We start from the raw sequence: 55,485 nt of genomic DNA on the forward strand, positions 1-55,485 counted from the left end.
CGCCGAATATGAACGTCGACACGTAATCAAGAGCATTCAGGAAGACGGCTATGCTGCCGCGTAGCCGAAAGCCTTGACGTGTCTACCGAGCCGGGGCAACTCCACATCCGACTACTCCGGCCCCTCGTCGGGTTCAGGTGCTGGCAGCCGGGTGCCCGCGTTGGCGACAATGTCGTCGAGTTTCGCCCCTGCAAGACGGGTGTCACTGAGGTCGACGTCACGCAGATCAGCCTTGCTCAGGTCAGCCCCGCGCAAGTCCGCTCCGCGTAGGACAGCTTCACGCATCCGAGCCCCCTGTAGGTGTGCCCCCGCAAGCCGAGCCTCAGCCAAATTCGCTCTTTCGAGATTCGCTTGCCGGAGATCGGCGTCTGTCAGATCGGCGCCGCGAAGTGAGATTCGCCTGAGCCATGCACGATTCAAAGTCGCATGACGCAAACTGGTATGGTCCAGGTTTCCGCTCAGTTGGATGCGTCGCAGATCGACTCGGGACAGGTATCTGTCGCCGCCGTCAGCATGGTCAGGCAGACGGGCGAGAATGTGCATGGCAATCTGCACGTCTGGAGCACGGCTCGACAGCCATGGAAGGGCATCATCGATTTCGTCTGGATGGAGCGGCCCGTTCGGCGCGCCCACGGGCCAGGCAGCGTGTCCTCGGACATAGGCCCCCAGGATCGTAGCCACTGTGGGGCGGTCGGCATAGGAGTTCTTGGCGATGCGCTCCAGCGCATGCAACCCGCCCAAACGGATGTCCACGGTGTCACTGCCGAGGTGTTCGATCGCGCGACTGAAACGATCGGTGAGATGCCCTTCCCTCGCCACGCGCACCTGCTGCCACGCGGCGATGACACCGGCCATCACGAACAGGGCGCCGAAAGCCTGCAGCAGTTGCCCACGCAGAGTGCTCTGGAGCCCAGCCTGCGCTTGTTGCAACTGGATCCGTGCTTCGACACTTGGAACCGCGTGCAGTTCGCCGGGCGGCAACGGCGGATAGATCAGATGAGGCAAATACAGTACGACGGCGAGCAGAAGCAATGCTACGCCCGCAAGGATGCTGGCAAGGGCCCACAGCGGAATGCGTCTCGACAAGCTGACTCCCCTGGCTCAGCCAGTGCAATAGGGGACGAACTTCAGCGTGTCAGGGAGCAACCGCAATGGCCATACCAAGCGTGGCAGCGGTACAGTAGTGTGCGCCTGCCGATAATTATATCCATCCAGGTCGTGGCCCTGCGAGGGCTTTGTGTGAAGTACGCGAGCTCCGGTCTCTCAGGAGACGGAAGCGCGTACGGCAGGATGATCGGCTGTGCTCCTTCGCCTGGCCTACCTGACCGTCACGAACGCTTTCGCCGCGCTGCGGTTGCTGCCCATGGGCGATCGAGACAAGGATGTGGAGATCCTCGCCCTACGTCACCAGATCACCGTCCTTGAACGCCACCTCAGCGCCGACACCCAGGTGAGATTCGCACCCGAGGACCGAGCCTTCCTGGCCGCGCTCCTGACCTCGCTGCCCCGGGAGGTCCAGAGTCGGCTGCGGCTGCTCATCCAACCGGATACTGTGCTGCGCTGGCACCGCGATCTGACGAGACGGCGTCATACCCGTACCTGCCGGCCGAAGAGACGTGGGCGCCCGCCCACGGTCCACTCCATCCGCGTTCTTATCCTGCGTCTGGTTCGGGAGAACCCGAGCTGGGGCTATCTGCGGGTGCATGGTGAACTCACCACGCTCGGCATCAAGGTCGCGCCGTCCACGGTGTGGGAGATCCTCAAGCAGGAAGCTCTCGATCCGGCGCCCGGGCGGGCCTCCACCACATGGGCCGACTTCCTGCCTCGCAAGCCGACGCCCTGCCGGCCGCCGATCTCATCGAAACCATCACCCTCAACGGGCAGCGCCAGTACATCCGGGCGGTGATCGAGTACGCCGCCAGGCGGGTCCGTGTGCTCGGCACCACCGCGCGCCCGAGCGCGAGCTGGGCCATCCAGGCAATCAGGAATCTCGTGATGGACCTGCACGATGCGGACTGCCGGGCGCGCCTTCTGCTCCGCGATCGGGATGGGAAGTTCCCAGCCCTCATGGACGAGATTCTCGCCGAGGCCGGCATCAAGACGGTGCTCACCGAGATCCGGATGCTGCGGATGAACTTCATCATGGAGCGGTGGGTGCAGTCGTGTCGCAACGAGCTTTTCGACCGCTGCCTCGTTTGGAACGAACACCACCTGCGGCACGCCCTGGGCGAGTACGAACACTTCTAGAACCAGCACCAGCACATCAAGCGCTGAACCAAGCAGCCCCGCTGCGCACCGTTCCCGATCCGATCACGGCCCCAGAGCGAATCATCGACCTGAACGTACGCGGACGAGACCGGCTCGGCGGCGTCCTCCACGAGTACTCATAAGCGGCTTGAACTGCATGGATGGAATTTCGGCAGGCGCAGAGTCCTGCATCGCGTTTCTTGAGCCACGTGCACGATAGCCCAAAGGGATCACTTGGTCGGGACAGACCGATAAAGCTGCTGATCGCCCTGGAGCTCCAGGACGTTACAGCAATTTATATCCTATTTATGGTGATCTATCTCATATTGCTAATTGATCTTGACTGAAGGTAAAGCTTGTTTGCCATTCCACACTCAACGGATTGCGAGTGTTAGTGAACAAGTTAGTCAGCTCGGCGAGGCTGAGCGGGAAACCGCCCAAGCGCCTCGCCGTTGCCACGATGCTGACGATGGCAGCATCGCTACTGGTGGCAGGAACTACGGTAGCGTCGGCTGATCCTGAACCTGCTCCGACCGCGACCCCCGCTCCTCCGTCGATGACGACCTTCCCCAAGCCGGAGGATCCCGACGCGCCGCTGCGGGCGGCGGTGGCCCAGGCGCGCACGTCCGGGCAGCCGGTGCCGGTGGAGGCGGCCTTCACCGAGTCCGCCCGCGTGTGGGCCTATCCCGACGGGCACCTGACCACCCATGCCTACGACGGGCCGGTGCAGCTCAAACAGGCCGATGGCGGCTGGGGCCGGATCGACACGAGCCTGGTGGAGCGGGACGGCGTGCTGAAGCCGAAGCTGGCCAAGGCTGACGTGAGCTTCTCCCTGGGGGGCGACGGCCCGTTCGCCTCACTGGCGCGTGACGGGAAACAGCGGGTCGCCCTGTCCTGGGGCGCGCCGCTGCCACGCCCGCAGATCACCGGCGACAAGGCCCGGTACGCCGACGCCGCCGGGCCCGGCGCCGATCTCGTGGCCACGGCCCTGCCCACCGGGTTCCGGCACGACGTCGTCCTGCGCGAGCGGCCCGCGAAGCCTGTGGAGTTCCGGCTGCCGGTGGAGACCGACGGCTTGACGCTCTCGATGTCGAAGGGGGGCGGGCTGGCGCTGAAGAACAGCAAGGGCAAGACCGCCCTGTCGGCTCCGGCTCCCCGGATGTGGGACGCCGCCGCGGCCGACACCGCCGACGACCAGCCGGGCCGCGAGGCCAAGGTCAGGACGAGCGTGGAGACCAAGGACGGCCGGACCGTCCTGGTGCTGAAGCCGGACCCGGCCTGGCTGGCCGACCCGGCCACCCGGTACCCGGTGACCGTTGATCCCACCACCACTCTGGGCGTCACCCAAGAGGTGGGGATCATGTCCCCGAACTCGCAGATCGCGCCGGGCAGGGTCGGCCGCCAGAACTACCGGTACTGCACCGGGACGTGGCCCAACCAGACCTGCGCCGACAGGTCGGAGACGCTGCGGGCGTTGATGGCCTTCGACACCACGTCGATCGCCAACCGGAACGTGCTCAAGGCCACCATGCAGCTGACCCTGCGGGCCAACGCCAGCTCCTGCCTGGTCAACTACCAGTCGATCTTCGCGCACCGGATCACCGAAGCCTGGGTGGCCGACGACACGTTCTGGAGCAGGCAGCCCGCCACCACCCCCGACGGACGCTCCTCGATCAATCCGTGCATCCAGCCGCAGACCGCCGGGGCGGTGTGGAGCTGGGACATGACCGCGATGGCTCAGGCCTGGGCCGGCGGCACCCCCAACCACGGGCTGATGCTGCAACTGGGCACCGAGACCACCCCCGCCTCCAACGTCAGCGAGAACTTCGACTTCTGGCCTCAGGCCTACAACCAGAACGTGCCCAGGCTGAGCGTGGACTGGGTGCTGCCGCCGGAGATCCCGACTGTGGCCGCCGAGTCCATCGACTCTTTGAGCGGCAATGACGCCATCGCCCGCTCCACGGCGGTGAAGGTCACCTACAAGTCCAGCGTGCCCGAGGCCACCCCGCTCGACTACACCGTCAGCGTCAACGACTCCACCATGGCCCCGCCCCCCGCGCAGCTTCCCACCGGCGAGGCCGCCTACTGGAAGCTGGACGAGGCTTCCGGAGCCGCCGCGGCCGACGCCTCCGGCCACAACCTGAACGCCACCCTGACCGGCAACTACAGCCGCGTCCCCGGGCAGGTGGGCCAGGCTCTCAAGCTGTCCGGCGGAACCGGCGCCACCGCCGGGCCGGTGCTCAACACCGATCAGAGCTACACGGTGACGGCCTGGGTCAAGCTGGAGGACAGCGCCGCCGACCAGGTGGTCTTCTCCCAGCAGGGCGTCAACCAGCCCGCCTTCACCCTGGCCTACGCCCGCTCGACGGTTCCCGAGGTCGATCAGCGGTGGGTCCTCACCATGGTCACCCAGGACATCCCCGATCGGATCTACGAACAGTGGGCGGTCTCCAAGAACATCGCCCGGGTCGGCCGATGGAGCCATGTGGCCGTCCAGTACGACCAGACCGCTCACAAGATCCGCCTGTTCGTCGACGGCGAGCTGGCCGACGAACGCGATCACACCGCGAACTGGAACGCCCGCGGCGCCTTCCAGTTCGGCAAGGGGCAGATCGCCGGTGACCACACCCCCTTCACCGGCGCGATCGACGACGTCCACGCCTACCAGAGGGTCCTGTCGCCGGCCGACCTGCGCACGATGGTCACCGCTCCGGGCACGACGACGAACAACGGCGTGCCCGCCGGTCAGACCCCCGAGAGGATCTTCTCGCTGGACAATCCGGCCAGCTTCAAGTTCGTGGTCAAGGCGTGCCGGACCGGGGTGACGCCGCCGTCGTGCAACGAGAGCCCGGCCTACCGCATCACCTCCGACGCGGCGACGCTGCCCACCGACACCGAGACCGGCATGGCCGACCCCACCCAGCCGATCCTCTCCGGCATGGTCAACCGCCCCTCCGGCGGCCCAGTAACCGCCAAGTACTACCTGTACGACAACGCCGGAACCCCGGTCGGCTCGGCTCCGCTTGGAATTCGGAACGCCAACGGCGGCGAACGCGCCTCGTTCCAGATTCCCGCCAATACGGTCCAGCCCGGCACCATTTACAAATGGCAGATGGTGGCCTGCGCCGTCGGTCAGGGTGGCATGACCACGCCCACACCGACACCGACACCCACACCGACGCCAACGCCCACGCCGCTTCCACAAGGGCTCGTGGCGGCCTACGGCATGAACGAAGGCACCGGGACGAGCGTCGGCGACATCTCGGGCAGGAATAACGCCGGCACCGTCCAGAACGCCACCTGGACCGCCGGCAAGTTCGGCCAGGCGCTGTCCTTCAACGGCACGTCCAGCAAGGTCTCCATCCCGAACAGCGCCAACCTTGTGCTGCCGCAGGGCATGACCATGTCCGCGTGGATCAACCCGACCAGCCTGAGCGGTTGGCGCAGCGTCGCCTTCAAGGACTACACCTCCGGCGTCGGCTACGGCCTGTACGCCTCCAACGGCCTGACCCCCAGCAGTTGGCTGCGTTCCGGCGGCGTCCACCAGCAGGTCGACGGCACGGCGGCGCTGCCGACCGGCACCTGGTCCCACCTGGCGGTCACCCACGACGGCACCACCGCCCGCCTGTACGTCAACGGGCAACAGGTCGCGCAGAAGCCGGTCGGAACCCTCGAAGATTCCGGCGGCGCCCTGCAGATCGGCGCCAACACCAACTGGGGCGAGTACTTCAGCGGCGCGATCGACGAACTGCGCGTCTACAACCGCGCCCAAACCGCCGCCGAAATCACCACCGATATGAACACGCCCCTCAGCGGCGCTACTGCCCTAGCTGCCGCGCCTGGTTCAACGGCAACCTCTGCCACGGCCGTAACCACGTCAGAGGGATCAGGTATCGAGGAAGTCTGCACGTCCAAGACCACCCCCGTCTCCTTCACCACGCCCGGCACAGCCCCGGAGCCTCCGGCGGAGGACGTCCGGCATCTGATGCTGGGCAAGGACAACTTCGTCATCAAGACCGCAAAAACCGACCCCACCGCGTGCGACGGGGCACCCTGTCTGCTGACCGACGCCACCACCTTGCAGGTCGGTGGCACAGGCGCCGACAAGGTAGCCAGCGTGATCGGTCTCCGACTGGATGAGGTCCCCGACGGGGCGGTCTTCACTGAAGCGCTACTCAATCTCGGAACACCCGCTTGCTCAGGCGGGACATGCGTTCCCGAGACAGTTGTGAAGATTGCCGCGCTGAAGAACCCGGTGACTGGAACGACCAAGGGATCGGACTTGGCCGCCGACGTCGATCCAGAACAGGTCTACGATTTCCCTATCGAAGCACCGAAGGGAGACATATCCGGCAGTGCCACAATGTGGTACCTGATCACCTCCACCCGCGAGGAGATGATCGATCTCGGCAGTGCGGCTGCGGCTGAGCAGATATCGCTGGCCCTCACGTATCTAATGCCTGGCCCACCAAGCAAAGTGCTCAATCTGAACGCGCAGGGTGGGGACGCAGGCGCCATCGCCAGCTGGGGTATCCCAGAAGCCACCGGCGGTTTGGTACTGCTCGACGGGTACGACGTGGAGGTGCTCGACGGTGGAGGAAGCTCGATCAAGACACTCGAGGTAAAGGACCCCTGGGTAGCCATCACAGGCTTGGCCAATGGGATCACGTACACGGTGCGGGTTCGTGCTAAGACCGCTATCGGCGCTGGCAACTGGGAAGCCACGAGCTTCTCCACAAAGGCACTCCCCCCGCCCAACACCACTGGTGCGAGTGGGTCCTGTATTCCACCACTCGATGGCCGAGCAGCAGCTCCGCGAGGCGCCACACGGGCCACGGTCGGCGAGTCCGCCACGCAGGAGTACCTTGACAGAGTCAAGCACTTCATCCAGGCCCAAGATGCGGTCCTGGAAGGGCGTGCTGCCACGATCTGGGACGCGCCCGGTGTGGAGCCGACTTCGCCCAGCACTGCCAGCCTCTCTCTGCTGAACGCGGCGCTCCTCTCGCAACGAGAGGTGATGGCCCAGAACGGAGAGAGTCGCAGCGGTTCTACCGTCACCTTGGACAACGCGGTGGTCTATCCGGGCCGCGATGGGTCGGTGTACGTCACCGCCAAGGTGGATCGCACATGGACCGTCAGCACCACATCTTCAAGTACGGCAATGCCAACAGCCCGAGTCGGCCGCACAAAAGCGACAGCCGCAGGCGGCACGGTCGAGGGTATCCCTCCCACCATCACGATCTTCGTGCTCGGTCCCTACTGCGGTGTCAAAACCATTGATGTCCCACTGGACTCCTACCAGGACCAGAGCGATCAGATCGACCCAGTGGGCAACGACGGCGGCTGCGCGAGCGCAGCGAATAGTGCCGCGGACGCAGCGACGACGAGGGCCCAGCTTCTTGACGACAGCCCGTGCGACGCAGGACAAGTCGGCTCAAATAGCCGTGGATGTGTGATAACTCATCCAGGCGGAAAGTCCGACCTCACCTTCGCGTCGCCGGGAGACACGTACCGCATCTGGGAAAACGACGTGGTCCCTGAGAACGGGGACGGCGTCGTAGTAAAGACCAAATTGCAGTGTGAAGTCAAAAACCTTCTACCGGGTGCCAAAGGCTGGTACTGGACGACCAGAACAACCGCGATCTGGAGGCCCACCGAGAAAAGGGGGAGCCTCGGCCCTAAAATGCAGTGGAAACTGGACTCTCTACATAACCAGGTCTTCCTCACCTCCGCCAACAAGACATACGGAGTCGCCTACAACACGAACGGGACAATCAACTGGGCAAAATCCTCCAAGTTCGCCAAAGTCCTTCTTTTGGACAAGACGCCGGGCGGCAAGAACAACGGTCCCGGTGCCGTCGTCAAGGCATCGAGCAAGTCATGCTTCAGGTGGGAGAAGGAAAGCTCTACCTATGAGGCGCATTTAACGGTCGGCGGCACCTTCGGAGCGCCCGACGGCAAGCTCACCGGGGAGTTCAACGTCGGGGGAGAATGGGCCAAGATTCTCACCGGAACAGCGGATAAAGACTGCGGCGATTTCAACCCGACGCGGCGACTGGAACGAAAGGCGATCTTCGACGACTACAGCGAGGATGCAGCGCTGGGTGGACAGTGCTGGGCGGCCGAGGGCTATGAGAAGTGTCGAATTCTGACCTACAGCCAGGTCCTCGGCAGCTCTATGGACATCGACTACAACTTCACCCAGACGGTGAACAAGGTTACGAAGAATGTTCATTACCAGTATCCAACCATGCGACAATCCATGGGAATTCGGCTTCGCCGAACGTTCCGGATGCATGTAATCGACTGCGACCCCGCGGGAAGCAAATGCTACTATAGCTATCCTGAGTGGGTGACGGTCGAAGATGTATGTACTACCTCGACCGTAAGGCCGGCATATAAGATCTAGATCTCCGGAAACCTAGAACAAGCAATGGTCCAGCGGAATGACTGCAACGGAGTTCTGCTGGGCCATTGCGGCCTGCCTTACCTGGTTTGACCTGAAATAAAAGGGAGGTCGACTTGAACCGCTGCCTGCTGATATCGATTTCGGTGTTGGTTGTTGGAACTTGCGCAGCATGGTTGGGTTGGCGTTCTTTGGCGCAACGACAGGAGTGGGACAACAGTATCGGGAACGAGCGAATCCGATACGTTCTACTGAACGCGCTCAGCGCAGCAAACCCCGACATCCGTGTCACATTCGACCAGCTAGCACAGGATGGCCGCACCATATCTGAAGACGTCGGAGAAGATGGCATCATCGAAGTCGTGCTCGACTCGCGACACCTGCGGCGCAATGAGAGTTACCCGCAACATGATGCCATCCGCTTGCGGCAAGGCGGGCTCTTGGGAACACCTTCGATAGCCGGCGGACGGCTCAGCGGAGCACTGCAATGGTTTGCCGGTGGCAGGGATGAGACTCTCCCAAGTCGAGCTGATCTCAAGCACACACTGTCCAGGCTGAGCCGTACTGGCGTGCTACTGCAGGCAGTGGTAAAGCTGAAGCATCCACTCCTCGAAAAGAGTCTTCCAACCACCCCGCCCATACCGCAGCCCCTCGATGTTGAAGCCGTTCTCCTCTCTCCGGGCGCACCTGGACAGAAGCCGATTGCTTGGGATGTCAACAACTGCGAATACAGGCTCCCATCCGGACCTTGTACGCAGGGGTTAGCCGCCCAGTTTCAAGCATGGGTGCAATCTCTCAGACGCGAGGATGCGCAACCGCTGGAGCGAATCGGCCTCAATTATGACGAACTCCAATTGCGCGCCCGGGAGTCGAAGGCATACGGGTTCATCGCAGAATCGACGCCGGAGGTGCTGGCGTGGCTCATACAGCAGCCAGAGGTGGCGCGACTCGAACTCACCGACATTGGCTTCCTCCGCTCTTCTTGATTGACCTCATTTCATCCTCCGGCGGCTTGGGCAAGGCGGTGGTTCTCAAGAACGACGATGGCCTTGCAGAGGTGGCTGGCCTTGCTGGGACTGCAGCGTAGCTCGCGGAGGATCTTCCAGCTCTTCAGCTGGGCATTCGCATGTTCCCCCCGGTCCGCGGAGCCCGGCGTGGGAGCGGTTGGCCTGCTTCTGCGACTCGGGCTTGTTCCGGCCCTTGTGCGGGGTGATCGCCGGGCCCTCGGCTCCTTGGTAGGCCTTGTCGGCCAGGGTGATGATCCCGGCCTGCTGCAAGGCGCGCTGGATGCCCCAGATGCGGGCTGCGCTCAGGTCGTGGGCTTTGCCGAGCTACGTGGTGTTTGCCGGAGAAGTAGGGCCGGTCGACCTTGATTCAGTCGGTGTGGATCAGTGTGCCGTCCAGCACCAGGTAGTGCAGGCCATCCCGCGTGGCCTCGCGAAGGGCCTGCCCGAGTTTGGGTAGGCGCGCCGACAGCAGCCTCACCGTCGCCTCTACGTACCTGAAGGGTGTCAATACTCCAGTCACAGTCGTGAGCTGCTGGTTTGTCTCGGCTTCCTGGTCGGAGCAGTGGCCTGGGTCAGGCATGCTCGAGGCTCGTGACGCTCCGTCTCTTCTACACGATCTTCTGCCGCATCGTGGGTTGGCTGACGCTGCTGGCCCGTAGCGACGCGTCCAAGAACATGGAGGTCCTCTCCTGCGGCACGAGGTCACCGTGCTGCGCCGCCAGGTCCACCGTCCAAGGCTGTCATGGGCGGCGCGATCGGCGAGGTCTCCGGTGTCCGGGTCGGCGACATCGACACCAGAACCTGGACGTGGACGGCGCGCCGGCAGACCACACCGAGTCCGGGCGGGCTGGCCGACAAGGGGACCAAGGGCAAACGAGCCCGCAAGGTGCCGATCATCGCCGAGATCCGGGGCCTGGTCTCCAACCGGCTCGCAGCCGTCGACACTGATGATCCTGAGGCTCGGCTGTTCACCGGGCCACGGGGCGGTCGCATCAGCACCGCGGTCCTCCGCGACGCCACGCATTGGGACGAGGTCGTCACCCAGCTCGGCTACGAACATCTTCGCCGTCACGATCTTCGCCACACCGGACTGACGTGGATGGCCGACGCCGGGGTCCCCGTCCATGTCCTTCGCAAGATCGCCGGCCACGGCTCTCTGACGACTACACAGCGCTACCTTCATCCAGACCTCAGCGCCATCGCCGAGGCCGGGAATGCGCTCAGCGCGCACATGGCGGCGACGTGGTCCCCAAGTGGTCCCCAGCTGCGAGTTGCCTAGAAAATCGCTCTCAAGATCGCGACACGAGAAAAGGCCGATTGACCTGGGCTTATGCCCAAGTCGATCGGCCTTTCGCAACCGTCGGGACGACAGGATTTGAACCTGCGACCCCTTGACCCCCAGTCAAGTGCGCTACCAAGCTGCGCTACGTCCCGGTTGTGTCGGCCGCCCCCTGCGGGGCGGGACGTCATAACCTTAGCGCACATCGGAGGTAGGCGCGTACACGGAAAGCGGGAGCGGAGGGCGTGGTGGGGCGGAGGCCGAGCGTTGATCGGGCGGAGCTGGCGCGGCTGGTGGCCGACGGGATGAGTGTGCAGGAGCTGGCCGGTCATTTCGGGGTTTCGGAGTCGGGAGTGCTTCAGGCCAAGCGGGCCGCGGGGCTGGCCAAGCCGATGCTGGACCACAGCGTGGCCGTACCGTGGAAGCTGGCGCGTGAGCACGCGCAGTCGGGGCCGGCGACCAACCTGCGCAACCTGTCGGCGGCGGCGCAGGGGAAGCCGCCGGCGGCCGAACGGTTGAACACGGCTCTGCGGTGGGCTCAGCGGCTCGTGGACGCGGGGCTCGACGTACGGTACGACGCGGCCGAGGGGTTCAGTGAGGTCCCGGCGCCACCTGCGGGCTCACACGTCGCGACGGTGCTGGAGGCCGCCAGGAAAGGGCTTGCAGCTCACTGAGTACGCGAGTTTCGACAACCCTGATCGTGGGCAGTCGCAGGTCTCGTTACAGAGACCGGAGGCGAACATCAATGACCACCTTCATCTGGGTGGCCGTCGTCGTGGTCGCGGTGGTGGCGCTCGCCGCAGTGGGCTTTGTCGTGCTACAGCAGCAACGCCGCAGCCGTCTCCGCGAACGTTTCGGCCCTGAGTACGAACGTGCGGTGGCCGAGAGTGACAACCGGCGCGAGGCCGAGCGGGATCTCATCGCCCGCGAGCAGCGCCATTCCGAGCTCGACATCCGGCCGTTGCCGGAGGAGACGCGCGACACCTACGCCAACCGGTGGACCGAGGTCCAGGAGCGTTTCGTCGACGCGCCCGGGTTCGCGGTGACCGAGGCGGACCAGCTCGTCACCTCCGTCATGGCGGAACGGGGTTACCCCACGGACGACTTCGAGCAGCGACTGTCCGATCTGTCGGTCGGGCACGCGGCCACTCTCGACCACTACAGGAAGGCCCACGAGATCAGCGGGCGGGCGGCCAGGAAGGAAGCCTCGACCGAGGAGCTCCGGCAGGCCATGGTGCACTACCGCGCGTTGTTCGAGGAACTGCTGCACGAGACCACGCGAGGGCGGTGAACGTAGATGCGCAACAGCAGAAGCGAGGACGAGCTCAAGGTCCCATCGCAGCGGTCGGACGAGACGCGCGGGGACGAGGACAAGGATCTCGTCGACGAGACCGGTGGCGGGTACGAGGACCGGGATCCGAGGGCGCGCGACCCGAGAGTGCGTGAGGAGGCGGGTTCCGGACAGGTCCGGCACGATGACGGCCGGTTCGGCCCGGAAGACCGCACGGGCAGCACGGCTGGCGCAGGTGACACGGCCGGCACAGCTGGCACGGGCGATTACGAGGGCACGCGCCATGACGAAGGCGCGACCCAAAGCGAGGCCGCGCCCCAAAGCGAGGGCTCGGTCCATGGCGAGGGCCTGGCCCACGGCGAAGGCGGGGGCCGTAGTGAGGGCCTGGGCGAGGGTGCGGGCCGTGGTGCGTTCGGGCGGCGTGACGAGATCGCCCACGCCCCGGCGACCCACGGGTACGCTTCCACGGCGCCCGGTGAGGACGACGACGAGCCGCCCTACAAGGACCCCTACGCGAGCACCGGCCCCGCCGGCGACCTGCCGGCCGACCCGGAACGCGACAACCCCTTGGGACGCGGTGCCGACCGGGACCGCGACCCCGATCCGGCCCACACCGGCATCCCCGCCGACGAGGCGCCCGGATACGAGACCTCCCGGGACACGCTGCCCGGAACCACACCCCACCCCGGCGAACACCCCGAAGACAAACTGGTGCACAGCGGACGGTCCACCGACGACCAGTCTCACGGCGGATGGGCAACCGGCGAACAGCCCTACGGCGGACGGACCGCCGACGAAGACCCCCACGATGGACTGGCCGATGGCGGACCGGCCGACGACGGGCTGGCTCACAACGAGCCGACGGAAGGCGTGCCAACGGAAGGTGGGCCAACGGATCACCGGCCGACGGATGGCAGGCTGACGGATGGCAGGCTGACGGATGGCGGGCTGACGGATGGCGGGCTGACGGATGGTGGGCGGTCTGGTGAAAAGGGTCCCGCCGACGACGTCCCCTCTCATGCGGCCCCTCTGGAGGTCGGCCTGTTCGACCAGGATCCGGCCCAGGTGCAGGCCCGCTGGCGCGACCTGCAGGCGTCCTTCGTCGACGACCCCGCCGAGGCGATCCAGCACGCCGACGGCCTGGTGGGCGAGGTGGTGGAGTCGCTCACCAACTCCCTGACCTCCCGTACCGACGCCCTGCGCGAACGCTGGAAGGACGTGGACTCCCCCGACACCGAGGACCTGCGGCAGGCGTTCCGCGACTACCGGAACGTCCTGGAGCGGCTGCTCGCGCTGTCCACGCACGGTTCGTCCCAGGAAACGAGGAGGTGATCTAGATGCTCGCAATCGTCGCTGCGATCATCTTCGGGCTGGGTTTCCTGCTCGACCTGGTGAACGTGAAGATCCCCGGCGGGTTCTCCGGCATGACGTTCGTGCTGCTCGGGCTGACCCTGCTGGCCCTGCACCAGGCGGGGGTCGGTACGGCGGGCATCCGCTCCGGCTACAGCAACTGGCGCGGACGGTCCCGCCGCTAGGAGAGGCAAGCCCAGAGGCGGCAGCCCCACAGGTGGAGCGGGAACGACGGGTAGAACGAGAACGACGATCGGGCGGGAGGCCGCCAGGCCTCCCGCCCGATCCGCCAATCCACCGATCCGCCGATCCGCCGCAGCAGGCCGCGATAAGCCCCAGATACGCCTCGGAAACGCCCCGATACGCGCACCACCGTCCCCCGGTAAGCACGCAACACCTGGAGCCGGCCATCCCAAGCACCAGAACGGACCAAACATCCACCAAAAGCCCAGAGCGAACAGCTCAGCTCTTGCCGGGGAACCGCATGATCACTGTGCTCCCCCCGCTCCCCACCCGCAACGTGAAATCGGAGGAGAGCAGCCGCGCCACCCACAACCCCATGCCCCCCACCGCCCCCGGCAGGGGACCCGGCTTCCAGGCGCCCTCGTCGTGCACCTCGACCACCAGGTCCCCGTCCACCGTCCAGGTCCGCAGGGCCCCCCGGCCGGCCCCGTGCGTGACCGCGTTGGTCGCCACCTCGTTGACCGCGATGACGAAGTCGCCGACGGCCTCCTCCGGCATGCCGGTGGCGCGGGCCTCGTCCTCGGCGAACTGCCGCACCTCCGGCAGATCCGGCAGGCGGAAGCGCAGCTCCTTCACGGGCACGCCGGGTGGCGGGCTCGTGTAGCCCGACTGAGGCTCTACGTCCTCGTTCACCCGGCGACTCGCCTTTCTCTCACTGACCGATTTTTCTCACTGACCGACCAGCAGCTCACTGCGGAGCTGGTCGAGTACCTTACGAAGAATCCGTGACACGTGCATCTGCGAGATGCCGAACTCGGCGGCGATCTCGGCCTGCGTCATGTTGCCGAAGAAGCGCAGCAGCAGGATGTGCTTCTCGCGGCTGGGAAGCGCGTCGATGAGCGGTTTGACGGCCTCGCGGTCGACCATGGTGCTCAGTGTGTCGTCGTCCTCGGGGATGACGTCGCCGAGCGAGGCCGCGTCGTCGTCGGTGCCGAGCGGCGCGTCGAGCGACAGCGTGCTGTACGCGGCCGAGGCGTCGAGGGTGAGCAGGACGTCTTCCTCCGAGATGTTCATCTTCGCCGCGAGCTCGGCCACGGTCGGCGACCGGCCGAGGTCCTGGCTGAGGTCCGCGACGAGCCTGTTGAGCTCGGACCGGCGCTCCTGGTAGAGGCGCGGCACCCGGATGGCCCAGGTGCGGTCGCGGAAGTGCCGCTTGACCTCACCGGTCATCGTGACGACCGCGTAGCCCCTGAAGGCGTGGCCGAGAGTCGGGTCGAAGCCGTTGACGGCCTTCATCAGGCCGACGTACGCGGCCTGGAGGAGGTCCTCCAGGGGTTCGCCCCGGTAGCGGTAGCGCCTCGCGATCTCCATGGCCAGCGGCCGGTGCATCTCCACGATGCGCTCGCGCAGCCGTTCCCTGTGGTTGTCGGGTGTGCCTTCCCTGGCCATCTCGGCCAGGAGATCTTCCGCTGACATCTCCTCGAGGACGTATTCCTGCACAGCCATCGCTGCTCCTCATATGGGTCGCAGGGCGGCCTCCGCCAGCAGGAAAAGCCCAGGCAGAGGCACGCCTCGCTCTACTCTCGAGACGAAAGCCCTCTGCTGGACTTCGGATCCAGTGTCCCCCCTGCCACGGGAAGTATTCCTCGGTCGCGTGGTGACAGTAGGGTTGCTCCGTGACAATGCCCGAAAACGGCGAAGGGCCCGTGGCCGCCCTGAGCCTGACGTCGTCGACCGTCGGCGAGATCACGGTCGTCAAGGTCGACGGCGTGCTCGACGCCACGACGCGTGAGCAGTTCGCCGACTACCTGTCGCTGGCCGGAGCCGATCTGATACTCGATCTGGCCGGGGTCACGTTCATGGATTCGCGCGCGCTCGGGCTGATCGTCCATCACTGGCAGACGAGCCTGGCCTCGAGCGCGAAGTTCGCGCTGGTCGGCGTGGAGTACTCGAAGTCGAAGGTGATGTGGATCACCGGGCTGGCCCAGCGCCTGCCGCTGTATGACACGCTCGACGACGCGCTGGCCGCCATCGGCTGAGGAATGCGGCCCGGGGGCGGGGCTCACACAAGGGCCCACGCCCGGCGTCAGGGGCGACGCGTCGACTTGCGCTGGTGTTCCTCGACGAGGAGTCTGGCCAGATCGGCCACCTTGACCTGATGGTGCTGCGAGATCCTGCGCAGCTCCTCGAAGGCGGCCTCGGCGGTGCACCCGCTGGTCTGCATGATGATGCCCTTGGCCTGGTCGATGACCGAGCGCCCGGCCAGGGCCTCCTGGAGCTGGGCGGCGTCGGTGCGTACCTCCTCGAACTCCCACATGTTCGCCACGGCCACCCCGACCTGCTCGGTCAGCATCTCGGTCAGCGAATGGGCGGCCTGCGGGGAGAAGGCACCCGGCCGTACCGAGTAAAGTCCGACGATGAGTCGCGCGGGCGCCACCTCGATGGGCACGACCAGCACCGAGCGCACCCCCCAGCGGGTCGCCAGTGCGTCGTAGCGGGGCCAGCGGTTGTCGCTCAGCACGTCGCTCACGCTGGCGCGGGCGCCGGTGTTCCGAGCTTCGACGGAGGGGCCCTCTCCGAGCTCGCGCTCGCCCTCGACGAGCATGATCAGCTCGCTGTGCGAGCCGGAGACCAGCACCCGCTGGTCGCGCCAGTGTTCGGCCGAGCCGCCCGAGCAACCGGGCACCCCGGCCGCCAGCGCGGTGGTCAGGCCGCGCAACACGCTCTCCGTGGAGGTGTCCTCGCCCAGCCGCCCCAGCGCCGCCAGGTCTCGGGCGAGCCCGGGAGTGATCATCGCCGTCGATTCCATAGCAAGAAGCCCCTACCCCTTATGGCTACCGTTATCCCCGGTGGCGTAGCGTCAAAGGATGACCATGCCGGACCTCGAACACGCTCTGGACGCGCTGGCTGGACGCGTGTCGTCCTTGCGTGAGGCGAGGACGGCCTACCCTACCGACCTCGCGCCCACGCTCGACGCCGCCCTGGCCGAACTGGACACCGCCGCCGAGTTGCTCGCCGAGGCGCGCGAGGCGTTGAGCAAGGCGCCCAAGCGCGCCTCCGGCAAGAAGGACGGCACGCAGCGGGAGCTGAAGCTGCTGCGCCAGGTGTTCCGGGCCTTCCCGGTGCCGGTCATCGTGCTCGACGGCGGCGGGGTGGTCCGGCGGATCAACCCGGAGACCTCCCGGGTGCTCGGCAGCCCCGACGGCTACCTGGTCGGGCGGTCGTTCCCGCTGCTGGTGGACGTCTCCAGGCGGGCGGCGTTCCGTTCGCACCTGAACTCGGTGTTGCAGACCGGGCAGCCGTCGGCGTTCGAGACGCGGCTGGCGCACCAGGGCCGGACGCACACCGTGCAGCTCGCGCTGACGCGGGTGACGATGCCGGGCGAGCCGCAGCAGATGGTGGCGGCCGTGGCGCTGCCCACCGAGGTGCAGCTGCCCGAGCCGGGGGCGCGGCGGCCCGAGCAGTCCGACGGGGCGCTGCTGCTGGCGGCGTCCAGGCGGCAGGACCTGCTGGCCAAGATCGGGGCGCTGCTGCTGGACGAGGAGGCGCTGCTGCGGCCGGTGGCGTTGCCGCGGACCACGCGGCTGCTGGCGGCCGAGTGGGCCGACTGGGTGATCGCCGACATGGTGCGTGACGGGCTGCCGCGGCGTTCGGTGGTGGTGGCGCCCAAGAACCATCCGCTGGGCGAGCTGGTGCGCCAGGTGGAGTCGGCCGACCCGGCCGGCAGCCAGGTGGTGGTGCAGGTGCTGGAGCGCGGCTCGGGCGTGGTGCACGAGATGGTCGACGACGAGTCGCTGCTCGGCTACTGCGCCGACGGGCCGCTGCTGACCGTGATGGGCGCGGGCTCGCTGCTGTCGGTGCCGATCGGCCACTCCGACGGGGTGCTCACGCTGGTCCGTACGCACGACCGGCCGCCGTTCTCGCTGGCCGACCTCGGTGTGCTCCAGGACGTGGGGATGCAGCTCGGCCTGGCCGTACGCGCCCAGTCGAGCTTCCAGAGCCGCTCGCGGGCCGCCGACGCGCTGTCGGCCAGCGTGGCCCCGCGCAACCTGCCCGACGTGCCCGGCTACGAGGCGTCGGCCGTCTACCATCCGGGCTCATCGGTGGGCGCGGAGTTCTACGACGTGTTCCCGGTCGCGGGCGGCTGGGGGTTCGCGCTGGGCGGCGCGGCGGGCAAGGGCGAGGAGGCGGCCTCGGTCAGCGCCATGGTGCGCGGCGGGCTGCGGGTGCTCAGCACCTGGGAGTCCCATCCCGACCTGGTGATGCGCAAGGTCAACCAGGCCCTGGTCGCACAGGGCACGGGCATGTTCGTGATGGCCGTGGCGGGGTTCGTCAAGGGCCGTACGATCCTGTTGTCCTCGGCCGGCCACCATCCGGCGGCGTTGTTGCAGCCCGACGGCAACGTGCGCTTCGCGGCGGGCGGCGGCGTGCCGCTCGGCATCTCCCCCGAGGCCGAGACGGATGTGCAGGAGCTGACGGTCTCCGTCGGGGAGACGCTGGTGCTCTACTCCGAGGGCCTGATCTCCTCCAGGAACGACTCCGGCGAGCCGTACGGCGAGGAGCGGCTGGCCGACGTGCTGGGACGCTGCGCGGGGCAGTCCCCGGCCACCGTGGTCAAGGCGGTGGAGGCCGACCGGCACGCCTTCTCCGGCGGCCAGGTGTGGGACGAGATCGTGGTTCTCGCCCTCCGAGGTGTCTGATCTGCGGGGGTTTGCGAACCAGTCAATCATGGGTATTGTCGTTCCGTAGAACAACGTGCCTAAGACGCAGGCACACCTTGAAGGCTTTTCCACGCTGAGGTGTGCCATGAATATTGCGATCGTCGCGTCCGTCAAGGGAAACCAGCATCACCGTATCCTCGCCGTAGCGCGCGAGCTGGGACGCGAGCACCACGTCACCATCTACTCCCGCCGTGACGACGCCGAGGGCAAGCCCAAGACGCGGGTGGCCCCGGGTGTCACTCTGGAGCAGATCGACGTGGGCCCGGCCAAGAGCCTGACGCCCGACGACGTCGTGCCGTACCTCAACGACGTCGGCGAGCACCTCATGAAGCGGTGGAACCAGGAGCGGCCGGACGTGATCCACGCTCACTCGTGGACCGGCGGGCTCGTCGCGGTGGCGGGCGCCAAGGGGTTGGACGTGCCGGTCATGCAGACCTTCCACACCGTGGACGCCACGCACCAGAAGCTGGAGCGGGCGCTCGGGCGCAGGGCCAAGGCGGTCATCGCCGGCTCGGGCGACGAGGAGTCGGCGCTGATCAGGCTGGGCGTGCCGCGCGGCAACATCGCCATCGTGCCGTACGGGGTGGACACCGAGCGGTTCCAGCGGCGTGGCGCGATCGCCACCAAGGGCACCCGCAAGCGGCTGCTGCACGTGGGCCCGCTGTCGCCCGAGCGCGGGGCGTACACGGCGGTGCGGGCGTTGCAGGGGTTGACCGACGTGGAACTGGTCATCGCGGGCGGCCCCGAGCCCGAGGACCTGGACCAGGACCGGGACGCGCGCCGGCTGCGGGCGCTGGCCGAGCAACTCGGCGTCGCCGACCGGGTGACGCTGCTCGGGCAGGTCAAGCGGGCCTCGGTGCCGAAGCTGATGCGCAGCGCCGACGCCGTGGTCTCGGTGCCGCGCGAGGCCGTGACGGGGATCGTCGCGCTGGAGGCCATGGCCTGCGGCGTACCGGTGATCGCCTCGTCCGTGGGCGCCCACCTCGACTCCGTGATCGACGGCGTGACCGGCCTGCTGGTCCCGCCGGACCGGCCGGCCCGCACCGCGCGGCTGGCCCGTGAGGTTCTGTGCGACCCGACGCTGCGCACCGCGCTCGGGTACGCCGGCGCCGACCGAGCGCGTTCGCGCTACTCCTGGGAGCGCGTCAGCCAGGAGCTGGTCCGCGTGTACGAGTCGGCCTGCGCCTGACACAGGCGGCGAGGGGCGGGCGGCGTGGGGCCGCCCGCCTTTCGGCGTTCCAAGGGTTCCAAGGGCCCATGCCATCGATCCAGGGGGCTCTTGTCGCCGTTTCGGGGGCCCTTGTTACCGGAGTGACGTCTTTGCTTCGATGGTCGGCATGTCTACACGCGGTTCGATCCTGGCGGCGGCGGCGCTCCTCACGGCCCTCGCCCTCCCCCAGAGCGCACAGGCGGAGACGTGGGGCACGCCCGTCCTCGTCGAGAACTTCGACGGTTCCTCCGTCGACACGAGCAGATGGATGGTCTACCACTCGCCGGACGCGGAGCGGAACCCCCGTACGGGGAAGGCCGCGACGGTCGCCGGCGGGATGCTGCGCCTCAAGGGCGGCCGGTACGGCGGCAAGGACCTGTCCGGCGGCGTGGCCACCAGGCTCGCCCAGCGGTACGGCCGGTGGGAGGTCAGGTTCAGGGCCGAGGCGGGCAACGGGTACACGCCGGTGGCGTTGTTGTGGCCGACCGCGCAGGGCGAGGGCGATGGCTACGCCGAGGTCGACTTCGCCGAGATCGTCGACCCGCGGCGGCAGGGCGGCGGCATCTTCGTGCACGGCGGGCGCGGGCGCGCGCAGCGGCAGCTCCGGGCCGACTTCACCCGCTGGCACACGGTCGCGGTGGACCGGCTGCCCGGCAGGCTGACGTTCTGGCTGGACGGCCGGAAGGTGTGGGACTACCGGGGCGCGTACGTGCCGGACGGCGGCAAGATGGGCCTCGCGCTGCAGAACGACGTGGTCTGCGAGCCGCGCTGCCGCGACTCCTCCACCCCGGCGACGGTGTCGATGTACGTGGACTGGGTGAAGGTCTACCGGCTGTCCTGAGGCAGCAGCCTGGCCGCCTTCAGCCCGAGGTGCACGGTCAGCCGGTCGTCGCCGTCGGACAGGTCGCGGTGCAGGAGGCGTTCGGCCTTGCCCAGGCGGTAGTACAGGGTCTGGCGGTGGATGCCCAGCTCGGCGGCCGTCTTCTGGGCGTGGCCGCCGAGGTCGAGGTAGGCCTCAAGGGTCTGGGCCAGCTCGGGGTCCAGCGCGCCGGTCTCGGCGGCCAGCTCGTGCAGGTCGGAGCGGCCGAGCCGGGCCAGCAGGCGGTGGACGCCGAGGTCCGGCCAGCGGGCGATGGGGGCGTGCCGGGGAAAGTGCTCGGCGATGCGCAGCGCCTGGCGGGCCTCGCGCCAGCTCTGCCAGGCGTCGGCCGGGTCGTTCCTGGGTGCGCCGATGCCGGCGGCGGTGCCGTACGCGCTCTGGAGGGTCTGGGCGACCTCCCCGGCCAGGTGGGCGGGGGCGAGCAGGGCGACGGGCGAGCCGGTACGGGCCAGCACGCCGCGCGGCAGCGTCCAGAGGGCGGCCACCCGCTCGCTCGACTCGCGTACGGCGACGGCGGTGACCGGGCCGGGCACCTCGATGGAGGCCGCGGCGCGTTCCTCGGGGTCGGCGGAGAACAGGGCGAGCAGGCCGCGTCCGAGGTCCTGGCGGCTCCTGGCCTCCTGGGCGAGCGCGGCGGCGGCCCTGGCGACCAGCGGCGCGACGCCGCGCAGGGCGTCGTCGGCGAGGCTGCCGGAGTCGAGCAGCCACAGGTAGCCGTAGGTGACCTCGCCGTGCCGCAGCGGCCAGCAGACCCGGGCCAGCACCTTGAGCTCGGCGTCGGCCGGGATCCGGACCGGGCCGCCGGCCCTGGCGATGCCGTAGCGTTCGAAGTAGTCGCGCACCTCGCCGGTGGCGCGCCGGCGCAGGATGGACTCCTGGCGGACCGTGTCGATGTCGCCGTGCTGGGCGCCGTAGGCGAGCAGGCGGAACGAGCGGTCCTCCAGCGTCGCGGACGCCCCCAGCGTGGCGGCGATCTCGTCGACGATCTCCTGAAGGTCTGAGGTGTTGTGCATTTGTATGACAGCCTGCCACATCGCTCGTTACGCGCGTTCATGGCCCCTTCTGACCTGGGGTTTCTAGAATTGAGGCATGTTGGGTCAACTGCTCCTTGCCGCCTCCGGCAGCGGCGTCGTACGCCGCTCCGTGTCAGGCTTCCCGCTCACCCGTAAGGTGGTGGACCGGTTCGTCGCGGGCGAGAGCGTCCAGGAGGCCCGCAACGCCATCGAACGGCTGCGGGACGCGAACCTGGCCGTGACCGTCGACCACCTCGGCGAGGAGACGCGCGACGCGCAGGCCGCCGAGACCGTGGCGCAGGCGTACGTGACGCTGCTGGAGGCGCTCAAGCCGCTGCAGCTCGGCCGCCGGGGCGAGGTGTCGGTGAAGCTGTCGGCCGTCGGCCAGCGGCTCGACGACGGGATGGCCCTGGAGCACGCCCGCGAGATCTGCGCCGCCGCCGCGGCCAACGGCTCGACCGTGACGCTCGACATGGAGGACCACACCACCGTCGACTCGACGCTGGGCATCCTGCGCAAGCTGCGCGAGGACTACCCCACGACCGGCGTGGCCATCCAGGCGTACCTGTTCCGCAGCGAGGACGACTGCCGCGACCTGGCCCACGAGGGGTCACGGGTACGACTGGTCAAGGGCGCCTACCGCGAGCCCGCCTCGGTCGCGCACCAGGGCAAGCAGGCCGTGGACAAGGCGTACGTGCGATGCCTGCGCATCCTCATGGCGGGGAAGGGTTACCCCATGGTGGCGACGCACGACGACCGGCTGATCTCGATCACCGAACTGCTCGCCGACCGCTTCGGGCGGACGCTCGGCGACCACGAGTTCCAGATGCTCTACGGGATCCGGACCGACCGGCAGGAGGCCCTCGCCGGGGCCGGCCACACGGTCCGCGTCTACGTCCCCTACGGCGACGACTGGTACGGCTACTTCATGCGCCGGCTGGCCGAGCGCCCCGCCAACGTCGCCTTCTTCCTTCGTGCCCTTGGGGGTAAGTAAATGGATGCCATCAGCAACGTCCCGGTCCCCGCGAACGAGCCCGTACTCGGCTACGCGCCGGGCAGCGCCGAGCGTTCGGCACTGGAGGACCGCCTCAAGGAGCTGTCCGGCTCCGCCATCGACCTGACCATGACCATCGACGGCGAGCAGCGGCTCGGCGGCGGCGCGCCCATCGACGTGGTGCAGCCGCACAACCATGCCTCCGTCCTGGGCCGTACCAACGACGCTACGGCTCAGGACGTGCAGGACGCGATCGACAGTGCCCTGCGGGCGGCGCCCGCCTGGCGGGCGCTGTCCTTCGACGAGCGGGCCGCGGTCTTCCTCAAGGCCGCCGACCTGCTGGCCGGGCCGTGGCGGCAGACGCTGAACGCCGCCACCGTGCTGGGCCAGTCGAAGTCGGCGCAGCAGGCGGAGATCGACGCGGCCTGCGAGCTGATCGACTTCCTGCGCTTCAACGTGACGTACGCCCGCCAGCTCTACGCCGACCAGCCGATCTCGTCGCCGGGCGTGTGGAACAGGATGGAGTACCGGCCCCTTGAGGGGTTCGTGCTGGCGATCACGCCGTTCAACTTCACCGCCATCGCCGGAAATTTGCCGACTTCTGCCGCTTTGATGGGGAATGTCGTCGTCTGGAAGCCGTCCCCGACCCAGCAGTTCGCCGCGCACTTCACGATGCGGCTGCTGGAGGCGGCCGGGCTGCCTCCCGGCGTGATCAACCTGGTCACCGGCAACGGGCAGGCCATCTCCGAGGTGGCGCTGACGCACCCGGCCCTCGCCGGCATCCACTTCACCGGCTCCACCCCGACCTTCCAGCACCTGTGGGGCACGGTCGGCGCCAACATCGCCTCCTACCACGGCTACCCGCGCCTGGTGGGCGAGACCGGCGGCAAGGACTTCGTGCTGGCCCACCCGTCGGCCGACCCGGCGGTGCTGACGACCGCGCTGGTCAGGGGCGCCTTCGAGTACCAGGGCCAGAAGTGCTCGGCGGCCTCGCGGGCGTACGTGCCGCGTTCGGTCTGGAACCGGATGCGTGACGACTTCGTGGGCGTGGCCGAGTCGCTGACCGTGGGCGACGTGGCTGCCGACCTGTCGACGTTCATGGGCGCGGTCATCGACGAGCGGGCCTTCGGCAAGCACAAGGAGGCCATCGACCGGGCGCGGGCGGCCTCGAACATCGACGTGCTCACCGGCTCGTACGACTCCAGCGTCGGCTACTTCGTCAAGCCGACCGTCCTGGAGTGCGCCGACCCGACCGACGAGATCTTCGTCAAGGAGTACTTCGGGCCGATCCTCGGCGTGCACGTCTACGAGGACCGCGACTTCGACACGGTGCTCGCCCAGATGGAGGGCATCGCGCCGTACGCGCTGACCGGGTCGATCATCGCCCAGGACCGGTACGCCATCGCCTCGGCCGCGGAGCGGCTGCGCTTCGCGGCGGGCAACTTCTACGTCAACGACAAGCCGACGGGCGCGGTCGTGGGCCAGCAGCCGTTCGGCGGCGCGCGGGCCTCGGGCACCAACGACAAGGCCGGCTCGATCTTCAACCTGATCCGCTGGGTGAACGCCCGCACGATCAAGGAGACGTTCGTCCCGCCGACCGACCACCGCTACCCGCACATGGGCTGACGCCCTCCAGAGCAACGGCCGGCACCCTGGTACGGGGTGCCGGCCGTTTCCAATTCCCGGACCGGCCATGGCGTAATGTGCAAGGTTTGTGTCATTGACGCCGTCGCGGGGCCGCGACCAGCATGAAGACATGCGTCGGCGGATCGTGATCGTCGTCTTCCCGGGCTTCCAGTTGCTGGACATGGCCGGGCCGGCCGACGTGTTCTCGACCGCCGACCTGATCGCGCGGGGGCGCGGCTACCGGGTCGAGGTGGCCGCCGTGCAGGCGGGGGCGGTGAGCGCGCACAACGGGCTCGCCGTCGTGGCGGGGGCGCTGGGCGAGGTGACCGGGTCGATCGACACGCTCCTGGTCGCCGGCGGGCTGTCGGTGCCCCGGCAGTTGGAGGATCGCGCGCTGGTCGAGGCCATCTCCGGCCTGGCGGCGCGGGCCGACCGGGTGGCCTCGGTCTGCAACGGGGCGTTCCTGCTGGCCGAGGCCGGGCTGCTGGGCCGGCGCAGGGCCACGACCCACTGGCTGGCCGCCGACGACCTGCGCAGGCGCTACGCCGACGTCGAAGTGGACCCCGACCCCCTCTACATCGAGGACGGCAACGTGTGGACCTCGGCGGGCGTGCTGTCCGGCGTGGACCTCGCGCTCGCGCTGGTGGCCAGGGACCACGGCCACGAGCTGGCCCGCGACGTGGCCCGCGGGCTCGTCGTCTACCTGCACAGGCCGGGCGGGCAGAGCCAGTTCAGCGCGCCGATGCGGGCCATGACGCCGCGCAGCCTGCCGCTGCGGGAACTCCAGGGCTACATCGACGCCAACCCGGCCGCCGACCTGAGCGTGCCCGCGCTCGCCCGGCGCGTCGGGATGAGCGAACGCCACTTCTCCCGCGTCTTCACCGAGCAGACCGGCCTGTCCCCCGGCCGGTACGTCGAACGCAGCCGCGCCGACGCCGCCAGACGCCTCCTGGAGGTCACCGGGCACCCGCTGGAGACGGTGGCCAGGGAGTCGGGGCTCGGCACGCCGGAGAGCCTCTACCGCGTCTTCCGCCGTCACTGGCGGGTCTCGCCGGGCGAGCACCGCCGCAGATTCCAGTCGAAGGAGAAATGACACCATGCACGTGGCCATTCCGCTCTATCCCCGCTTCACCGCGCTCGACGCGGTCGGTCCCTACACCGTGCTGGCGTTCGCGCCCGGCGTGACGGTGACGTTCGTGGCCGGGCAGGCGGGGCCGGTGCTCGACGACCGGGGCAGCCTGTCGATCGCCGCCACGGCCTCCTACGCCGACCTGCCCCGTCCCGACGTGGTCGTCGTGCCCGGCGGGCCCGGCACCCTCGAAGCCCTGTCCGACCAGGCGTTGCTGGGCTGGCTGCGCGAGGCCCACGAGCACACGCGGTGGACGACGTCGGTGTGCAGCGGCTCGTACCTGCTGGGGGCGGCCGGGGTGCTCAAGGGCCTGCGCGCGACCAGCCACTGGGCGGTGCTGGACGGCCTGGGCGACTTCGGGGCCGAGCCGGTGAGCGAGCGCGTCGTCGTCGAGGGCAAGGTCGTGACGGCAGCCGGGGTCTCGGCGGGGATCGACATGGCCCTGACCCTGCTGGCCCAGGTGAACGACGCCGAGACGGCGCAGGCGGTGCAGCTCGCGATCGAGTACGACCCGCGCCCGCCGTTCGACGCCGGCTCGCCCGCCAAGGCGCCCGAGGGCACCGCCGAGCGCGCCCTGACCCTGATCTCCTGACCCTGATCTCCTGACCGGCCGCCGGAGGCCCGGGGAGAGCCCTAGGCCGGGTCCTCCGGCCGGTCGCCGGTGGCCCCGAGCGGCAGGACGTCGAAGTGCACGACGACGTGCCCGCCACCGGCGGGCACGTCCCTGCCGTCCGACAACTTCCGGTAGTGGTCCAGCACCTCCAGCACCTGTTCGCTCAGAGCGGTCGCCTCGGCCGAGGTGAGCCGCAGGGACCGGCGGGCGAACAGGCCGGCCCGCACCCATTCCTCGGGCGCCCGCCCCAACGCCTCGCGCCAGCGGGTCAGCTCCGCGCCGCGCTGCCGGACCAGGTCGTCCATCAGGAAGTCCAGGGCGTCGGCCGCCTCCGGGTCCCTCCCCGAGTCCTCCTCCGACGGCGCGTAGCTGAAGCCGCCGGGCGTGATACGCCAGTACTTCTCCTTGCCCCGGCCCAGCTCGGGCGCGATCTCGATCATGCCGTGCCGGGCCAGCTCCCGCAGGTGGTAGCTGGTCGCGCCGGTGTTCTGCCCGAGCAGGCCGGCCAGCCCGGTGGCCGTGGACGGGCCGTGCTCGTCGAGCAGCTCGTAGATGCGCAGCCGCAGGGGGTGCGCGAACGACTTCAACGCGTTCGCGTCGAGGGCCCGCGCGGAAAAGCTCTTGCCTTCGCTCACTGTGCAAGCCTATCTTTGCAAAGGAATCTATGCACACTTTTCCTTACACACTATCGGAGTGAGTCGTGACACGTCTGGGCCGGGCCTTCGGGTTCCTGTGGTCCTCCACCGCGCTGTCGAACCTCGCCGACGGCGTCCTGAGGGTCGGCGCGCCCCTGCTGGCCGTGTCCATGACGCGCTCCCCCACGCTGGTGTCGCTGGCCGGGGCCGCCGCGACCGCGCCGTGGCTGCTGTTCGCGCTGCACGCGGGGGCGGTCGCCGACCGGGCCGACCGCCGCCGGGTCATGGCGCTGGCCAACGCGGTCCGTACGGCGGTGCTGGCGATGGGGACGCTGCTGGCCGCCACGGGCCTGCTGAACCTGTGGGTGCTGCTCGCGGTGGTGTTCGCGGCCGGTGTGAGCGAGGTCTTCGCCGACCTCTCGGCGCAGTCCGTCCTGCCCATGACCGTCTCGCGGGAGGACCTGACCCGGGCCAACGGCCGGATCGTCAGCGTCCAGACCATCGGCAACGACTTCGTCGGCGGCCCGGTGGCCGGGCTGCTCGCCGCCCTGCTGCCCGCCGCCCTCTTCGGCGCCCCCGCCCTCCTGTACGGCGCCGCCGCCCTGCTCCTGACCGGCATGCGCGGCTCGTACCGCGCCGCCCCGGCCGGGCCGCGCCGCCGGTTGCGCGCCGACATCGGCGAGGCGCTGCGCTACCTGTGGTCCCACCGGTTCCTGCGCAGTCTGGCGCTCTCGGCCGGCCTGCTGAACGTGTCCAGCGCGGCCTACTTCGCCGTCTTCGTCCTGTGGGCCGTCGGCGACGGGTCGCGCATGGGCCTGGAACCGAGCGGTTACGGCCTGATGATGACCGCGTTCGCGGCGGGTGCGGTGCTCGGCTCGCCGCTGACCGGACCGGCCACGCGGCTGCTCGGCGAGCAGGCCGTGCTGGTGGGGGCGTGGCTGACGAGCAGCCTGCTGCTGCTCGTCCCCCTGCTGGTGCCCTCGCCGTGGGCGCTGTACCCGGTCGCCGTGGTGTGGGGCCTCACGGGGGCGGCGGCCAACGTACTGGTCGTCTCGGTACGGCAGCGCGTGATCCCCGGCGAACTGCTGGGACGGGTGAACTCGGCCTACCGGCTGGTCGGCATGGGCGGCATGCCGCTGGGGGCGGCGCTCGGCGGCGTGGCGGGCGAGTTCTTCGGGCTGGCGGCCGTCCTGGCCGGGGCCGCGGGGCTGGGCCTGGTGGCGGTGGGGCTGGTGTGGCGCGCCATGCCGGGGCGAATTTCTGCGGCGCTGACCAGCACACCTACACTTTCCGACATATCCAGATCACCTTAGGCACCCAATGTCGCGTGCGGAGATGACATGATTATCCCCGAGCTTGAGGGGATGGTATGCGGGAGATCGGCGGACGGTACCTCCTGAACGAGGAGGCCGGTCGTGGGGGTATGGGAGTCGTCTGGCGGGCGTTCGATCGGCTCCTCCACCGAGAGGTGGCGTTGAAGGAGCTGACTCTGGCCGGTGAGGCCGAGATGGTGCGCCGCCGGGTGCTGCGTGAGGCCAGGATGGCCGCCGGGCTGACGCACCCCAACATCGTCACGGTCCACGACCTGATGGAAGTGGGCGGCAAGCTCTGGATCGTGATGGAGTACCTTCACGGGCTCTCACTCCACCAGCTGCTCTCCCAGGTGGGCACACTGCCCGCGCAGTCGGTGGCCGCGATCGGGCAGCACCTGCTCGCCGCGCTGCGCACCGCGCACAAGGCCGGCGTGCTCCATCGTGACGTCAAGCCCGCGAACGTGATGCTGACCGGCGACCGCGTGGTGCTGACCGACTTCGGCATCGCCACCGCCGAGGGCGACATCCGCATGACGACCTCGCGGCGGCTGCGCGGCACACCCGCGTTCATGGCCCCGGAGCGGCTGCACGGCGGGCCGGCCAGCAAGGAGGCCGACATGTGGTCCTTCGGCGCGACCCTCTACAGCGCCGTCGAGGGCCAGCCGCCCTACCCCGGCCAGGACGCGGCCACGGTGCTCGGCATGGCCCGCAGCGGCCCGTATCCGCCGCCGCGGCGGGCCGGGGTGATGCGTCCCCTGATCGAGGGGCTGCTCCACCATGACCCCGTACGCCGCTACACGCCCGAGCAGACGGCGGGCCTGCTGGCCGGCATGCGCGCCAGCGCCTACCAGGCCGCCATCTGAGCCCGGGGGCGCGGGCTCACTCCTTCGCGGCGCGGGCCTCGGCCTCGGCGGCGTCCATGGCGGCCGCCTCCTCGGGGGTGGGCGCGGTGCCTCCCAGGTGCGCGGGCTGCCACCACACGCCCGGCGGGACCTCCGGGTAGGTGCGCTGCGCCCGGTCGACCAGCTCCGACAGGCGTACGTGCAGGTCGGTGGTGTGCTGGTTGACGTCCTCGCCCCGCTTGGGGTGGAACGGCTCGCCCACCAGGATGGTGATCGGCACGTGCCGCTGGGTGAGCTGCTTGGGCCGGCCCTTGGTCCACATCCGCTGGCTGCCCCACAGGGCGACCGGGATGACCGGCACGTTGGTGGCCTGGGCCATGCGGATGGCGCCGTTCTTGATCTCCTTGACGGTGAAGGAGCGGCTGATCGTGGCCTCGGCGAAGACGCCCACCACCTCACCGGCCTTCAGCTTGCGCAGCGCGGTGGCGTACGAGCCGGCGCCGGCCCCCCGGTCGACCGGGATGTGGTGCATGCCGCGCATGAGCGGCCCGGAGACGCGGTGGTCGAAGACGTCCTGCTTGGCCATGAACCGCACCAGCCGCTTCGACGGCAGCGCGGCGAACCCGGCGAAGATGAAGTCGAGATAGCTGATGTGATTGCTCACCAGCACCGCGCCCCCGGTCCGCGGCACGTGCTCGGTGCCCTCCATGTGGAAGCGGTAGTCGAGCACGCGAAAGAGGGTCCGCGCGGCGGCGATCACCGGCGGGTACACAATCTCAGCCATGACCAGAAGGTAGCCTACTCGGACCGGTCGGACGGTCGTCAGCGGCCTCGTCCGGCCGCCGGATCGCCGGTTCTCCCCGCGGTGCTTGCTCTCGCGCGAGAACGGGCAGATGTTCTCACCATGAAGAAGCTCATCAATACCGCGGAGTCCGCCGTCGAGGACGCACTGGGCGGGATGGCCGCGGCCCACCCCGCGCTGCGGGTCCAGGACCGCGTGGTCTACCGGGCCGGCGGGCCGCGTCCCGGCAAGGTGGGGCTGGTGTCGGGCGGCGGCTCGGGCCACGAGCCCCTGCACGCCGGGTTCGTCGGGTACGGCATGCTGGACGCCGCCTGCCCCGGCGAGATCTTCACCTCGCCCGTGCCCGACCAGATCATCGAGGCCACCCGGGCCGTCGACGGCGGCGCCGGCGTGCTGCACATCGTCAAGAACTACACCGGCGACGTGCTGAACTTCGAGATGGCCGCCGAGCTGGCCGAGGACAACGACGTGGTCAGCGTGCTGGTCGACGACGACGTGGCCGTCCAGAACTCCCTCTACACGGCCGGGCGGCGCGGCACGGGCGCGACGGTGTTCGTGGAGAAGATCGCGGGCGCGCTGGCCGAGGAGGGCGCGCCGCTGACCGAGGTGGCCAGGGTGGCCGGCGAGGTGAACGAACGCAGCCGGTCCTTCGGCATCGCGCTGACCTCGTGCACGACGCCCTCGGCCGGCAAGCCGACGTTCGACCTGCCCGACACGGACGTGGAGCTGGGCATCGGCATCCACGGCGAGCCGGGCCGCACGCGGGTGCCGATGGCCTCGGCCCGCGAGCTGGCCGCCGTCGCCATGGAGGCCCTGCACAGCGACCTGGCGCTCCAGGGCGACCTGCTGGTCATGGTGAACGGCATGGGCGGCACCCCGCTCATGGAGCTGTACGTGTTGTTCGCGGAGGTGGCGGCGTTCGTGAAGGGCAAGGACGCCCGGGTGGCCCGCTCGCTCGTGGGCAACTACGTGACGAGCCTGGACATGCAGGGCTTCTCGGTCACCGTGTGCCGGCTCGACGACACACTCACCCGGTTGTGGGACGCGCCGGTCGAGACACCGGCGCTGCGCTGGGGCCGGTGATGGACACCGGCCTCTTCGTGGCCTGGCTCGACGAGGCGGCCAGGCTGGTACGCCGCGACCGCGAGCGGCTGACCGAGCTCGACGCGGCCATCGGCGACGCCGACCACGGCGCGAACCTCGACCGCGGCTTCACCGAGGTCGCCAAGGCCCTGGCCGACCGGCCGCCGGGCTCGCCCGCGCAGGTGCTGACCGAGGCGGGCACGACCCTCATCCGCCGCGTCGGCGGCGCCTCCGGCCCGCTGTACGGCTCGATGTTCCGCCAGATGGGCCGGACGCTGGAGTCCCCGGTGACGTTGTTCCACTTCGAGGCGGCGTTCGAGGCCGGGGTGGTCGCGCTGGAGCGGCTGGGCAAGGCGGCGGTGGGCGACAAGACCATGGTGGACGCGCTGGTCCCCGCCTCGCGGGCGCTGGCCCTGGCCGTACGGGACGGCATCGGAGCCCTGGAGGCGTTCGAACGGGCCGCGGCGGCGGCGGCCGAGGGCGCGCGGGACACGATCCCGCTCCAGGCCCGCAAGGGCCGGGCCAGCTACCTGGGCGAACGCAGCATGGGACACGAGGACCCGGGCGCGGCCTCGACCGCCCTGATCATGGAAGCCCTGGCGACGGCGGCCCGGGCGGAGGGCTGATGGTCGGGGTGGTGCTGGTCTCGCACAGTGCCGGGCTGGCGGCCGAGACGGCGGCGCTGGCGCGCGGGATCGCCGGCGAGCCCGTGCCGGTGGCGGCGGCCGGCGGCACCGCGGACGGCGGCCTCGGCACCAGTTTCGATCTCGTGGAGCAGGCGATCCGGTCCGTGGACCGGGGCGACGGCGTGCTGATCATCCCCGATCTGGGCAGCTCGGTGCTGACCGCCCGGCTGCTGGAGGAGGCGGGGCGGGTGATGATCGCGGACGTGCCGTTCGTGGAGGGGGCGGTGGCGGCGTGCGTGGCGGCGTGCGTGGGCGGGTCGCTGGCGGAGGTGCTGGCCGCCGCCGAGGAGGCCCGCACCTACCGCAAGCTCTGACCGCACCACCCTGCACCCCGCGCCCACGGTCCGCGCAGGCCGGTCTGCCCCCGTGCCCGGCCGTTCAGTGGCCCTTGAACGCCTCCTCCAGCCACCAGGAGCCGCGTTCGCCGGTGATCTTGGCGTGCACCAGCAGCGGGCGGTCCCGGGGCCCCTTGAGCCATTCGGCCACACCGGCGAGGTCGGCGCGGTCCGTGACGGTCACGGCGGCGAACCCGTGGCCCCTGGCGATCGCGGCCAGGTCGGCGGGCGGGAACCGGACGGTGTCGAGCGGGAACCCGTGCGGCCCGAAGTGGTGCACCTCCGCGCCGTACGCCTCGTCGTCGTAGACCACGACCACCATGGGCAGGCCCAGCCGGACGACGGTCTCCAGCTCGGCCAGACCCATGAACGCGCCGCCGTCGCCCAGGGCGGCCACGGGCAGCCGGTCGGGCCGGGCCAGCGCGGCGCCGATCGCGGTCGCCAGGCCGAGCCCGATCGACTGGAACGCCTGGGTGAAGCAGAACCCGCCCTCGTCCGGCACGTCGAGGAACATCGAGGGATATCCCATGAAGTTGCCGGAATCGACGGACACGACACGCTCGATTGGGAGCAGGTCGTCCAGGTCGATGGTGAGCGTCCTCGGGTCGATCCGGCCGGCGCCGCTCTCGTCCCGGTACGGCACCGCCCGCCAGCGTCCCTCGGCCCGGACGCGCGCGGCCAGCTCGGCCGACCGGTAGCCCGGCGTGCCGTCGTCCGGCCCGGTCAGGGCCGCCGCCACGGCGCGGACGTCGCCGATCACCCCCAGGTCGACCGGCACGTAGGCGCCGACGGCCGCCGGGTCGAGGTCGACCTGGGCCACCTTCGCCCCCGGCGGGACCAGCGAGCCGTGGCGGGTCGTCCACATGTTCAACGCGCAGCCCCAGCCGACGACCAGGTCCGCGCCGCGGATCAGCTCGGCGGCCAGCGGGGTGGCGAAGCCGCCGCTCACGTCGAGGTCCCACGGGCTGCCGCGGAACAGGCCCTTGGCGACGGCCGAGGTGGCCAGCAGGGCGCCGGTGCGGTCGGCCAGCGCCTCCAGCTCGCGCCGGGCGTGCCGGGCGCCGCGCCCCGCGATGAACACCGGCCGCCGCGCGGCGGCCAGCAGCCGTCCCAGCTCCGCCGTCCCGCCGACCACCCCGGACGGACCGCCGGACCGCTCGGCGTCGCCGACGGCGGAGACGGGGACGGGGGCGTTCGACGGCATGGACTGCACGTCGAGGGGGAGGTTGAGCAGGACCGTACGGCGATCCCGCGCGGCCACCCGGAACGCTTCGAGGGCCCGCTCCCCCGCCCGCCCGGCGTCAGTGACGCGCATGGGCACCGCGCCCACCGCCGTGGCCAGGGCCTCCTGGTCGATGTGGAAGTTGGAGCGCGTGTCGGTCGCCTCGCCGGCCAGCACGACCATCGGCGTACGGCTCTTGGCCGCCTCGGTGAGGCCGGTCATCGCGTTGGTGAGCCCCGGCCCCTGGTGCACCGTGACGACGCCGACCTCGCCGCTCATCCGGGCGTAGGCGTCGGCCATGGTCGCCGCCCCGCCCTCGTGCCGGGCCGCGACGAAGCGTACGCCGTGCTCGACCAGCGCGTTCGTGACGTGGAAGTTGCCGCTGCCGACCACCCCGAACGCCGTACGGACGCCTTGGGCGGCCAGCACCCGGCCGACCGCCGCCGCGGCCGTCTCCGTAACGGTCAACGCTCCACCAGGGCCAGGACCCGGACGGGGCTGCCGGAGCCGCCCACGATGGGCAGCGGCGGCGCGACCACGACGGCGCCGGTCACGGGCAGGCGGTCGAGGTTGCGGAGCTGGGTCAGGCCGTACTTGCCGGCGCCGAGCAGGAAGGAGTGGCACGGGAAGGGCGGGTCGAAGGAGTGGGCGGCGCCGGCGTCGGTGCCGACGGTCTCCACGCCGATCCCGAGGATCGGGGTCTCGGCGGCCAGCCAGGAGGCGCACTCGGCCGAGATGCCGGGCGTGTGCGGGCCGGTCTCGTCGGCGTTCAGGAACGCGGCCTGGTCGGCCGAGCGGGCGTCCCAGCCCGTACGGTAGAGCAGCCAGCCGCCCTCGGGCAGCGGGCCGTTGGCGCGTTCCCACTCCTTGACGTGGTCGATCTGGAGGAGGAAGTCGGGGTCCTTGGACGCCTCGGCGGCCAGGTCGAGCACGACCGCGGGGGCGATCAGGCTGCGTACGGGCACCTGGGAGACGTCCTGGCCGTCGCGGGCGGTGACCCAGTGGACGGGGGCGTCGAAGTGGGTGCCGGTGTGCTCGCCGGTGTGGATGTCGTTCCAGTACCAGGCCGGGCCGCGGTCGTCGTAGCGGCTGATCTCCTCCAGCCGGAACGGGATGGTGTTGCCGAACGGCTCGGGCAACTGGAGGACCGGCGTCTCCGGCGCGAGGGGCGCGGTGAGGTCGATCACCTCGATCGCGCCGCTGCGCACACTGTCCACGAAGCTCTGCAACACCGACATGTCATCCTCCTTGGTGGGGCTGAGCGCATCCTCCTCCTGTCGAGCTCACCTGTGCAAACATCATCATCCCTTCAGCCCGCTGAAGCTCATGGTGGCCACGAAGTGCCGCTGCGCCAGCACGAACGCGGCCACCAGTGGCAGCACGGCGACCACGTTCCCGGCCATGAGCGCCGACCACTCGGTGTGCCGGGCACCGGCGAACGTGGCCAGGCCCATCTGGAGGGTGTAGACGTCCTCGGAGGAGATCGCGATCAGCGGCCAGAGCAGGTCGTTCCAGGCGCCGAGCAGCGTGAACACCACCAGCGTGGCCAGCGCGGGACGGGCCAGCGGCAGCACGACGCGGAAGAACACCCCGAGGCGGGAGCAGCCGTCGATGACGGCGGCCTCCTCCAGCTCGCGCGGCAGCGACAGGAAGAACTGCCGCATGAGGAACACGCCGAACGCCGAGGCCAGCCACGGCACGACCGCCGCGCCCAGGGTGTCGATCAGCCCGAGGTTCCGGAACAGCAGGAACGTCGGGATCATGAGCACCTGGGCGGGGATCATGATGGTGGCCATGAGCGCCCCGAACGCCAGGGCACGGCCGCGGAAGGGGATGCGGGCGAAGCCGTACCCGGCCAGGGAGCACAGCACCACGTGCCCGGCCACGGCGCCGAAGGCGACCAGGACGGTGTTGGCCAGCCAGCGCGGGTAGTCGTCCTCGGTGAAGATGCGGGTGAAGCCGCCCAGGGTGAAGTGCTCGGGCCACAGCTTGGGCGGGTAGCTGTTGATGTCGGCGTCCGGCATGAACGCGGTCAGTGTCATCCAGACCAGCGGCGCGGCGAACAGCAGCGCGAGCGGCATCAGGAACAGGTGCGCGAGGTGAGGCCGTCTCACTTCGTCCCCCTCCACAGGGTCAGGCCGGACACGGCGAGCGTGACGGCGAACAGGACGTAGGCGATGGCCGCGCCGTACCCGGAATGGAAGAGCTGGAAGGCCTGGCGGTAGAGGTAGAAGACGATGACGGTGGTGGAGTCGAGCGGCTGGCCCTTGGTGGTGGTGTAGACGAGGTCGAACAGTTGCAGCGCGGTGATGGTCTGCCAGATCAGCAGGAACACCGTGGCGGGCCGCAGTTGCGGGAGCACGACGTGCCGCAGCACGTGGCGCTGGGCGCCGCCGTCCACGCGGGCGGCCTCGGTCAGCTCGCGCGGGATGTCCTGAAGCGCGGCGAGGTAGACGACGGCGGGCATGCCGACCCCGCCCCACAATGAGATCAGTACGAGGGTGAGCATCGCCTGGTCGAGATCCTGGAGGAAGCCCATCGCGGGCAGGCCGAGCGCCTTGAGCCCGGCGTTGACGATGCCGAAGTCGGGGTCGAAGACGAAGTTGGCCAGGATGCCGGTGGCCGCGGCCGAGACCACGTACGGGACGAAGAAGCAGGTGCGGTAGAAGCCGATGAGCCGGATCTTCAGGTTGAGCGCCAGCGCCAGGCCCAGCCCGAGGACCACCGAGCCCGGCACGAACAACACGGTGTAGACCAGCGTGTGCCCGGCGGCGGCGCGCAGGTCGGCGTCGCCCAGCAGGTCGCGGTAGTTCTGCAGGCCGACGTAGTCGCCGCCGGTGAGCAGGTCGCCGTCGCGCAGCGACAGCAGCAGCGCCCACGCCGCCGGGAACAGGCTCAGCCCCACGATCACGACCGTGGCGGGCAGCACGAACCCCCACCCGGTCAGCTCGGGCAGCAGGCGCCGCCGCCCCGCCCGCCGCGCGCCGCGCCCGGCCAGGGCCGCCGCGGTCATCGTGCGCGCTCCAGCACCCGGTCGGCCTCGGCCGCCGCCTCGGTCAGGGCCTGCGGTACGGGTGTCCCGCCCACCAGCGCCCGGCTGATGGCGTCGCCGACCTTCTCGGAGAACTCCGGGTACACCGGGACAGCCGGCCTGGCCTGCTTGGCGTTGTCCAGGTTGGCGGTGAAGACGTCCATGTCGGGGAAGTCCTTGACGAAGGTGTCGTAGGCGGGCAGCGCGGTGGTGGCCTTGCGGATCGGCAGGTTGCCCAGGCCGAGGGTCCACCGGGCGTCCTGCTCGGGACGGGTGAGCCAGGTGAGGAAGTCGGCGGCGGCCTTGGCGCGGCGGGAGCCGTTGTCGAAGACGACCCAGTTGTCCGGCCCGGCGATGGTCTCGTGGTTGCTGTCGTAGCCGGGCAGCACCTGGACGCCGTAGTCGACCTTGTGGTCGATGACGTCGAGCAGCGCGAACGGCCCCGAGACGATCATGCCGATCTTGCCGCTCTGGAACAGCGGCAGGAACTTCTCACCATTTTGATCGAGATATACGGACTTGTCCTGGCGGGCCATCGCACTCCACAGATCGAGCGCCTTGGCCGCCTGCGGCGTGTCGAACGCCGACTTCCTGCCGTCCGGAGTCAGGATCGCGCCGCCCTGCTGCCAGATCATGGGCCAGAACCGCCACACGGTGTCCTCGCCCCCGGTGACCGGGTACGCGGTGCCGTACACGCCGTCCTTCGTCAGCCTGCGGGCCGCGTCGCGGAAGTCGTCCCAGGTCCAGTCCTTGCCGGGGTAGGGCACTCCGGCCGCGTCGAACAGCTTCTTGTTGTAGATGACGGCCAGGTTGTCCACCACGGCCGGGATGCCGACGACCTTGCCGTCCACCTCCGACACGGCCCGCTCGGAGGGCCAGAAGTCGTCCCAGCCGAAGCCGGGGGCCTTCACGGTGGCGGTCAGGTCGTACACCTTGGGGTTCTTGGCCAGGTGCGGCATCCAGGTGCCGTACATGTAGGCGATGTCGGGCGCCTTGCCCCCGGCCAGCACGGCCTGCACCTTCTGCAGCATGTCGTCGACGTTCGTGGTGCCGACCGCGGGCACGATCCGTACGCCGGGGTGGGCCTTGTTGTAGTCGGCGGCCAGTTGCTCGATGGTCTTGGCCTGCGTCTCGACCTGGCCGTGCCACCAGGTGATCTCGACCGGGCCGTCCCCCTGCCCGCCGGGGTCCGAGCCGCAGCCGGTGAGCAGCCCCGCGGCCAGAGCCGCCACCAGGACCGCCCGCCTCACGACCGGCTCCTCAGCGACTCGGGCAGCAGGTCTCCGTGCGCCTTCAGCAGCGCCCCGCACAACTCGTCGATCTGGTCGACGGTCAGCGTGGCGGCCGTGTTCGGGTCGGCCATCATGGCGTGCCGTACGTGCTCGGGGCGGCCCTCGACCGCGGCGCGCACGGTCAGCTCGTTGACGTTGACGTAGGCCCGGTTGAGTGCGGCGCACTGGGCGGGCAGGTCGCCGACGGCGACCGGCCGCACGCCGAGGGCGTCGGCGACGACGGGCACCTCGACCACGCACCCGGCGGGCAGGTTCCCGATCAGGCCGTGGTTGGGCACGTTGCCGTAGACGGTGCGGCCGGTGCCGGTCGTGATGCTGTGGATGATCTGCGGGGCGTATTCCATGGTCCCCTCCGCGGTGATCGGCCGGCCCGCCCTGAGCGCGTCGCGGGTGGCCTCGTAGGTGCGTACGTTCTCCTCGCTGATGCCGACGTAGGCGCCCACGGGGATGCGCAGCCGCTCGATCTCGGCGTCGTCGTGCAGGTACCAGGGCACGTACTCGGCCGAGTGCTCGCTGGTCTCGGTCGGGTAGTGGCCGAGCCTGCGGTACATGTCCACGCGCACCCGGCGCAACATGCCGGGGTCGGCCGCGATGACCTCGTCCAGGCGCGGGTACAGGCTCCGGCCGCCGGACTCGAAGCGCAGCAGCCACGACTGGTGGTTCACCCCCGCCGCCAGGTACGTCACCTCCTCGTACGGCACCCCCACCAGCTCGGCCAGGTCGTGGGCGGTCCAGTAGATCGAGTGGCACAGGCCGACGACGTTGCGCACCGGGGTGGCCGCCGACAGGTACCAGACGTTCATGGCCATCGGGTTGGTGTAGTTGAGCAGCCAGGCGTCCGGGCAGACCTCGGCCATGGCTTGGGCGATGCGGTCGAGCGCGGGGAAGGTGCGCAGGGCGCGGAAGATGCCGCCCACGCCGATGGTGTCGGCGATCGTCTGGCGCAGTCCGTAGCGGGCGGGCAGCTCGAAGTCGACGCGGGTGGCGTCGATCATGCCGACCTGGATCATGTTGATCGCGAAGTCGGCGTCCTCCAGCGAGCGCCGCAGGTCCAGGTGGGCGGAGACGGTGATGTCCGGGCGGTCGCCGACGATGGCGCGGGCGGCGGCCTCGGCGGTCTCCAGGCGTTCGGGGTGGATGTCGTGCAGGGCCACCTCGAAGGGGCCGAGGTCGGTGAAGCCGACCAGGTCGGCCAGCAGGCCCTGGGTGAACTCGACGCTTCCCGCGCCGAGGAAGGTGATCTTCATAGTTCCTTCCAGGTGGGTTGGGCGGCGGTGCCGCCGGCCGCGCGGGTGGACAGCGAACCGCAGGTCACGGCCACGTCCAGGCATTCGCGCAGGCTCATCCCGCGCAGCCTGGCGGCCAGGAAGCCGGCGTTGAAGCTGTCGCCCGCGCCGACGGTGTCCACGGGCTCGACGGGGACGGCCGGGGCCCGCGTCACCAGGCCGGACTCCCAGGCCAGCGCGCCGTTCGCGCCGTCCTTGACGACGACGGCCGGGCCGAGGGCGCCCAGCCGCGCGGCGGCGGCCTCCAGGCGCTCCCCGCGGACGCCGGACAGGCGGGCCGCGACCGCCCTGGCCTCGTCGGCGTTGGGCAGGAACACGTCGGTCTCGGCGAGCACGGCGGCGAGGCCGTCCCAGCGGCCGTCCGGGTCGTCGTTGGTGTCCAGCGACGTCGTCACGCCCGCCGCGCGCAGCTCCCCCAGCAGCGCGGGCAGCCCGGCGGCCAGACCCGGCTGCAGGAAGTACGACGACACGTGCACATGCCGGGCCAGCCCGCGCGGCACGTCGGCGGCGGTCAGGTACGGCAGGCAGCCCGGCGAGGTGAGGATGGCCCGGTCCGTGCCGTCGGCGAGCACCACGGTCATGGCCGTGGGCCGGGGGTCGGTCACGCAGTGGGAGACGTCGACGCCGCGCCCGGCCAGCTCGCCGAGCACGAAACGCCCCGCCGCGTCGGCGCCCACGCGGCCGGCGAAGGCGGTGCGCAGGCCGAGCCGGGCCGCGCCGCAGGCGGTGATCGCGGCGGAGCCGCCGAGGACCAGGTCGCCGCCCGCGACGAGCCGTTCGCGCTGGCCGTACTCCAGCTCGCGCGGCGCGCCGGCCAGCACCACGTCGGGATTGGCGTCGCCGACGACCAGGAGGTCGAACTCAGCGGCCACGGCGGGACGTCCGGCTGGGGGCGGATGGGGTTGGGAACAGAGGTGGACGCATGGTCACTCCTCACGAACGAAGGGTTCGGGATTCGTGGCGATGCGCGCTGTTCCACACTCTCCGTGCCGCGTCCTTGCCAGGGGCGCGGGAGTGGCGTGGCCCATAGACCGTAGGACGATCACGCCAGCACGCTGGGGCGTGCCTCCTTCCGTTGCCGCATAGAATTGCGCGTTCCTGCTCTTATGTCCAGAGTTTGCGGCAGGAAAGTGTCACGCTTTGGTCCACTGTGCGCATCCGGCTGTCTGGAACGCCTTGTCACCGGGCTCGATGGTGACGCTCGCCGGGCCGGTCGGGGCGCCAGCGTTGATCACGGAGCCGATGTCGGGGGACGTGCTGTTCAGCCGGGCCCAGAAGCAGTTCGTGGAGCCCTGGACGGGACCGGTCGTACGGTAGGTGCCGGGCTGGATGTCCACGCCCACGACGAACGTGCGCATCCCGGCGGCCGGCCCGGTCTGCGCGACCCCCGGCTGCGTCTGCCCGGTCGTGGGCCCGGTCTGGGTGGGGCCGTTCTGGGTGGGCCCGGTCTGCGCGGGGCCCGGCTGGGTGGCGGGCGCGGACGGCACGGAGGAGGCCGAAGGCACGGACGACGCGGAGGGGACGGGCTCGCCGGAGGGCGGGCCGGTGCCCTCGACCGTCACCGTGACCCTGGGCGCGGGCTCGGCCGACGACTCCCCGGCGCCGAACCCGACGAAGACGCCGAGCATGAATCCCAGCACCGCGGCCAGTCCGGACACGAGCAGGATGATCGTCGGACTGCTCGTCGCCCGAGGAACCTCAGGGGGGCCGTACATCACGGACCCAAGGGTGCCATCCCTGTCAACGTGCCTGTCAACGGTGGAGGTAGTCGACGAGCGAGGCCTTCTCGGTCTCCAGCTCCTCGATCGCGCTCTTGACCACGTCACCGATGCTGACGATGCCGACCAGGCGGCCGTTCTCGACGACCGGCATGTGGCGGAATCGGTGGGTGGTCATCGTACGGCGCAGCTCGTCGACGTTGTCGCCGGGCCCGGCCGTGCGGACCTCGGTCGTCATGATCGAGGAGACCGGCGCGTCGAGGATCTCGGCGCCCCGGTCGTGCAACCGGCGCACGACGTCGCGCTCGGAGACGATCCCCTGGATGGTCGTGCCGTCGGTGGAGACGACGACCGCGCCGATGTTGTGGTCGGAGAGCTTGCCGAGCAGTTCCCGCACGGTCGCCTCAGGCGCCAGCGTGGTCACGGCACTTCCCTTGCCGCGCAGGATCGTCCCGATGAGCATGTGCATCACCTCTGCTCCCAATGTCCCCGGACGGGACTCGGCTTATGCCCGCTCCCACAGGCAAACAACCAAGTGGGGACGCCGTCAAGCGGTCACGTAGGCTGACTTGCCGCATCCCCGAGGACGAGGAACCGACCGATGACCGAGCAGCTCAACACCGGAAGCCACGACCTGCCCATCACTCCGGAGCTGGCCGCGTTCATGCGCACGGGCTGGGCCGACACCCGGCGCACCGGAGTGACCGCGCTGCCGATCGCCCCGTGGGCGGCGCGGCGGCGGGCGGCGCTGGCCGCGCGTTTCCCCGGCGAGCGCCTGGTGATCCCGGCGGGCACGCTGAAGGTGCGCAGCAACGACAGCGACTACCGGTTCCGTCCGCACAGCGCGTACTCCTACCTGACGGGCGCGGGCGAGCCGGGCGACGTGCTCGTGGTCGAGCCGTCCGGGCAGGCCGTCCTGTACGTGCGCCCGCGTTCGCCGCGCGAGGACGGCGAGGAGTTCTACCGCGACCGCCGCTACGGCGAGTTCTGGGTGGGCCGCAGGCCCGACCTGGCCGAGGCGTCCGAGTTGTACCAGATCGAGTGCGCGCACATCCGCGACCTGAGCCTGTCGGGCCCGGCCCTGGTGCTGCGCGGCGTCGACGCCTCCGTCGACGAGCGGGTGCCCGCGGGCGGCCGCGACGCCGAGCTTGAGGTGTTCCTGTCGGAGATGCGGCTGATCAAGGACGAGTGGGAGGTCGGCGAGCTGCAGTCGGCCGTGGACGCCACCGTGCGCGGCTTCGAGGACGTCGCGCGCGCCCTTCCCACTGCGCTCGGCCACCCGCGCGGCGAGCGCTACCTGGAGGGCGTGTTCGGGCTGCGCTCGCGGCTGGAGGGCAACGCGGTCGGCTACGACAGCATCGTCGCCTCCGGCGCCCACGCCTGCGTGCTCCACTGGATCCGCAACGACGGCGCGCTCGCCGAGGGCGACCTGCTGCTCCTCGACGCCGGTGTCGAGACCGACACCCTCTACACCGCCGACGTGACCCGTACGCTCCCGTTGTCGGGCCGGTTCACCGGCGCGCAGCGGCAGGCGTACGAGCTGGTCCTGGCGGCGCAGGACGCCGGCATCGCGGCGCTGAAGCCCGGCGCGAGCTTCCGTGACTTCCACCTGGCGGCCATGCGGGTCATCTGCGAGGGCCTGAACGACTGGGGCCTGCTGAAGGACTCCCCCGACGCGCTCATGGAGTCCGGCCTGTACCGGCGCTACACGTTGTGCAGCAGCGGCCACATGCTCGGCCTCGACGTGCACGACTGCGCGAGGTCGCGGGCCGAGGTCTACCTCGACGGCGTGCTGGAGGAGGGTCACGTCCTCACGGTCGAGCCGGGCCTGTACTTCCAGCCCGACGACCTGACGCTGCCCGCCGAGCTGCGCGGCATGGGCATCCGCATCGAGGACGACCTGGTCGTCACCGCCGAGGGCGCGACCCTGATGTCGTCGGCGCTCCCCCGCCACCCCGACGAGATCGAGTCCTGGATGAACGCCCTCTCGTAACGGCCCGGTCACGTTTCGTGCATGCCTGACAAGGAGTGACCTGGGTCTCATACCTTTTGCTCAAATTCCCGGCAAAGCATCGACTACTAGACAACCCGTCAGTAAGGTGACTGATCCGTAGGCGGAGGTGGTCGTGGCGGGTACACGGGTGCGGGCAGGCCGCTGATGGCCCTGTCCGGGTACGTCGGACGCAAGGCCGGGTCCCTCCTGGGTCAGGTGGGCGACCTGTTCGTCATCGTCCTGGAGGGCTTACGCCGGACCTGGGACGTCAGGAACTGGTGGTGGGAGTTCGTCGACCAGTGCTGGTTCCTGGCCAGGGTCACCAGCGTGCCCGTGCTGCTCGTCTCCCTGCCGCTGGGCGCCACCGTGGCCTTGCAGGTGGGCGAGCTGGCCTGGCAGCTCGGCGCCGGCTCGGCCACCGGCAGCGCCGTCTTCGTCGGCCTCATCCGCGAGGTGGCGCCCCTGGCCGGCGCGCTGCTGATCGCCGGGGCCGGCGGCAGCGCGATGACCTCCGACATCGGCGCCCGGCACATCCGCGACGAGCTGAGCGCCATGGAGGTCATGGCGGTCAACCCCATCCACCGCCTGGTCACGCCACGCATGTGCTGCCCAGGAACAAGGGGGTCGTCCCGGACGTCGCCAAGAAGGCCGCCGACCGGCTGGAGGACTTCCGCCTGCTGTGGGAGCCGCCGCGATGAGGAACCGCGTCCATCTGAACCTCGGCTTCTTCGTCCTGCTGGGCGTCGTCATGACGATCTGGGCGTTCAGCACGATCATCAAGCTCGACGCGATCGAGCGGCCGTACCGGGTGTCGGCCGAGTTCGCCTCCTCCCCCGGACTCGTACGCGGCTTCGACGTGGCCTACCTGGGCGTACGGGTCGGCCGGATCGGGGACGTGCGGCTGGCGCCCGGGAAGATCGTCGTCGGGCTCGACATCGACAGGGAGATCAGGCTGCCCAAGGGCGGCACGGCCGAGGTGCGCCGCAAGTCCGCGGTCGGGGAGCCGTACGTGGAGCTCTCGCCGCCCGCCACCGGCGTCACCGGGGCCACGCTCGCAGCCGGCGACACCATCCCGCTGGGCAGGACCGCCGTGCCGCTGGACTACCGCAAGCTGTTCGAGGGCGTGGGCAAACTGCTGGACGCCGTACCGCCCGGGGACGCCAGGACGATCACCCACGAGCTGGCGACGGCCCTGGACGGGCGGGCCCCGGCGATCAGGGACGTCATCGAGGACGCCCACGACCTGACCGGCACACTGGCCGACGACTCCCAGGCTCTGGAGGACCTGTCGGTGCAGCTCACCCGGCTCACCCACACGCTGGCGGGCCGCAAGGACGCGCTGGCCTCGGGCATCACGGACCTGAGCGCGGTCACGGGCTCGCTGCGCGCCTCGCGTACCGACCTGAACGCCTTCCTCGACCAGGGCCCGGGCGTGTTCGCGCAGCTCGACGCGGCGATCAGGAAGTCCAGGCCGGGCCTTTCGTGCCTGCTGACGGCGGCCGGGCTGCCGCACCGCCCGGTCTTCTCCGCCGAGACCGCGAAGAACGTGCACCACCTGCTGAGCATGGTCCCCACCGCGCTGAGCCTGGCCGGCGACATCAGCGAACGGCGGGGCGACACGGTGTACGGCAAGGCGTCGTTCGTCTTCAGCGTGCCCGGCGGGCCGACGCCGGCCGAGGAGTACGCGGGGGCCCTCGGGCCGCCTCGGGTGCCCCGGCTCACGACCTGCCCCCGGCACGCGCCGGCCGACACCTCCAGGGCCGCCCGGGACACCGGGCCGCATCCGGACGCCGCCGCCCGGCCCACCGGCGGGCCCACCGGCGAACCCACGGGCGGGCCGCAACGCGAGGGCTCTCCGGAGAAGGAGACCGTCCCGTCCCCGTCGTCGTCCGCTGGCGTGGCCGTCGCCGGGGGCGCGTCCCGTACCCGATCGAACACCACGCCGCTGATTGCCGCGATCTTCCTCGCCGTCGTGGCGGCCGGTGGCATCGTGGGCTGGATCGCGGCGGGCCGGGCGGCCCGCCGCCGTGAGGAGTCGCCATGACCGCCGACCAGGACCTCGCCGAGACCCCCGGGCCCGAGTCCGCCACCGAGCAGGACGCCGTTGAGCAGGACACCGCCGAACAGGCCTCTGCTCCGGAGGAGGTGGCGGCGGGCGGGTGGTTCACGCAGGCGCGGGTGTTCGGGGCGCTGGCCGCGATGCTGGCGGCGGCCGTCGCGGCCACGGCGGTGCTGCAGTGGATCGACGCCTCCCGGGCCCGCGACGCGCTGGCCAGGCTGGAGAACGAGCGTGCCCTGCGCCTGGAGGTCTCCGGCGCCGCGAGCGCCTTCAGCCAGGCCCTGCTCAGCTACGACTACCAGGACCTCCAGAGCACCCGCACGGCCCTGTCCGCCCAGGCCACGGGCGACTTCCAGGCCACCTACGACGCGGCGTTCGGCGGCGCGATGTCCCAGGTGATCGTCAAGCTCAAGGCCGTCTCGCAGGCCAAGGTCCGTGAGGTCTACCTGGCCGACGCGGACGAGGCCACCGCGCACGCCATCGTCGTGGTCGACCAGCAGGTGAACACCGCGCAGGCGATTCGCTCGGTCAAGGATTCGCACCTTAAGATCACACTTGTGAAGCAGAAGGGTTCCTGGAAGGTCCAGGACGTGACCGTGCTCGGCGCGGCCTCGGAGGACCAGTACAACCTCGACGACCCCGCGGCGAAGAAGAAGGACTGACGATCGTCCCCCTGGCGATGGGCGGCCGCCCCGAAGAGGTGCGCGCGCCCGAGACGTGGCTGACCGAGGTGGAGCGGGAGCGGGCCGACCGGTTCGTCTTCCCCGCCGACCGCGCCTGTTTCGTCGCGGCCCACCTGCTCGTACGCCTGTGCGCCGCCGCCGTGCTCGGCCTCCCGCCGGACGGCCTGACCCTGCTGCAACGCTGCGAGGTGCACGGCCCCGGCCATGGCAGGCCGTACCTGCCCGAGGCCCCCGAGCTGGGCGTGAGCTTCAGCCACACCCGCGGCTACGTGTGCGCGGCGGCCGGCCCCGGCCGGGTCGGCGTGGACGCCGAGCACGTGCCGCCGGGCCCGCTGAACGAGGCGCTGGCCGACCACGCGCTCACCCCCGCAGAACGTGCCCTGGTCACCGGCAACGACGACCTGATCCGCCACTGGACCCGCAAGGAGGCCCTGGTCAAGCGCGGCGAGCTGACGCTCGACGAGCTGCGCTCGGGCGGCTCCGACCTGGCGGGCCGCCACCTGCTGGAGTGGCGCGCCGACCCGGACGTCATGGTCGCGGTGATCACCGACTCGGCCGCCCGGCGGGTGCCGGTGCCCCCGGCGGCCTGACGGCTAGCTCCGCCGCGTGGGCGTCGGGTCGAGGAAGACCAGGTTGACGCCCGGGAAACGGTCGCGCAGCCGCCGGTCGACCTCGTCGCAGGCGATCTCCACGCCCGCCGCGCCGGCCTCGTCACAGAAGTCGATCTTCGCGGCGACCATGATCGAGCCCGGCCCGATCATCATCGTCAGCAGCTCGACCACCTCCTCCACCTCGGGCTGGGCCAGCAGCACCGCGCGGATGCCGGTCTCGACCTGCCGGGGGGCGGCCTGGCCGATCAGCAGCGACAGGTTCGACTGGATCAGGATGAGCGCGACGACCAGCAGGAGCAGCCCGATCGCGACCGACGCGGCGCCGTCCCACAGGGCCGAACCGGACCACTGGGAGCCGAGCAGGCCGATCGCCGCGATCACCAGGCCCACCAGCGCGGCGGCGTCCTCGAACAACACGGCCTTCAGCGCGGTGTCGGAGGTGATCCGCACCAGGCGCAGCGGCCGGATCCTGTGCCTGCCGGCCGCGGCGCGCAACTGCGAGAGCGCCTTGCTCAGCGAGACGCCCTCGATCACGAACGAGACCGCCAGCACGACGTAGGACGGGGTGAGGTTGCCCAGCTCCTCGCCGTGGCTGATCTCGTGCACCCCGTGGGTGACGGAGAAACCGGCGCCGCCGACCAGCGTCGCGACCGCCGCCATCATCGCCCAGAAGAACCCGGCCTTGCCGTAGCCGAAGGGGTGGCGCTCGTCGGGCGGTTTGCCCGATCGGCGTACCGAGACCAGCAACAGCAGCTCGGTCACCGTGTCGGCGGCCGAGTGGGCCGCCTCCGACAACATCGCGGCCGATCCGCCGATCAGCCCGGCGACGAGCTTGGCCAGGGCGATGGTCAGGTTCGCCGCGCCCGCGACCAGCACGGTGGCCAGGCTGTCCCCCGACTTCTCCTCCACCAGATCACTCTACGGGGGGCACGCCCGGCAGCCCCCCGCAGGTAGTCGCATCGCCGCGGTCGTGCGCTAGATTGGGGATCATGAGCGCGCCCCGCTGGCTTTCCCCCACCGAACAGCGTGCCTGGCGTACGCATCTCGCGCTGCACAAGCTGCTCATGCACCGCCTCGATCGCGAGTTGCAGGAGCATCAGCTCTCGCTGAACGACTACGAGATCCTGGTCAACCTCTCCGAGAGCCAGGAGCGGCGGATGCGGATGAGCGACCTGGCCGACGCCACGATCCAGTCGCGCAGCAGGTTGTCGCACCAGATCTCCCGCATGGAGGCCAAAGGCCTGGTCACCAGGGAGGACTGCCGCGACGACCGGCGCGGCACGTTCGCCGTCCTGACCGACGAGGGCTGGGAGACGATCCAGCGGGTGGCGCCCGACCACGTCGCCGGCGTGCGCGAGCACTTCGTCGACCGGCTCACCGACGACCAGATGGAGGCGCTGGAGCAGGCGTTCGAACCGATCGTCGAGCATCTGAAGAAGCTGCGCTGACACCCAACCGATATGGCGGGCGCCGCGCGGCGTTCCCGGGCGGTCGCTACGATCCGCTCATGCTCCGAAAGCTGCTGATCGTTGTCGTGCTCGCGCTGATGTCGGCCTGCTCCGCCGGGGGCGGCGGCGGTGACGAGCTTCCCGCCGGGCCCGACCTGATGAAGAAGGCGTCGGAGGCCATGAAGGCCGTCAAGTCGGCCGGCTTCTCGATCGCCACCGAAGGCAAGCCCAACGTACCGCTCAAGAAGGCCGACGGCAGGCTCACCTCGGGAGGCGACGCCGACGGCACGATCACGCTGGAGGTGCTGGGCACCCTCCAGGAGATCACCTTCGCGGTGATCGGCGACACGGTGCACTTCAAGGGGCCGACCGGCGGGTTCCAGACGATGACCAGGCAGCAGCTCGCCCAGTTCTACGACCCCTCGGTGATCCTCAGCCCGGCCAAGGGCATCGCGCAACTGCTCGCCTCGGCCACCGATCCCCAGGTGGAGGCGTTGGAGGACGGCTCGTACCGGGTGGCGACGACGTTCTCCGGGCAGGTCGTGGGGCAGATCGTCCCGGGCGTCACGCAGGGCGTGAACGGCAAGGTCTGGATCGACAAGGCCACCGCCAGGCTCACCAAGGCCAGCCTGCCGCTGCAGAACGGCACGGTGACGGTGACGTTCAGCGACTACGACGCGCCGGTCACGATCACGCCGCCCACCTCCGGGTGAGCCGGATGACCTCGCCGGACCGCGCCCGCCGGGTCGCGCTCGGCGCGGGCGGCGCGGTGGTGCTGCTGGCCGCGCTCGACGCGTACGTGGTCGTGACGGTGCTGATGGACATCGCCCATGACGTGGGCGTGCCGCAGAACCACCTGGAGCGCGTCACGCCGGTCGTCACCGGGTTCCTGCTCGGGTACGTCGCCGCGATGCCGCTGCTCGGCCAGCTCTCCGACCGCTACGGCCGCCGGCCGCTGATCCACGCCTGCCTGGCGGCGTTCGCGCTCGGCTCGGTGCTGACCGCGCTGGCGGCCGGTGAGGCGATGGTGGTGTCGGGCCGTACGGTGCAGGGCGTGGCGGGCGGGGCGCTGCTGCCGATCACGATGGCGCTGATCGGCGACCTGTGGGACACCCGCGACCGCCCGCTCGCGCTGGGCGCGGTGGGTGCGGCCCAGGAGCTGGGCAGCGCCCTCGGCCCCCTGTACGGCGGCGTGCTGGCGCTGATCCCCCCGGTCGCCGTGGCGGGGGTGGAGCTGGGCGGCTGGCACGCCATCTTCTGGGTCAACGTGCCGCTGGCCGCCCTGGCCGCCGTCGCCGTGCAGCGTACGGTCCCGTCCCGGCCGCCCGCCGCGCGGGCCCGCGTCGACGTCGTCGGCGGCGCCCTGCTGGCCCTGGCGCTCGCCCTCCTGGTCGTCGGCCTCTATAACCCCGACCCCGCCACGACCGTGCTCCCGCCGTGGGGCCCGCCGGTGATCGCGGGCGGCGCGGTGGCGGCCGCCGTCTTCGTCTGGTGGGAGATCCGCTCCCCCGTCCGCCTGCTCGACCTGTCGGCGGCCCGCAAGGGGCCGCTGCTGGCGACGCTGGCCGTGAGCTTCCTGACGGGGGCCGCGCTGCTGGTGACGATGGTGTTCGTGCAGTTCGCCGCGCAGACGCTGCTGGACGAGGACGCCCTGGGCGCGGCGCTGGTCCTGGCCAGGTTCCTCGGCGCGCTGGCCGTCGGCGCGCTGCTCGGCGGCGTGCTGGCCCGGCGGGCCGGCGAACGCGCGGTGGCGGTGCCCGGCCTGCTGATCGCGGCGGCCGGCTACTGGCTGATGAGCCGCTGGCCGCTCGACCTGGCCGGGGCGGGCCTGGCCGTGGACGCCGACCTGGTCGTCGCGGGCCTCGGTCTCGGGCTGGTGATCGCGCCGGTCTCGTCGGCGGTGCTGCGGGTGAGCCCGGCCGCCCAGCACGGCGTGGCCTCGGCGGCGGTCGTGGTGGCCAGGATGATGGGCATGCTCATCGGCGTGGCGGGCGTGTCGGCGTGGGGGTTCCACCGGTTCCAGTCGCTGACCGCCCATCTGGACACGCCGCTGCCGTTCGGCGTCGACGCGCAGACCTACCAGCGGCGGCTGGCCGACTACCTGGCCAAGGTGGACGCCGCCCTCCATGTCGAGTACACCGAGATGTTCCTGCTCACGGCGTTCGTCTGCCTGCTGGGGGCGGCCGTGGCGCTGCTCATGCCGCGCCGCGCGGAGGCGGCGTCCGCTCTCGTGGGCGCCGCCCCCGGCGAGGAGCCCGGCCCGGTCTCCTAGGCCGGGCGTCCGGTCAGGGCGACAGGCGGTGCAGGTCGCGCGGGAAGGCGGTGGCCTGGCGGATGTTGGCGGCGCCGGTCAGCCGGGCCGTCCAGCGTTCCAGGCCGAGCGCGAACCCGCCGTGCGGCGGCATCCCGTACCGGAACGCCTGGAGGTAACCCTCGTACGGCTCCACGTCCCCGTCCAGGGCCCGTACGTAGTCCTCGTACCGGTGCAGCCGCTGGCCGCCGGTCACCAGCTCCAGGCCCCTGAACAGCAGGTCGAACCCGTTGGAGTAACCCGGCCTGGCCGGGTCGGGATGGGTGTAGAACGGCCGCTTGGACATCGGGTAGCCGGTGACGAACAGGAACTCCGACCCGTGCTCGCGCCGCGCCCACTCCGACAACCACCGTTCCTGGGCCGGTGACAGGTCGGGCTCGTCCTCGCCGGTCAGCCGCTGGGCCTCGGTGAAGTGCACGGCCGGGATCTCGTCCGGCACTGCGGGCAGCACGGTCCCGGTCGCCTCGACGGCGGCCCCGGCGCGGCGGCGTACGGACTCGACCATGCCCGCCACGACCTCGCGCAGCACGGCCATCACGTCCCGGTGGTCGGCGACGAAACCCAGCTCGGCGTCGAGGCTGGTGTACTGGGCCAGGTGCCGTACGGTGTCGTGCGGCTCGGCGCGGAAGACCGGCCCGACCTCGTAGACCCGTTCGAACACCCCGACCATCGTCTGCTTGTAGAACTGCGGCGACTGCGCGAGGTAGGCGCGCCGGCCGAAGTAGTCGATGCCGAAGACGTTCGCGCCCGACTCGGTGGCCGAGGCCACGATCTTGGGCGTGTGGATCTCGGTGAACCCGAGCCCGTCGAGGGTCTCCCGGAACCCGGCCACGCTCGCCGCCGAGATCTCCAGCGGCGCCCGCAGCAGCGGGTGCCGCAGCGCGACGGGGGCGTGGTCGAGGATCGTCGGCAGGCTCGCCGCCACGACCGGGCGGTAGAGGTCGAACGGCGGCGCCTTGTCGGGCTCGGCCAGGACCTCGATCTCCGGCCCGGTCAGCTCGACCCCACCCGGTGCCTGCCCGGCCGGGGTCACGGTGCCGGTGACCCGGACCACGCTCTCCTCGGCCGGCAGTTCCCCGGACGCGCTCACCACCTGCGCCAGCCCGGAACGGTCGCGTACGACCAGGAAGGACACGGATTTCAGGTGCCGGCGGCGATGGACCCAGCCGGCGATCGTCACTCGTTGACCGGCGTGCTCAGCGAGCGCCGCCGACAGGACACGAGAGATCATCACAGCTCCTCTGCAGGAAGTGCATGACCCCTTGGGAGTGCGGGGGAGAAGGGAGCTCCCGGTGCCACCGCACTTTCACCGCCCGCGAGGGGCGGCCTCCACGACCCGATGACGGGGGTCAGGCCGGCGGGGCATTTCCTCCCCGCACTCGGGAGTGTCTTCACCAGCGGACACGGGACCGCCTTCGCAGCATCCGGCGGCTCTCTGGGCCCGTGCGGCCCGCTGGTTACTCGTCTCCGTCCACGTGTTGCCGCCGATCATACGGCAACACCGTTACTTGTCCTTCTTGGGCCGCTTCTCCCGGATCTTCATCGTGACGTCGATCGGCGATCCGGCGAACCCGAACTCCTCGCGGATGCGCCGTTCGATGAAGCGCCGGTAGGTGTCCTCCAGCCAGCCGGAGGTGAACAACACGAACTTCGGCGGCTCGACGGACGCCTGGGTGGCGAACAGGATCTTCGGCTGCTTGCCGCCCCGCACCGGCGGCGGCGTGGCGTGCACCAGCTCGGTCAGGAACGCGTTGAGCCGCGCCGTCGGCACCCGGGTGGACCAGGAGTCGAGCGCCTTCTCCAGCGCGGGCACCAGCCGGTCCATGTGGCGGCCGGTCTTGGCGGAGATGTTGACCCGCAGCGCCCACGGGGTGCGTACGAGCTGCCGGTCGATCTCCTTCTCCAGGTAGTAGCGGCGGTCCTCGTCGACGAGGTCCCACTTGTTGAACGCCACCACCATGGCCCGACCGGACTCGATCACCAGGCCGATGATCCGCAGGTCCTGCTCGGTGAGCGGCTCGCTGGCGTCGATCAGCACGATCGCCACCTCCGTGCGCTCCAGGGCGGCGCGGGTGCGCATGGCCGCGTAGAAGTCGGCGCCCTGCAGCTCGCGGTCGCGCCGCCGGATGCCGGCGGTGTCGACGAACCGCCAGGTGCGCCCGCCCAGCTCGATCAGCTCGTCGACCGGGTCGCGGGTGGTGCCGGCCATCGGGTCGACCAGCACCCGCTCCTCCCCCGCCAGCTGGTTGAGCAGCGAGGACTTGCCCACGTTGGGCTTGCCGAGCAGCGCCACGCGGGCCGGGCCGCGCTCGGCGCCGAAGGTCATCTGCGGCGTCTCGGGCAGCGCGTCGAGCACCACGTCGAGCAGGTCGCCGCTGGAGCGGCCGTGCAGCGCGGAGACCGGGTAGGGCTCGCCCAGCCCGAGCGCCCACAGCGCGGCCGCCTCCATCTCCAGCTGCTGGTTGTCGACCTTGTTGGCGGCCAGGATCACCGGCTTGCCCGACTGGCGCAGCACCGAGCCCACGATCTCGTCGGCATCGGTCGCGCCGACCGTGGCGTCGACCACGAACACGATCACGTCGGCCAGCTCGACGGCCACCTGGGCCTGCTCGGCGATGCGCAGGTTCATGCCGGTGGCGTCAGGGTCCCAGCCGCCGGTGTCGACCACGGTGAAACGGCGGCCGCGCCAGTTGGCGTCGTAGGTGACGCGGTCGCGGGTGACTCCCGGCACGTCCTCCACGACCGCCTCGCGGCGGCCGATGATGCGGTTGACCAGCGTGGACTTGCCCACGTTGGGGCGGCCCACGATGGCGACCACCGGCAGTGGCGTGGTGTCACCGTGCTCGGCGACTTCCAGCTCGTCGAGGCCGGCCTCGACCCAATCCCCCGTTGACACGATCATTCATCCTTACGTGAGTACCGCACCTGGGCTCAGGTGCGCTCCTTGACCAGTCTCAGCACCTCCGCGATGACCTCTTCGAGGTTGAGCGCGGTGGTGTCGAGCTCGACGGCGCCATCCGCCATCGAGAGTGGGTCCGTCTTACGTGTTGAGTCCAGGGTGTCACGCCTGGCCATGTCGGCCTGCTGCGCCTCCACCGTGGAGCCGGTCAGCTCCGCGCTGCGGCGGCGGGCACGGGCCTCGGCGCTGGCCGTCAGGTAGACCTTGACGGCGGCGTCGGGGCAGACGACCGAGCCGATGTCGCGGCCCTCGACCACGATGTCACCGGCGCCGGCGAGCTCCCGCTGGAGCGCGACCAGGCGCGCGCGCACCTCGGGGACGGCGGCGACGGCGGAGACCGCGCCGGTCACCTCGGCCTCCCTGATCGGCCCGCCCACGTCGACGCCGTCGACCTGGATCGTGGGGCCCTCGGGGTCGGTGCCGGAGACGATGGACGGCTCGCCGGAACGGGCTGCGATCGCGGCGGGGTCGGCCAGGTCGACGCCCTGCTGGAGCATCCACCACGTCATCGCCCGGTACATCGCCCCGGTGTCGAGGTAACGCAGGCCCAGCGCACGGGCGACCCCGCGCGACACGCTCGACTTGCCCGACCCCGAAGGACCGTCCATGGCGACGACCAGACCGGACACGGCCTCTCCCTCTTCACGTGTGTTTCCCCAACCTGAAGAGGCTACCGCGTCCGGTCAGTCCGCGATCCAGCTCCCGTGGAAGCCGAGCGGGACCCGGGCGGGCAGGTGCACGGTGGCGACCGGCTCGCCGGTGAAGTCCTGGGCCGACAGGATCACCAGGTCGGCCGCTCCCCTGGCCGGGTCGTTGACGTAGGTCAGCAGGTATCCGTCGTCCTCGGCCGCGCCGGAGGGCACGAACACCGGCTCCCCCACGTACGCCCCCCGCCCGAACCGCCGCGACTCCTGCGTGCCGCGCTCCAGGTCGTGCTTGATGAGCGTGTTGTCGAACGCCTCGTCGGGCAGGTCCTCCAGCTCGGTTCCGGCCGGGTAGATCACGTCGTGGAGGTCGGCGGCGGCCGAGGTGTACCCGTACCGGTACGGGCTGCCGGTGCGGCGCTCGTCGATGCGGGGGAACTCCTGGGGGCGGTCGTCCAGCCGGGTGGTGGTGACCCGGCCGGCGGCGGGGTCGACGCGCCAGCGGTCGAGCGTGGGCGCGCCGCCCAGGTCGAGCCGGGCGTCCACGAACCGCTTGGGGTAGCGGACCACGTCGACCACGACGTCGTCGCCGTCGTCGTAGGCGTTGAGCGTGTGGAAGACCCAGCACGGGTCCACCTCGACCCAGCGCACGTCGCCGGTCTCGCGCGAGAGCAGGCCGAGCCGGGCGGCGCGGGCGTCGTCCCACGCGTACGGGAGCGGCGCGCCGCGCTCGGCGTGGGCCATGCTGAGCGTGACCGGCAGGTCGTAGATCACGACGTACCGGCGGGTCAGGGCGAAGTCGTGCAGCATCGGGCGGTCGGCGACGGGGATGTCCCTGACCTGCGCCACCACGCCCTTGGGGTCGATCACGATGTGCTGGTGGTGGTCCCAGCCGGCGAAGTAGGCCATCGCGTGCAGCTCGCCGGTGACCGGGTCGAGGTGGGTGTGGGCGGCGTACCCGCCGGGCAGGCCGCCGACGAAGTCGCACGCGCCGACCGTGTCGAGCTCGTAGCTCAGCTCGTACGGCAGCCCGCCCGCCTCGACGGTCGCGAACGTGCGCCCGGCGATGCCGATGACGTGCGTGTTGGCGGCGAAGTCCATGCCCTCGTGCACCGGCCCCGGCCTCGGCTCCTCGCCCAGCCGCCGGGCGACCTCGGCGTTGCGCACCCACCGGTTGCGGTACCACTCGGCCCGCCCGCCGCGCAGCCGCACGCCGTGGACCATGCCCTGGCCCATGAACAGGTGGGTGGCGGCGGGGTCGTCGAGGCTGAGCGGGTTGGGGCCGTTGCGCAGGTAGCGGCCGTCGAGCTCGGCCGGGATGCGGCCGGTGACCTCCAGGTCGAAGGCCGTGATCTCCTCCGTCGCGGGTGCGAAGCCGTTGCGGTAGGGGCTGGTGGTCATCGTGCGCTTCCTCTCAGGTCAGGAACGGCGTGAGCACGGAGGTGCAGAGCAGCCGGTAGCGCCGCCCCGCCTCGGCCCGGTCGAAGAAGCCGGAGATCTCCAGGCTCACCGCGCCGTGGATGGCCATCCACAACACGTCGGCCAGCTCCCCGGCGGGCGTGCCGCGCAGCCGCCCGGCCTCCAGGGCGGCGGCCACGGCGTCGACCAGGATGTCGAACGTCCGCCGCCCGGTCGTGACCGCCTCGGGGGCCGGCTCGAACCCGTGCATGGCGTTCTGGAACATGACCCGGTAGTAGTCGGGCTCGTCCAGCGCGTACTCGCGGTAGGCCTCCAGGCCGGCGTGCAGCGCGTCGATCGGGTCGTCCTGGGCGGGGACGGCCAGCAGCCGCTGTTCCAGCCGGGCGAACCCCTCCAGCCAGAGCGCCTCGCTGAGCCCGTCCTTGCCGCCGAAGAGGGTGTAGATCACCTTCGTGGAGCAGCCGACCTCGCCGGAGATGCGCCGTACGGTCAGCGCCGCCGGGCCGTCGGCGATGAGCAGGTGTTTGGCGGCGTCGAGGATGGCCGACCTGACCACGCTCTGGCCTTCCTGCTGGGCTTGCCGGTACGCGGTGACCGCCATGTGAGTAACACCGTTTCTTGTAGGTAACGCTGTTACCGTCTTTTCTACGCCTCCCCCCGCCCGCCGTCAACGCCCTTCAGAGGACTAAGGGGGGCCGCGCGGGTTAGAGGTCGGGCGTGACGGAGACGAGCCGAGCGCGGGTCACGGTCGTGGTGGCCGCCAGGGACCGGGTCCGTACGCTGGCCCGGTCGCTCCCCCGCCACCCGCGGCCGGTCATCCTCGTCGACAACGGCTCATCCGACGGGACCGCCGGGTTCGTCCGCAAGCACTTCCCCGACGTCCAGGTGGTCGAGGCGGGCGCCGACCTCGGCGCGCCCGCCCGCAACCTCGGCGTACGCCTGGCCGGGACCCCGTACGTGGCCTTCGCCGACGACGACTCCTGGTGGGCGCCCGGGGCGCTGGACCGGGCGGCCGACGTGCTGGACGCCCATCCCCGCCTGGCGGTGCTGGGCGCGCGCGTGCTGGTGGGGCCCGAGGAGCGGCCGGACCCGGTGTCGGAGGCGATGCGGGACTCGCCGCTCGGCGTCGAGGACGGCCTGCCGGGGCCGAGCGTGCTGAGCTTC

52 protein-coding genes, 1 tRNA gene and 2 pseudogenes (1 of these 55 only partly in view) are annotated in these 55,485 nt (G+C 70.4%); 31 read left to right on the top strand and 24 right to left on the bottom strand.

The genetic code is table 11. The features are described 5' to 3' along the window. Window positions 1–111: 111 nt before the first annotated feature. Window positions 112–1,086, bottom strand: a complete 975-nt coding sequence (locus IEZ27_RS43150; protein ID WP_189652551.1) for a pentapeptide repeat-containing protein — start codon at window positions 1,084–1,086, stop codon at window positions 112–114. A 214-nt stretch (window positions 1,087–1,300) separates the two neighbouring features. On the opposite strand from IEZ27_RS43150, the gene IEZ27_RS54470 reads away from it, so the two are divergent. From IEZ27_RS54470 to IEZ27_RS43165, 4 genes are all read left to right on the top strand, one after another. Beyond that, window positions 1,301–1,906: a hypothetical protein gene (locus tag IEZ27_RS54470; protein WP_229824851.1), complete on the top strand. Its 606-nt coding sequence runs from the start codon at window positions 1,301–1,303 to the stop codon at window positions 1,904–1,906. Beyond that, window positions 1,903–2,247, top strand: coding sequence for a hypothetical protein (locus IEZ27_RS54475; RefSeq protein ID WP_229824852.1), 345 nt, complete (start codon window positions 1,903–1,905; stop codon window positions 2,245–2,247). The genes IEZ27_RS54470 and IEZ27_RS54475 overlap by 4 nt, the downstream gene beginning before the upstream one ends. Before the next feature lie 556 nt (window positions 2,248–2,803). Next, window positions 2,804–8,656 carry a LamG-like jellyroll fold domain-containing protein gene (locus IEZ27_RS43160; RefSeq protein WP_189652552.1) on the top strand — a complete coding sequence of 1,951 codons (5,853 nt, stop codon included), beginning with the start codon at window positions 2,804–2,806 and terminating at the stop codon, window positions 8,654–8,656. Between the two features lie 113 nt (window positions 8,657–8,769). Further along, window positions 8,770–9,639: a hypothetical protein gene (locus tag IEZ27_RS43165; protein WP_189652553.1), complete on the top strand. Its 870-nt coding sequence runs from the start codon at window positions 8,770–8,772 to the stop codon at window positions 9,637–9,639. A gap of 11 nt (window positions 9,640–9,650) precedes the next feature. Here IEZ27_RS43165 and IEZ27_RS54480 read toward each other — a convergent pair. Next, window positions 9,651–10,102, bottom strand: a pseudogene (locus IEZ27_RS54480) (transposase family protein); the annotation flags it as partial. Window positions 10,103–10,402: 300 nt separating this feature from the next. Between IEZ27_RS54480 and IEZ27_RS43175 the strand changes: the two are divergent. Next, a complete protein-coding gene (locus tag IEZ27_RS43175) occupies window positions 10,403–10,939 on the top strand; it encodes a tyrosine-type recombinase/integrase (RefSeq protein ID WP_229824853.1) in 537 nt (178 codons plus the stop codon). Window positions 10,940–11,020: 81 nt separating this feature from the next. On the opposite strand, the gene IEZ27_RS43180 is transcribed toward IEZ27_RS43175, so the two are convergent. Continuing rightward, window positions 11,021–11,094, bottom strand: a tRNA-Pro gene (locus IEZ27_RS43180). Window positions 11,095–11,184: 90 nt separating this feature from the next. On the opposite strand from IEZ27_RS43180, the gene IEZ27_RS43185 reads away from it, so the two are divergent. The 4 genes from IEZ27_RS43185 to IEZ27_RS43200 all read left to right on the top strand — a co-directional run bounded on the left by IEZ27_RS43185 (window position 11,185) and on the right by IEZ27_RS43200 (window position 13,765). After that, entirely contained in the window at window positions 11,185–11,613 is a 429-nt protein-coding gene (locus IEZ27_RS43185; RefSeq protein WP_229824854.1) for a helix-turn-helix domain-containing protein, read from the top strand. A gap of 71 nt (window positions 11,614–11,684) precedes the next feature. Then, the gene (locus IEZ27_RS43190) at window positions 11,685–12,230 is read left to right on the top strand and encodes a hypothetical protein (protein ID WP_189652554.1); all 546 of its coding nucleotides are present in this window, start codon (window positions 11,685–11,687) and stop codon (window positions 12,228–12,230) included. A gap of 6 nt (window positions 12,231–12,236) precedes the next feature. Then, on the top strand, window positions 12,237–13,562 hold the full coding sequence (locus IEZ27_RS43195) for a hypothetical protein (protein WP_189652555.1): 1,326 nt from the start codon (window positions 12,237–12,239) through the stop codon (window positions 13,560–13,562). A gap of 5 nt (window positions 13,563–13,567) precedes the next feature. Further along, entirely contained in the window at window positions 13,568–13,765 is a 198-nt protein-coding gene (locus IEZ27_RS43200) for a hypothetical protein (protein WP_125630157.1), read from the top strand. A 277-nt stretch (window positions 13,766–14,042) separates the two neighbouring features. Here IEZ27_RS43200 and IEZ27_RS43205 read toward each other — a convergent pair whose 3' ends face one another. Both IEZ27_RS43205 and IEZ27_RS43210 read right to left on the bottom strand, forming a co-directional pair. Beyond that, entirely contained in the window at window positions 14,043–14,456 is a 414-nt protein-coding gene (locus IEZ27_RS43205) for an ATP-binding protein (protein WP_125630159.1), read from the bottom strand. Window positions 14,457–14,492: 36 nt separating this feature from the next. Then, entirely contained in the window at window positions 14,493–15,269 is a 777-nt protein-coding gene (locus IEZ27_RS43210) for a SigB/SigF/SigG family RNA polymerase sigma factor (protein WP_189652556.1), read from the bottom strand. A gap of 176 nt (window positions 15,270–15,445) precedes the next feature. Between IEZ27_RS43210 and IEZ27_RS43215 the strand changes: the two genes are divergently transcribed. After that, window positions 15,446–15,802, top strand: coding sequence for an STAS domain-containing protein (locus tag IEZ27_RS43215; RefSeq protein ID WP_125631162.1), 357 nt, complete (start codon window positions 15,446–15,448; stop codon window positions 15,800–15,802). 47 nt (window positions 15,803–15,849) lie between these two features. On the opposite strand, the gene IEZ27_RS43220 is transcribed toward IEZ27_RS43215, so the two are convergent. Beyond that, window positions 15,850–16,557, bottom strand: coding sequence for an ANTAR domain-containing response regulator (locus tag IEZ27_RS43220; protein ID WP_229824855.1), 708 nt, complete (start codon window positions 16,555–16,557; stop codon window positions 15,850–15,852). A gap of 73 nt (window positions 16,558–16,630) precedes the next feature. Here IEZ27_RS43220 and IEZ27_RS43225 point away from each other — a divergent pair, with 73 nt between their 5' ends. The 3 genes from IEZ27_RS43225 to IEZ27_RS43235 all read left to right on the top strand — a co-directional run bounded on the left by IEZ27_RS43225 (window position 16,631) and on the right by IEZ27_RS43235 (window position 20,535). Next, entirely contained in the window at window positions 16,631–18,463 is a 1,833-nt protein-coding gene (locus tag IEZ27_RS43225; RefSeq protein ID WP_229824856.1) for a SpoIIE family protein phosphatase, read from the top strand. A gap of 106 nt (window positions 18,464–18,569) precedes the next feature. Further along, a complete protein-coding gene (locus IEZ27_RS43230; RefSeq protein WP_189652558.1) occupies window positions 18,570–19,673 on the top strand; it encodes a glycosyltransferase in 1,104 nt (367 codons plus the stop codon). Window positions 19,674–19,821: 148 nt separating this feature from the next. Then, entirely contained in the window at window positions 19,822–20,535 is a 714-nt protein-coding gene (locus IEZ27_RS43235; protein WP_189652559.1) for a glycoside hydrolase family 16 protein, read from the top strand. Here the strand turns inward: IEZ27_RS43235 and IEZ27_RS43240 are convergent. Next, the gene (locus tag IEZ27_RS43240) at window positions 20,520–21,587 is read right to left on the bottom strand and encodes a PucR family transcriptional regulator (RefSeq protein ID WP_189652560.1); all 1,068 of its coding nucleotides are present in this window, start codon (window positions 21,585–21,587) and stop codon (window positions 20,520–20,522) included. The two genes, IEZ27_RS43235 and IEZ27_RS43240, sit on opposite strands and share 16 nt — an antisense overlap. Window positions 21,588–21,663: 76 nt before the next feature. Here IEZ27_RS43240 and IEZ27_RS43245 point away from each other — a divergent pair, with 76 nt between their 5' ends. From IEZ27_RS43245 to IEZ27_RS43260, 4 genes are all read left to right on the top strand, one after another. Further along, on the top strand, window positions 21,664–22,581 hold the full coding sequence (locus IEZ27_RS43245; protein WP_125630170.1) for a proline dehydrogenase family protein: 918 nt from the start codon (window positions 21,664–21,666) through the stop codon (window positions 22,579–22,581). Further along, window positions 22,582–24,207, top strand: coding sequence for an L-glutamate gamma-semialdehyde dehydrogenase (pruA, locus tag IEZ27_RS43250; protein WP_125630172.1), 1,626 nt, complete (start codon window positions 22,582–22,584; stop codon window positions 24,205–24,207). Between the two features lie 130 nt (window positions 24,208–24,337). After that, window positions 24,338–25,300, top strand: coding sequence for a GlxA family transcriptional regulator (locus tag IEZ27_RS43255; RefSeq protein ID WP_189652561.1), 963 nt, complete (start codon window positions 24,338–24,340; stop codon window positions 25,298–25,300). A 4-nt stretch (window positions 25,301–25,304) separates the two neighbouring features. Beyond that, a complete protein-coding gene (locus IEZ27_RS43260) occupies window positions 25,305–25,928 on the top strand; it encodes a DJ-1/PfpI family protein (RefSeq protein WP_189652562.1) in 624 nt (207 codons plus the stop codon). A 41-nt stretch (window positions 25,929–25,969) separates the two neighbouring features. Here the strand turns inward: IEZ27_RS43260 and IEZ27_RS43265 are convergent, their stop codons facing one another. Next, window positions 25,970–26,584, bottom strand: a complete 615-nt coding sequence (locus IEZ27_RS43265; RefSeq protein WP_189652563.1) for an ArsR/SmtB family transcription factor — start codon at window positions 26,582–26,584, stop codon at window positions 25,970–25,972. Window positions 26,585–26,649: 65 nt separating this feature from the next. Here IEZ27_RS43265 and IEZ27_RS43270 point away from each other — a divergent pair, with 65 nt between their 5' ends. Both IEZ27_RS43270 and IEZ27_RS43275 read left to right on the top strand, forming a co-directional pair. Beyond that, window positions 26,650–27,897 (top strand): MFS transporter, encoded by a 1,248-nt coding sequence (locus tag IEZ27_RS43270; protein WP_189652564.1) that lies wholly within the window; start codon window positions 26,650–26,652, stop codon window positions 27,895–27,897. A 56-nt stretch (window positions 27,898–27,953) separates the two neighbouring features. Then, complete coding sequence (locus IEZ27_RS43275; RefSeq protein WP_189652565.1) at window positions 27,954–28,760, top strand: serine/threonine-protein kinase; 807 nt, start codon at window positions 27,954–27,956, stop codon at window positions 28,758–28,760. Window positions 28,761–28,776: 16 nt separating this feature from the next. Here the strand turns inward: IEZ27_RS43275 and IEZ27_RS43280 are convergent, their stop codons facing one another. Next, entirely contained in the window at window positions 28,777–29,523 is a 747-nt protein-coding gene (locus IEZ27_RS43280) for a lysophospholipid acyltransferase family protein (protein WP_189652566.1), read from the bottom strand. 120 nt (window positions 29,524–29,643) lie between these two features. Between IEZ27_RS43280 and dhaK the strand changes: the two genes are divergently transcribed. From dhaK to dhaM, 3 genes are read left to right on the top strand one after another with little or no spacing between them, the layout of a single operon-like run. Then, a complete protein-coding gene (gene dhaK, locus IEZ27_RS43285) occupies window positions 29,644–30,624 on the top strand; it encodes a dihydroxyacetone kinase subunit DhaK (protein WP_189652567.1) in 981 nt (326 codons plus the stop codon). After that, complete coding sequence (gene dhaL, locus IEZ27_RS43290; RefSeq protein WP_189652568.1) at window positions 30,624–31,250, top strand: dihydroxyacetone kinase subunit DhaL; 627 nt, start codon at window positions 30,624–30,626, stop codon at window positions 31,248–31,250. The genes dhaK and dhaL overlap by 1 nt, the downstream gene beginning before the upstream one ends. Next, a complete protein-coding gene (dhaM, locus tag IEZ27_RS43295; RefSeq protein WP_189652569.1) occupies window positions 31,250–31,624 on the top strand; it encodes a dihydroxyacetone kinase phosphoryl donor subunit DhaM in 375 nt (124 codons plus the stop codon). Before dhaL ends, dhaM begins: the two co-directional genes overlap by 1 nt. Before the next feature lie 64 nt (window positions 31,625–31,688). On the opposite strand, the gene IEZ27_RS43300 is transcribed toward dhaM, so the two are convergent. The 9 genes from IEZ27_RS43300 to IEZ27_RS43340 form a co-directional block, all read right to left on the bottom strand. Further along, window positions 31,689–33,335, bottom strand: coding sequence for a thiamine pyrophosphate-binding protein (locus IEZ27_RS43300; protein ID WP_189652570.1), 1,647 nt, complete (start codon window positions 33,333–33,335; stop codon window positions 31,689–31,691). Next, on the bottom strand, window positions 33,332–34,105 hold the full coding sequence (locus IEZ27_RS43305) for a cyclase family protein (RefSeq protein WP_189652571.1): 774 nt from the start codon (window positions 34,103–34,105) through the stop codon (window positions 33,332–33,334). Before IEZ27_RS43305 ends, IEZ27_RS43300 begins: the two co-directional genes overlap by 4 nt. 63 nt (window positions 34,106–34,168) lie before the next feature. Continuing rightward, window positions 34,169–34,981: a carbohydrate ABC transporter permease gene (locus tag IEZ27_RS43310; RefSeq protein ID WP_221761987.1), complete on the bottom strand. Its 813-nt coding sequence runs from the start codon at window positions 34,979–34,981 to the stop codon at window positions 34,169–34,171. After that, window positions 34,978–35,880 (bottom strand): carbohydrate ABC transporter permease, encoded by a 903-nt coding sequence (locus tag IEZ27_RS43315; protein WP_189652572.1) that lies wholly within the window; start codon window positions 35,878–35,880, stop codon window positions 34,978–34,980. The genes IEZ27_RS43310 and IEZ27_RS43315 overlap by 4 nt, the downstream gene beginning before the upstream one ends. After that, window positions 35,877–37,148, bottom strand: a complete 1,272-nt coding sequence (locus IEZ27_RS43320; protein ID WP_189652573.1) for an ABC transporter substrate-binding protein — start codon at window positions 37,146–37,148, stop codon at window positions 35,877–35,879. Before IEZ27_RS43320 ends, IEZ27_RS43315 begins: the two co-directional genes overlap by 4 nt. Continuing rightward, complete coding sequence (melA, locus tag IEZ27_RS43325; RefSeq protein WP_189652574.1) at window positions 37,145–38,437, bottom strand: alpha-glucosidase/alpha-galactosidase; 1,293 nt, start codon at window positions 38,435–38,437, stop codon at window positions 37,145–37,147. The genes IEZ27_RS43320 and melA overlap by 4 nt, the downstream gene beginning before the upstream one ends. Next, the gene (locus tag IEZ27_RS43330) at window positions 38,434–39,348 is read right to left on the bottom strand and encodes a carbohydrate kinase family protein (protein ID WP_189652575.1); all 915 of its coding nucleotides are present in this window, start codon (window positions 39,346–39,348) and stop codon (window positions 38,434–38,436) included. Before IEZ27_RS43330 ends, melA begins: the two co-directional genes overlap by 4 nt. 261 nt (window positions 39,349–39,609) lie before the next feature. Next, window positions 39,610–40,134, bottom strand: coding sequence for a hypothetical protein (locus tag IEZ27_RS43335; protein WP_189652576.1), 525 nt, complete (start codon window positions 40,132–40,134; stop codon window positions 39,610–39,612). 94 nt (window positions 40,135–40,228) lie between these two features. Beyond that, entirely contained in the window at window positions 40,229–40,657 is a 429-nt protein-coding gene (locus tag IEZ27_RS43340) for a CBS domain-containing protein (RefSeq protein WP_125630203.1), read from the bottom strand. Window positions 40,658–40,795: 138 nt separating this feature from the next. Here IEZ27_RS43340 and IEZ27_RS43345 point away from each other — a divergent pair, with 138 nt between their 5' ends. The 5 genes and pseudogenes from IEZ27_RS43345 (at window position 40,796) to IEZ27_RS43365 (ending at window position 45,519) form a co-directional block, all read left to right on the top strand. After that, the gene (locus IEZ27_RS43345; RefSeq protein WP_189652577.1) at window positions 40,796–42,187 is read left to right on the top strand and encodes an aminopeptidase P family protein; all 1,392 of its coding nucleotides are present in this window, start codon (window positions 40,796–40,798) and stop codon (window positions 42,185–42,187) included. Window positions 42,188–42,352: 165 nt separating this feature from the next. After that, window positions 42,353–42,730, top strand: a pseudogene (locus IEZ27_RS43350) (MlaE family ABC transporter permease); the annotation flags it as partial. A 151-nt stretch (window positions 42,731–42,881) separates the two neighbouring features. Then, window positions 42,882–44,231, top strand: a complete 1,350-nt coding sequence (locus IEZ27_RS43355) for an MlaD family protein (protein WP_189652578.1) — start codon at window positions 42,882–42,884, stop codon at window positions 44,229–44,231. Beyond that, window positions 44,228–44,908 (top strand): hypothetical protein, encoded by a 681-nt coding sequence (locus IEZ27_RS43360; RefSeq protein ID WP_189652579.1) that lies wholly within the window; start codon window positions 44,228–44,230, stop codon window positions 44,906–44,908. Before IEZ27_RS43355 ends, IEZ27_RS43360 begins: the two co-directional genes overlap by 4 nt. A 17-nt stretch (window positions 44,909–44,925) precedes the next feature. Next, window positions 44,926–45,519, top strand: coding sequence for a 4'-phosphopantetheinyl transferase family protein (locus IEZ27_RS43365; protein ID WP_189652580.1), 594 nt, complete (start codon window positions 44,926–44,928; stop codon window positions 45,517–45,519). A 3-nt stretch (window positions 45,520–45,522) separates the two neighbouring features. Here IEZ27_RS43365 and IEZ27_RS43370 read toward each other — a convergent pair whose 3' ends face one another. Further along, a complete protein-coding gene (locus tag IEZ27_RS43370) occupies window positions 45,523–46,449 on the bottom strand; it encodes a cation diffusion facilitator family transporter (RefSeq protein ID WP_229824857.1) in 927 nt (308 codons plus the stop codon). A gap of 80 nt (window positions 46,450–46,529) precedes the next feature. Between IEZ27_RS43370 and IEZ27_RS43375 the strand changes: the two genes are divergently transcribed. The 3 genes from IEZ27_RS43375 to IEZ27_RS43385 are packed head-to-tail and all read left to right on the top strand — an operon-like array spanning window position 46,530 to window position 49,260. Beyond that, window positions 46,530–46,988, top strand: coding sequence for a MarR family winged helix-turn-helix transcriptional regulator (locus IEZ27_RS43375; protein WP_185844435.1), 459 nt, complete (start codon window positions 46,530–46,532; stop codon window positions 46,986–46,988). 59 nt (window positions 46,989–47,047) lie between these two features. Continuing rightward, on the top strand, window positions 47,048–47,701 hold the full coding sequence (locus IEZ27_RS43380; protein ID WP_125630231.1) for an LppX_LprAFG lipoprotein: 654 nt from the start codon (window positions 47,048–47,050) through the stop codon (window positions 47,699–47,701). A 5-nt stretch (window positions 47,702–47,706) separates the two neighbouring features. Further along, window positions 47,707–49,260, top strand: coding sequence for an MFS transporter (locus tag IEZ27_RS43385; RefSeq protein ID WP_189652581.1), 1,554 nt, complete (start codon window positions 47,707–47,709; stop codon window positions 49,258–49,260). A 13-nt stretch (window positions 49,261–49,273) separates the two neighbouring features. Here the strand turns inward: IEZ27_RS43385 and aspS are convergent, their stop codons facing one another. The 5 genes from aspS to IEZ27_RS43410 all read right to left on the bottom strand — a co-directional run bounded on the left by aspS (window position 49,274) and on the right by IEZ27_RS43410 (window position 54,922). Then, on the bottom strand, window positions 49,274–50,530 hold the full coding sequence (aspS, locus tag IEZ27_RS43390; RefSeq protein ID WP_189652582.1) for an aspartate--tRNA(Asn) ligase: 1,257 nt from the start codon (window positions 50,528–50,530) through the stop codon (window positions 49,274–49,276). A 273-nt stretch (window positions 50,531–50,803) separates the two neighbouring features. Next, the gene (gene der / locus IEZ27_RS43395; RefSeq protein ID WP_189652583.1) at window positions 50,804–52,195 is read right to left on the bottom strand and encodes a ribosome biogenesis GTPase Der; all 1,392 of its coding nucleotides are present in this window, start codon (window positions 52,193–52,195) and stop codon (window positions 50,804–50,806) included. Between the two features lie 35 nt (window positions 52,196–52,230). After that, a complete protein-coding gene (gene cmk / locus IEZ27_RS43400; protein WP_125630238.1) occupies window positions 52,231–52,887 on the bottom strand; it encodes a (d)CMP kinase in 657 nt (218 codons plus the stop codon). Between the two features lie 54 nt (window positions 52,888–52,941). Continuing rightward, window positions 52,942–54,303, bottom strand: a complete 1,362-nt coding sequence (locus tag IEZ27_RS43405) for a carotenoid oxygenase family protein (RefSeq protein WP_189652584.1) — start codon at window positions 54,301–54,303, stop codon at window positions 52,942–52,944. A gap of 13 nt (window positions 54,304–54,316) precedes the next feature. Continuing rightward, on the bottom strand, window positions 54,317–54,922 hold the full coding sequence (locus tag IEZ27_RS43410) for a TetR/AcrR family transcriptional regulator (protein ID WP_189652585.1): 606 nt from the start codon (window positions 54,920–54,922) through the stop codon (window positions 54,317–54,319). 116 nt (window positions 54,923–55,038) lie between these two features. On the opposite strand from IEZ27_RS43410, the gene IEZ27_RS43415 reads away from it, so the two are divergent. Continuing rightward, window positions 55,039–55,485: the 5' portion of a glycosyltransferase family 2 protein gene (locus tag IEZ27_RS43415; protein WP_229824858.1), read on the top strand. Its footprint extends 408 nt past the window's final position; 447 of the gene's 855 nt are visible here — the first part of the coding sequence; the start codon lies at window positions 55,039–55,041; its stop codon lies beyond the right edge, outside the window.

Origin of the sequence: Nonomuraea spiralis (genome assembly GCF_014648435.1) — a bacterium.
GTDB classification, from domain to species: domain Bacteria; phylum Actinomycetota; class Actinomycetes; order Streptosporangiales; family Streptosporangiaceae; genus Nonomuraea; species Nonomuraea spiralis.

What these genes read in the sequence shown, in the direction of transcription:
- IEZ27_RS43160 (WP_189652552.1), top strand. Translation starts at nt 2,804, where the DNA reads ATGACGACCTTCCCCAAGCCGGAGGATCCCGACGCGCCGCTGCGGGCG.
- IEZ27_RS43175 (WP_229824853.1), top strand. Translation starts at nt 10,403, where the DNA reads ATGGGCGGCGCGATCGGCGAGGTCTCCGGTGTCCGGGTCGGCGACATC.
- IEZ27_RS43190 (WP_189652554.1), top strand. Translation starts at nt 11,685, where the DNA reads ATGACCACCTTCATCTGGGTGGCCGTCGTCGTGGTCGCGGTGGTGGCG.
- IEZ27_RS43195 (WP_189652555.1), top strand. Translation starts at nt 12,237, where the DNA reads ATGCGCAACAGCAGAAGCGAGGACGAGCTCAAGGTCCCATCGCAGCGG.
- IEZ27_RS43200 (WP_125630157.1), top strand. Translation starts at nt 13,568, where the DNA reads ATGCTCGCAATCGTCGCTGCGATCATCTTCGGGCTGGGTTTCCTGCTC.
- IEZ27_RS43210 (WP_189652556.1), bottom strand. Translation starts at nt 15,269, where the DNA reads ATGGCTGTGCAGGAATACGTCCTCGAGGAGATGTCAGCGGAAGATCTC.
- IEZ27_RS43215 (WP_125631162.1), top strand. Translation starts at nt 15,446, where the DNA reads ATGCCCGAAAACGGCGAAGGGCCCGTGGCCGCCCTGAGCCTGACGTCG.
- IEZ27_RS43220 (WP_229824855.1), bottom strand. Translation starts at nt 16,557, where the DNA reads ATGATCACTCCCGGGCTCGCCCGAGACCTGGCGGCGCTGGGGCGGCTG.
- IEZ27_RS43225 (WP_229824856.1), top strand. Translation starts at nt 16,631, where the DNA reads ATGACCATGCCGGACCTCGAACACGCTCTGGACGCGCTGGCTGGACGC.
- IEZ27_RS43230 (WP_189652558.1), top strand. Translation starts at nt 18,570, where the DNA reads ATGAATATTGCGATCGTCGCGTCCGTCAAGGGAAACCAGCATCACCGT.
- IEZ27_RS43235 (WP_189652559.1), top strand. Translation starts at nt 19,822, where the DNA reads ATGTCTACACGCGGTTCGATCCTGGCGGCGGCGGCGCTCCTCACGGCC.
- IEZ27_RS43240 (WP_189652560.1), bottom strand. Translation starts at nt 21,587, where the DNA reads ATGCACAACACCTCAGACCTTCAGGAGATCGTCGACGAGATCGCCGCC.
- IEZ27_RS43245 (WP_125630170.1), top strand. Translation starts at nt 21,664, where the DNA reads ATGTTGGGTCAACTGCTCCTTGCCGCCTCCGGCAGCGGCGTCGTACGC.
- pruA (WP_125630172.1), top strand. Translation starts at nt 22,582, where the DNA reads ATGGATGCCATCAGCAACGTCCCGGTCCCCGCGAACGAGCCCGTACTC.
- IEZ27_RS43255 (WP_189652561.1), top strand. Translation starts at nt 24,338, where the DNA reads ATGCGTCGGCGGATCGTGATCGTCGTCTTCCCGGGCTTCCAGTTGCTG.
- IEZ27_RS43260 (WP_189652562.1), top strand. Translation starts at nt 25,305, where the DNA reads ATGCACGTGGCCATTCCGCTCTATCCCCGCTTCACCGCGCTCGACGCG.
- IEZ27_RS43275 (WP_189652565.1), top strand. Translation starts at nt 27,954, where the DNA reads ATGCGGGAGATCGGCGGACGGTACCTCCTGAACGAGGAGGCCGGTCGT.
- IEZ27_RS43280 (WP_189652566.1), bottom strand. Translation starts at nt 29,523, where the DNA reads ATGGCTGAGATTGTGTACCCGCCGGTGATCGCCGCCGCGCGGACCCTC.
- dhaK (WP_189652567.1), top strand. Translation starts at nt 29,644, where the DNA reads ATGAAGAAGCTCATCAATACCGCGGAGTCCGCCGTCGAGGACGCACTG.
- dhaL (WP_189652568.1), top strand. Translation starts at nt 30,624, where the DNA reads ATGGACACCGGCCTCTTCGTGGCCTGGCTCGACGAGGCGGCCAGGCTG.
- dhaM (WP_189652569.1), top strand. Translation starts at nt 31,250, where the DNA reads ATGGTCGGGGTGGTGCTGGTCTCGCACAGTGCCGGGCTGGCGGCCGAG.
- IEZ27_RS43305 (WP_189652571.1), bottom strand. Translation starts at nt 34,105, where the DNA reads ATGTCGGTGTTGCAGAGCTTCGTGGACAGTGTGCGCAGCGGCGCGATC.
- IEZ27_RS43315 (WP_189652572.1), bottom strand. Translation starts at nt 35,880, where the DNA reads ATGACCGCGGCGGCCCTGGCCGGGCGCGGCGCGCGGCGGGCGGGGCGG.
- melA (WP_189652574.1), bottom strand. Translation starts at nt 38,437, where the DNA reads ATGAAGATCACCTTCCTCGGCGCGGGAAGCGTCGAGTTCACCCAGGGC.
- IEZ27_RS43340 (WP_125630203.1), bottom strand. Translation starts at nt 40,657, where the DNA reads ATGCTCATCGGGACGATCCTGCGCGGCAAGGGAAGTGCCGTGACCACG.
- IEZ27_RS43345 (WP_189652577.1), top strand. Translation starts at nt 40,796, where the DNA reads ATGACCGAGCAGCTCAACACCGGAAGCCACGACCTGCCCATCACTCCG.
- IEZ27_RS43355 (WP_189652578.1), top strand. Translation starts at nt 42,882, where the DNA reads ATGAGGAACCGCGTCCATCTGAACCTCGGCTTCTTCGTCCTGCTGGGC.
- IEZ27_RS43360 (WP_189652579.1), top strand. Translation starts at nt 44,228, where the DNA reads ATGACCGCCGACCAGGACCTCGCCGAGACCCCCGGGCCCGAGTCCGCC.
- IEZ27_RS43365 (WP_189652580.1), top strand. Translation starts at nt 44,926, where the DNA reads ATGGGCGGCCGCCCCGAAGAGGTGCGCGCGCCCGAGACGTGGCTGACC.
- IEZ27_RS43375 (WP_185844435.1), top strand. Translation starts at nt 46,530, where the DNA reads ATGAGCGCGCCCCGCTGGCTTTCCCCCACCGAACAGCGTGCCTGGCGT.
- IEZ27_RS43380 (WP_125630231.1), top strand. Translation starts at nt 47,048, where the DNA reads ATGCTCCGAAAGCTGCTGATCGTTGTCGTGCTCGCGCTGATGTCGGCC.
- IEZ27_RS43385 (WP_189652581.1), top strand. Translation starts at nt 47,707, where the DNA reads ATGACCTCGCCGGACCGCGCCCGCCGGGTCGCGCTCGGCGCGGGCGGC.
- aspS (WP_189652582.1), bottom strand. Translation starts at nt 50,530, where the DNA reads ATGATCTCTCGTGTCCTGTCGGCGGCGCTCGCTGAGCACGCCGGTCAA.
- IEZ27_RS43405 (WP_189652584.1), bottom strand. Translation starts at nt 54,303, where the DNA reads ATGACCACCAGCCCCTACCGCAACGGCTTCGCACCCGCGACGGAGGAG.
- IEZ27_RS43410 (WP_189652585.1), bottom strand. Translation starts at nt 54,922, where the DNA reads ATGGCGGTCACCGCGTACCGGCAAGCCCAGCAGGAAGGCCAGAGCGTG.